Annotated in this window: 34 protein-coding genes and 1 pseudogene; 21 read left to right on the top strand and 14 right to left on the bottom strand. The window is 63.8% G+C overall.

Annotated features, from left to right (window positions below; all coding sequences use genetic code 11):
* The first annotated feature begins 59 nt into the window (after nucleotides 1–59).
* The 5 genes from JSS27_14785 (at nucleotide 60) to JSS27_14765 (ending at nucleotide 5,594) form a co-directional block, all read left to right on the top strand.
* Nucleotides 60–1,109, top strand: coding sequence for a rod shape-determining protein (locus JSS27_14785; protein MBS0210211.1), 1,050 nt, complete (start codon nucleotides 60–62; stop codon nucleotides 1,107–1,109).
* Nucleotides 1,096–2,094: a rod shape-determining protein MreC gene (locus JSS27_14780; protein ID MBS0210210.1), complete on the top strand. Its 999-nt coding sequence runs from the start codon at nucleotides 1,096–1,098 to the stop codon at nucleotides 2,092–2,094. The genes JSS27_14785 and JSS27_14780 overlap by 14 nt, the downstream gene beginning before the upstream one ends.
* Complete coding sequence (locus tag JSS27_14775; protein MBS0210209.1) at nucleotides 2,091–2,588, top strand: hypothetical protein; 498 nt, start codon at nucleotides 2,091–2,093, stop codon at nucleotides 2,586–2,588. The genes JSS27_14780 and JSS27_14775 overlap by 4 nt, the downstream gene beginning before the upstream one ends.
* Nucleotides 2,589–2,616: 28 nt before the next feature.
* Entirely contained in the window at nucleotides 2,617–4,833 is a 2,217-nt protein-coding gene (locus JSS27_14770) for a hypothetical protein (GenBank protein MBS0210208.1), read from the top strand.
* Nucleotides 4,834–5,228: 395 nt separating this feature from the next.
* The gene (locus tag JSS27_14765) at nucleotides 5,229–5,594 is read left to right on the top strand and encodes an STAS domain-containing protein (protein MBS0210207.1); all 366 of its coding nucleotides are present in this window, start codon (nucleotides 5,229–5,231) and stop codon (nucleotides 5,592–5,594) included.
* Nucleotides 5,595–5,677: 83 nt separating this feature from the next.
* On the opposite strand, the gene JSS27_14760 is transcribed toward JSS27_14765, so the two are convergent.
* The gene (locus tag JSS27_14760; protein MBS0210206.1) at nucleotides 5,678–6,199 is read right to left on the bottom strand and encodes a GNAT family N-acetyltransferase; all 522 of its coding nucleotides are present in this window, start codon (nucleotides 6,197–6,199) and stop codon (nucleotides 5,678–5,680) included.
* 137 nt (nucleotides 6,200–6,336) lie between these two features.
* Here JSS27_14760 and JSS27_14755 point away from each other — a divergent pair, with 137 nt between their 5' ends.
* Nucleotides 6,337–6,960 (top strand): FMN-binding negative transcriptional regulator, encoded by a 624-nt coding sequence (locus JSS27_14755; GenBank protein ID MBS0210205.1) that lies wholly within the window; start codon nucleotides 6,337–6,339, stop codon nucleotides 6,958–6,960.
* A gap of 143 nt (nucleotides 6,961–7,103) precedes the next feature.
* Here JSS27_14755 and JSS27_14750 read toward each other — a convergent pair whose 3' ends face one another.
* The gene (locus JSS27_14750) at nucleotides 7,104–7,331 is read right to left on the bottom strand and encodes a hypothetical protein (protein MBS0210204.1); all 228 of its coding nucleotides are present in this window, start codon (nucleotides 7,329–7,331) and stop codon (nucleotides 7,104–7,106) included.
* A 315-nt stretch (nucleotides 7,332–7,646) separates the two neighbouring features.
* On the opposite strand from JSS27_14750, the gene JSS27_14745 reads away from it, so the two are divergent.
* Entirely contained in the window at nucleotides 7,647–11,408 is a 3,762-nt protein-coding gene (locus tag JSS27_14745) for a ThuA domain-containing protein (GenBank protein MBS0210203.1), read from the top strand.
* Nucleotides 11,409–11,534: 126 nt separating this feature from the next.
* On the opposite strand, the gene JSS27_14740 is transcribed toward JSS27_14745, so the two are convergent.
* The gene (locus JSS27_14740; protein ID MBS0210202.1) at nucleotides 11,535–11,738 is read right to left on the bottom strand and encodes a CPXCG motif-containing cysteine-rich protein; all 204 of its coding nucleotides are present in this window, start codon (nucleotides 11,736–11,738) and stop codon (nucleotides 11,535–11,537) included.
* Between the two features lie 255 nt (nucleotides 11,739–11,993).
* On the opposite strand from JSS27_14740, the gene JSS27_14735 reads away from it, so the two are divergent.
* A complete protein-coding gene (locus JSS27_14735; GenBank protein ID MBS0210201.1) occupies nucleotides 11,994–12,572 on the top strand; it encodes a hypothetical protein in 579 nt (192 codons plus the stop codon).
* Between the two features lie 100 nt (nucleotides 12,573–12,672).
* Here the strand turns inward: JSS27_14735 and JSS27_14730 are convergent, their stop codons facing one another.
* Both JSS27_14730 and JSS27_14725 read right to left on the bottom strand, forming a co-directional pair.
* On the bottom strand, nucleotides 12,673–15,108 hold the full coding sequence (locus tag JSS27_14730; GenBank protein MBS0210200.1) for a protein kinase: 2,436 nt from the start codon (nucleotides 15,106–15,108) through the stop codon (nucleotides 12,673–12,675).
* A 451-nt stretch (nucleotides 15,109–15,559) separates the two neighbouring features.
* Entirely contained in the window at nucleotides 15,560–17,461 is a 1,902-nt protein-coding gene (locus tag JSS27_14725) for an alpha/beta fold hydrolase (protein ID MBS0210199.1), read from the bottom strand.
* 454 nt (nucleotides 17,462–17,915) lie between these two features.
* Between JSS27_14725 and JSS27_14720 the strand changes: the two genes are divergently transcribed.
* The 3 genes from JSS27_14720 to JSS27_14710 all read left to right on the top strand — a co-directional run bounded on the left by JSS27_14720 (nucleotide 17,916) and on the right by JSS27_14710 (nucleotide 19,619).
* Nucleotides 17,916–18,662: a sulfite exporter TauE/SafE family protein gene (locus JSS27_14720; protein MBS0210198.1), complete on the top strand. Its 747-nt coding sequence runs from the start codon at nucleotides 17,916–17,918 to the stop codon at nucleotides 18,660–18,662.
* A 15-nt stretch (nucleotides 18,663–18,677) separates the two neighbouring features.
* On the top strand, nucleotides 18,678–19,247 hold the full coding sequence (locus JSS27_14715) for a hypothetical protein (protein ID MBS0210197.1): 570 nt from the start codon (nucleotides 18,678–18,680) through the stop codon (nucleotides 19,245–19,247).
* A 207-nt stretch (nucleotides 19,248–19,454) separates the two neighbouring features.
* The gene (locus tag JSS27_14710; GenBank protein ID MBS0210196.1) at nucleotides 19,455–19,619 is read left to right on the top strand and encodes a hypothetical protein; all 165 of its coding nucleotides are present in this window, start codon (nucleotides 19,455–19,457) and stop codon (nucleotides 19,617–19,619) included.
* Between the two features lie 38 nt (nucleotides 19,620–19,657).
* On the opposite strand, the gene JSS27_14705 is transcribed toward JSS27_14710, so the two are convergent.
* Complete coding sequence (locus JSS27_14705) at nucleotides 19,658–22,627, bottom strand: PQQ-dependent sugar dehydrogenase (protein ID MBS0210195.1); 2,970 nt, start codon at nucleotides 22,625–22,627, stop codon at nucleotides 19,658–19,660.
* A 338-nt stretch (nucleotides 22,628–22,965) separates the two neighbouring features.
* Complete coding sequence (murA, locus tag JSS27_14700) at nucleotides 22,966–24,378, bottom strand: UDP-N-acetylglucosamine 1-carboxyvinyltransferase (GenBank protein ID MBS0210194.1); 1,413 nt, start codon at nucleotides 24,376–24,378, stop codon at nucleotides 22,966–22,968.
* 409 nt (nucleotides 24,379–24,787) lie between these two features.
* Between murA and JSS27_14695 the strand changes: the two genes are divergently transcribed.
* Nucleotides 24,788–25,276: a hypothetical protein gene (locus JSS27_14695; protein MBS0210193.1), complete on the top strand. Its 489-nt coding sequence runs from the start codon at nucleotides 24,788–24,790 to the stop codon at nucleotides 25,274–25,276.
* A gap of 338 nt (nucleotides 25,277–25,614) precedes the next feature.
* Here JSS27_14695 and JSS27_14690 read toward each other — a convergent pair whose 3' ends face one another.
* Entirely contained in the window at nucleotides 25,615–26,484 is an 870-nt protein-coding gene (locus JSS27_14690) for an alpha/beta hydrolase (GenBank protein MBS0210192.1), read from the bottom strand.
* Nucleotides 26,485–26,514: 30 nt separating this feature from the next.
* Nucleotides 26,515–27,468 (bottom strand): annotated as a pseudogene (locus tag JSS27_14685) (alpha/beta hydrolase).
* A 319-nt stretch (nucleotides 27,469–27,787) separates the two neighbouring features.
* On the opposite strand from JSS27_14685, the gene JSS27_14680 reads away from it, so the two are divergent.
* Both JSS27_14680 and JSS27_14675 read left to right on the top strand, forming a co-directional pair.
* On the top strand, nucleotides 27,788–28,114 hold the full coding sequence (locus JSS27_14680; GenBank protein ID MBS0210191.1) for a type II toxin-antitoxin system HigB family toxin: 327 nt from the start codon (nucleotides 27,788–27,790) through the stop codon (nucleotides 28,112–28,114).
* Nucleotides 28,111–28,563: a helix-turn-helix domain-containing protein gene (locus JSS27_14675; GenBank protein ID MBS0210190.1), complete on the top strand. Its 453-nt coding sequence runs from the start codon at nucleotides 28,111–28,113 to the stop codon at nucleotides 28,561–28,563. Before JSS27_14680 ends, JSS27_14675 begins: the two co-directional genes overlap by 4 nt.
* Nucleotides 28,564–28,639: 76 nt before the next feature.
* Here the strand turns inward: JSS27_14675 and JSS27_14670 are convergent, their stop codons facing one another.
* The 3 genes from JSS27_14670 to JSS27_14660 all read right to left on the bottom strand — a co-directional run bounded on the left by JSS27_14670 (nucleotide 28,640) and on the right by JSS27_14660 (nucleotide 34,124).
* Nucleotides 28,640–29,899: a sulfite oxidase gene (locus tag JSS27_14670; protein ID MBS0210189.1), complete on the bottom strand. Its 1,260-nt coding sequence runs from the start codon at nucleotides 29,897–29,899 to the stop codon at nucleotides 28,640–28,642.
* Between the two features lie 271 nt (nucleotides 29,900–30,170).
* A complete protein-coding gene (locus JSS27_14665; protein MBS0210188.1) occupies nucleotides 30,171–32,867 on the bottom strand; it encodes a right-handed parallel beta-helix repeat-containing protein in 2,697 nt (898 codons plus the stop codon).
* 15 nt (nucleotides 32,868–32,882) lie between these two features.
* Nucleotides 32,883–34,124, bottom strand: a complete 1,242-nt coding sequence (locus tag JSS27_14660; GenBank protein MBS0210187.1) for a DUF1624 domain-containing protein — start codon at nucleotides 34,122–34,124, stop codon at nucleotides 32,883–32,885.
* Nucleotides 34,125–34,471: 347 nt separating this feature from the next.
* Between JSS27_14660 and JSS27_14655 the strand changes: the two genes are divergently transcribed.
* The 4 genes from JSS27_14655 (at nucleotide 34,472) to JSS27_14640 (ending at nucleotide 40,869) form a co-directional block, all read left to right on the top strand.
* The gene (locus JSS27_14655; GenBank protein MBS0210186.1) at nucleotides 34,472–35,539 is read left to right on the top strand and encodes a peptidase C45; all 1,068 of its coding nucleotides are present in this window, start codon (nucleotides 34,472–34,474) and stop codon (nucleotides 35,537–35,539) included.
* A gap of 457 nt (nucleotides 35,540–35,996) precedes the next feature.
* Nucleotides 35,997–37,331: a DUF1501 domain-containing protein gene (locus tag JSS27_14650; protein ID MBS0210185.1), complete on the top strand. Its 1,335-nt coding sequence runs from the start codon at nucleotides 35,997–35,999 to the stop codon at nucleotides 37,329–37,331.
* Between the two features lie 54 nt (nucleotides 37,332–37,385).
* Entirely contained in the window at nucleotides 37,386–39,305 is a 1,920-nt protein-coding gene (locus JSS27_14645; GenBank protein ID MBS0210184.1) for a hypothetical protein, read from the top strand.
* 271 nt (nucleotides 39,306–39,576) lie between these two features.
* Nucleotides 39,577–40,869: a Gfo/Idh/MocA family oxidoreductase gene (locus JSS27_14640; protein MBS0210183.1), complete on the top strand. Its 1,293-nt coding sequence runs from the start codon at nucleotides 39,577–39,579 to the stop codon at nucleotides 40,867–40,869.
* A 259-nt stretch (nucleotides 40,870–41,128) separates the two neighbouring features.
* On the opposite strand, the gene JSS27_14635 is transcribed toward JSS27_14640, so the two are convergent.
* Entirely contained in the window at nucleotides 41,129–41,329 is a 201-nt protein-coding gene (locus tag JSS27_14635) for a GNAT family N-acetyltransferase (protein ID MBS0210182.1), read from the bottom strand.
* Nucleotides 41,319–44,384, bottom strand: coding sequence for a response regulator (locus JSS27_14630; GenBank protein ID MBS0210181.1), 3,066 nt, complete (start codon nucleotides 44,382–44,384; stop codon nucleotides 41,319–41,321). The genes JSS27_14635 and JSS27_14630 overlap by 11 nt, the downstream gene beginning before the upstream one ends.
* Before the next feature lie 689 nt (nucleotides 44,385–45,073).
* Between JSS27_14630 and JSS27_14625 the strand changes: the two genes are divergently transcribed.
* From JSS27_14625 to JSS27_14615, 3 genes are read left to right on the top strand one after another with little or no spacing between them, the layout of a single operon-like run.
* Nucleotides 45,074–45,727, top strand: coding sequence for an SAM-dependent DNA methyltransferase (locus tag JSS27_14625; GenBank protein MBS0210180.1), 654 nt, complete (start codon nucleotides 45,074–45,076; stop codon nucleotides 45,725–45,727).
* Nucleotides 45,724–47,310 carry an Eco57I restriction-modification methylase domain-containing protein gene (locus JSS27_14620; GenBank protein ID MBS0210179.1) on the top strand — a complete coding sequence of 529 codons (1,587 nt, stop codon included), beginning with the start codon at nucleotides 45,724–45,726 and terminating at the stop codon, nucleotides 47,308–47,310. Before JSS27_14625 ends, JSS27_14620 begins: the two co-directional genes overlap by 4 nt.
* 12 nt (nucleotides 47,311–47,322) lie before the next feature.
* A complete protein-coding gene (locus tag JSS27_14615) occupies nucleotides 47,323–49,830 on the top strand; it encodes a GIY-YIG nuclease family protein (protein ID MBS0210178.1) in 2,508 nt (835 codons plus the stop codon).
* The last annotated feature ends 167 nt before the right edge of the window (nucleotides 49,831–49,997 follow it).

The raw sequence follows: 49,997 nt of genomic DNA, 5'->3' as shown, positions 1-49,997 counted from the left end.
AATCTTAGTTTGACAGAGCACTAGCTAACCTTTTCTAATTCGCGCGCGGACGAGCAAGGATGCTCCATCGTTTCCGTGAACTGCTGGGTTCCGACCTGGCGATCGACCTGGGTACCGCCAACACGCTGATCAGCGTGGCCGGCGAAGGGATCGTCGTCAACGAACCGTCGGTCGTGGCCGTCGCCGAAGGTTCGCGCCGCGTCGTCGCCGAAGGTTGCGCCGTCGGGCACCTGGCCCGCCAGATGATCGGCCGCGCTCCCGGCGGCATTCACGTCGTCCGCCCCTTGCGCGAAGGGGTGATCACCGACTTCGACCTGTGCGAGGTCATGCTCCGCTATTTCCTCCGCAAGTCGCAACGCAGCCGCTGGACGATGCGCTCGCGAGCGTTGATCGGCGCGCCGGGCTGCATCACCCCCGTCGAGAAGCGCGCCCTCTATCACAGCGCCCTAAGGGCCGGCGCGCGCCAGGTCTTTCTGATGCCCGAGGCCAAGGCCGCCGCCATCGGCGTCGGACTGCCCATTCACGAGCCCGTGGCCAGCATGATTTGCGACGTCGGCGGCGGCACCACCGAAACCGCGGTGCTGAGCATGTCGGAGATCATCGCCTCGCAATCGGTTCGCGTCGGCGGCGATCTGATGGACCAGGCGCTGGTCGAATACTTGCGCCGCACGCGGAACCTGCGGGTCAGCGCGCCAACGGCCGAGCGCTTGCGGATCGAGATCGGCAGCGCCAGCCCAAAAGACGCCGAACTGACTCAGGACGCCAACGGCGTTGACGTGGTCTCGGGCTTGCCGCGGCGGATCACCGTCACCAGCAGTCAGGTGCGCGAGGCCCTGGTCGAACCGTTGACTCGAATTATCGATTCCATCAAGCGGACGCTCGAAGGCTGCACCCCCGATCTGGTCAGCGATCTGGTCGACCAGGGGATGGTGCTGGCCGGAGGAGGGTCGTTGCTGAGGGGACTCGATCGATTGATCACGGCCGAGACCGGGCTGCCGGCGCGCGTGGCCCCCGAGGCGCTGACCGCCGTGGCTCGCGGCACGCTGATCTGCCTGGAACAGCTCGATCGCTATCGCCCGTCGTTGGAGTCGAGCGATGACGAGCTCTAATCGCACCCGCCGCGCCCCCACCTGGCGGACGCTGATCGTCTGTCTGGTCGTGGCGGCGCTGTTGATGTTGTTGCCGCGGAGCTTTGTCGCCCGCTGGCAATTGGCTCATCGCCAACTGGTCGATCAGCTTGGCCGGCCGCTGCACGCCGTCAGTTCGATCGTCGGGACCGGCGCCACCTCGACCACTTCGGCTGCGGCCGGCGCGTCGCCAACCTCGGCCGATCAGTTTGCCCGCTTGGAACGTCGCCAAGCCGAGCTTGAACTGGCCCTGGCCGCCGCGCGCGGGGGGCAAGCCGCGGCGAGTGATGACTTGCCCTTGTTGACGCCGCGACTGGTCAGCGCGCGATTGTTCGGCCCACGGACGCGACGACTGGCCGCCAGTGAACAGTTGATTCTGCTCGACGGCGCGTCCGACGTGCCGCTCGACGCGCTGGTACTCGATACCGCGGCCCAGGCCGTAATCGACCGTGGCCACGCCGACGGCGTGCGCGCGGGGCAACTGGCGTTGGCCGGGCGGGCCGTCTGGGGCAAGGTGATTCAAGTCGAGTCGCAGACCGCCACCATCCGGCGGCCCACGCATCTGGGCTATCGCGACCTGGTTCAGCTGGCGCGCCGCGTTGACGATCAGCTTCGCCCAGGTCCGCGAGCGCTGCTCGAAGGAACCGGCGGCCAGCAATGTCACATCCGCATGGTGCCGCTGACCGAGTCGGTCGAAGTCGGCGACGAGGTCCTGGCCGCGGGCTGGGAAGGGCTGGTCGAGGTGCCGCTGCGCTATGGTCGCATCGCCCGGGTCGATCGCGAGCCCGGCGCGCGGCACTGGGACTTGTGGATGGAACCAGCCGCCAGCGATTCGCCGCGCGTCGAGGTGTTGTGCGCCGATTTGAATCCGGCCCGCGTGGCGCGCGACAAGGAGGCCGACGCGGCACCGCAGACCGCTGACCGCAAACCGATCGTTGCTCCCGAATCAGGAGTGCTCCGCCGATGACCTGCTTTGTGTTGCTACTGATCGCCTACGGCGCGTTGGCGCTCGAAACCGTGCTCACTGGGTTGCTCCCCGCCGCGGCTGTGCCCGATACCTTGGCCGCGCTGGTGTTGGCCTGGTGCCTGGTAGCGCCGGCGCGGTTGACCACCTGGGGCGCGGCCATGTTGGGGCTGCTCAGCGATTTGAACGGCTCGGGGCGCTTGGGTTTCGGTGTGGCGTTGGCCGTCACGGTGGCGATGGTGCTCGTGCGCTTGCGCGGGCCGGCCGCCACGGACGATTGGCCGCGCCGAATTATCGCCACATTGGGAGCCGCGCTGGTGATGGTGCTGCTGGCCGTGCTGCGCGAGCGGCTGGCCCTGGCTGACGGCATGGCGACCGGTGGCTGGTTCTTGCCGGGCGTGTCGATGGCGCTGGTCACGGCGGCGCTGGCCTTGGCGTGTGTGCCGGCATTGCGCAGTCTGTTCGGCCGTAACTGGCGACGTAGCGCCGCCTTCTAATCCATCGCGGGTCGCAACCATGCGCGACATGTCAAGCAACCGATGGTCCAGCAGCACCGCCGACCGCGCGCTGCACGATCCATTCGTGGCGGCGGGACGGTTGCGCTGGGGCTTCTGGCTGTTCGCGCTGTTGTGCGGCGCGGTTCTGGCCCGCGTGGTGTCGCTTGAGGTGAGTTACGGCGACCAGCAACGGGCCGAAGCCGCGAAACCGCTGGAACGATTCACGCTCGAACCGGCCTTGCGCGGGCGGATTCTCGCCGCTGACGGGACGGTGCTGGCCTATGACGAAGTGAACACCGGGCTGGCGGTTCATTACCGCTGGCTCGAAGAGCCGGTCAACGCCACCTGGCTGTGGCGGCAAGCGCTAGCCCGGCTGTCGCGCCGCGAGGCGCGCGATCCCACCCGACGTGCCCAGGCGCAAGACGAAGTATTGCAGGCCCGCGGCGCCCTGCGTCAGCAACTCTCCCTGCTGGCCGACACGGAACCAGCCGAGATTGACGCTCGCTATCGACAGGTGCAACGTCGCGTCGAGTTGATCGCCGCCGATGTCCGCCGCCGCCGCGAGCTGAAACACGCCACCCAGCAGGCGACGGCGCAAGCGATTGCCGAGTTGCCCTGGTGGCAGCAGGCGGCTTATGCGGCCCTGGGCTGGTTGCAACCGGCCGAGACGTACGATCCCGACGAACCGTTGGTCGTGGCCGAAGAGACCGACTATCACCTGGTCATCGAGCGGCTGCCACTAGAAGGAGTGGCCGCGATCGAAGAGCAGCCCGACGTGTTTCGCGGCGTGCGATTGGTCACTCGGGTCGAGCGGCGCTATCCGCACGGTTCGCTGGCCGCCCACGCCTTGGGCTACGCCACGCGCGCCATGCCGATCACGGCCGAACGTGCCGCCGAGGCCAAGCCGCGCGGGCAGATGGGCCTGGAACGACATTACGAGCCGCTGCTCGGCGGCACGCCGGCGCTGATCGTCGAGACCAGCGAGCGGAACGGCCGCCTGGTCGCGCGCGAAGTGCGACGCGACGCCGTGCCCGGGCGCGATCTGACGGTCTCGTTCGACGTGGCGCTACAGCGCTCGGCCGAGGCGCTGTTGGACGAAGCGTTGGGGCGCCGCGCGCACGGGGATGACGGCACTGGCAGGGCGCCGACCGGCGGCGCGATCGTCGCGCTCGATGTGCAGACCGGCCGGGTGTTGTGCTTGGCGTCGGGGCCGCGCTTCGATGCCGAGCGGTTCGCCGTGGCCGATGCCGACGCGCTGGCGGCCGCCAACAGCGACGGACGCAAGCCGCTGGTGGACCGGACGATCAAGATGGCGATTGCGCCGGGCTCGACGTTCAAGGTGGTATCGGCGCTCGCGCTGTTGGATCAGCCCGACTTTCGCCCACACATGCCGTTTGACTGCCAGGGCTATTGGGAGCAGCCGGATCGCTTGCGGTGCCAGTTGTTCCGTCGGCAAGGGATCGGTCACGGGCCGACGACCCTGAGCGACGCATTGGCTCAAAGTTGCAACGTCTATTTCTTTCATCACGCGGCTGAGATTGGTCTCGACCCGCTGGCCGGTTGGGCGCGGCGGATGGGGCTGGGCTCGGTGACCGGCATCGACTTGCCCGGCGAAGTGGCCGGGAATGTGCCGAGCGTCGTGGCCGATAATGGTCAACCAAAATTGCGTCGAGGCGAAGAGCGCGCCATGGCCCAGGCCGTCGCGATCGGGCAGGGGACGCTGACCGCCACGCCGCTGCAGATGGCTACGTTGGTGGCGGCCGTGGCCAACGGGGGGCGACGTGTGCGGCCGCACTTGCTGCGCGGCATTACGCCCACGTCGCTTGATCCTGGTGGCGCGAGTGATGCCGAACTGGCGGCGAGCGCGGCATTGGACGCGGCCGTTGGCGCTGGCGAGCCGATCGAGCGCTTGTCGCCGGCCATGCTGGCCGAGGTGCGGCGCGGGCTGCAGCGCGTGGTCGCCGACCCCGATGGGACGGCCCACCGGACGGTCTATTTCGACGAAGTGTCGATTGCCGGCAAGACCGGCACGGCCGAGACCGGTGGCGGCCGGGCCGATCATGCCTGGTTCGCGGGCTATGCGCCGGCCGAGCGCCCGCGGGTGGCGCTGGTGGTCGTGCTCGAACACGGCGGCGGGGCGGCCGAGGTGGCCGGCCCAGTGGTCAAGAAGCTGGTGCAGCGAATGGACCGGCTGGGCTACTTCGGCCGCGGCGATGGTGGCGTCCGTACCGCGGCGAGCCGGTGAGTTCAGCTCCGAGGATTAGCCACGGAGACACGGGGGGGCACCGAGAAGGGCACGGAGCGGACCAGGAAAGGACCAAGTACCGCTGGCCGAAGTTCAAGGTAAGTGGCAAAGTTATCTGGTTCATTGAGCCGTGGTCATCGGGAATTGGACCTCGGCGTCTTTTGCACGCGACCAGCGATTTCTCCGTGAGAACCTCCGCGACTCCGTGTCTCGGTGGCATAAAACACACGCGAATTGCCGCACTTTGTCGCGTTTCTTGACCGGTCCAAGCGTGGAGACTACAACGTAAACTCAGAGCCCAGGCTGTTTCAGCGGGAACGCTCGTTCCGGACTCGAGCAGCATCACCACTGGGTCATCGTTTTCGGGTTGGGTAATCGTTCACGGGAGTGGCCGCATGGGGGTTCATCGTCGTTTGGAAGTAGCCGAAGTGGGCGACGTGACGGTCGTGCGGTTCGTGGACCGCAAGATTCTCGACGATGCCAACATCCAGGAGATGGGACAAGAACTGTTCCAACTGGTCGAAGAAGATCAGCGGCAGAAGCTGCTGTTGAACTTCTCGCAGGTTGACTTCCTGTCGAGTGCCGCGCTGGGCAAGCTGATCACCTTGGACAAGAAGGTGAAGGCCCACGGGGGCAAGCTCCGCCTGAGCAACATCCGCCCTGAGATATTTGAAGTCTTCGCGATCACCAAGCTGAACAAGCTGTTCGACATCTGCGAAGACGAAGCGGCCGCGATAACTTCCTTTCAAGCCGAGGCTTGAAACGGAAACGATTAGCAATTAGCGGCTAGCGATTAGATAGGACATTCGCCGGACGCGTGGTCGTGATTCATCCGGTCTAATCGCTAATTGCTAACCGTTTCCTGCTCCGCCACAAACAGCCAATGATCGAAGTTGGCCAGTTGGTAGACGCCTTCGGCTCGGGTCATGCCCAGCTTGCGAGCCACGCCTTGCGACGGGACATTCTCGGGGCGAATCAACGTGATCGCTCGCCGCTGGCCGATCGTATTCCAGATGTAATCGCGCACCGCCGCGGCTCCTTCGGTGGCGTAGCCTTGTCGCCAATAGGGGCGGTGAACCAAATAGGTGATGCCTGCCTCATTGGTTCCGGTGGCCGACTGTTGCACCGGGCCAATCTGTCCGATCGGCGTGCCGTCGTTGCGCCGCTCGGCCAGCCAAATGCCATAGCCGTCGCGCTGGTAGCGAAGTAATTGCCGGTCGAGCCAGGCGAGCGACTCGATCCGGTCGAGCTGCTTGGGATACCAGCGCATCACCTCGGCGTCGGCCAGCATGGTGGCCAGAAAGTCGAGATCGTCAGGCGTCATCTCGCGCAACCGCAGCCGGGGAGTTTGTAAGATGGTTGGCATAAAGCTAGCCACGGAGGCACTGAGACACGGAGGTTGGCACGGAGAGGATTGAGAGAATAAGAATGCCTTCGTCTACGGCTTTTGTCTAATCGCTAATCGCTAACCGCTAATCGCTAACCGCTAATCGCTCTTCAGCCATGTACATCCCCGATCATTTTGCCGAGACGGACCAAGCCAAGCTGTTCGCGTTCATCGAGCAGCATAGTTTTGGGCTGTTGACTTCACAACTCGACGGAGGGTTGATGGCCAGCCATCTGCCCCTATTGCTCGATCGCGCGGCCGGCCCGCACGGCACGCTGATCGGCCACATGGCCCGGGCTAATCCTCACTGGCGGGCTGACGGCGCCGAGATGCTGGCGGTCTTCTCGGGCCCCCACGCCTACATCTCGCCCGCCTGGTATCAGGCCGAGCGGGTCGTGCCGACTTGGAATTACGCCGCGGTCCATGCGTACGGCCGGTTCGAGCGGATCGACGACCCAGCACAGACAGTGCAGATTGTGCGAGACTACGTGGCATTTTACGAACGGTCGTACGAGCGCCCTTGGCAAGTGCCGGCCAGCGAGACGGAGTTCATCGAGCAGATGGCCCGCGGCGTGGTGGCGTTCCGCATTCCGATCACGCGATTGGAAGGGAAGTGGAAGCTCAATCAAAACCATTCCCGCGAGCGGCGCGAGCGCGTGATCGTCGCCTTGCAAGCGCAGGGAGATGAAAACTCAATCGCCGTGGCGCGGTTGATGGAAGAAACGCTCGACAGCAAGTAAAACGTCTCGCAGACACACAAGCCCGGGAGTTTCACCCCCTGAGGCGCACATTGCGCCCACGCCAAAACAAAAACCCACGGGGTGAACCTCGTGGGCTTGTTCCGCAACAGAATGTACTGACCAGTCGCGTGATCGAACGCCGCTTAGAACTGGGCCGGCGTCTGCAGGGCCGGGCGGTACTTTGGCATCCGACCGTACGGTGTGTTCACATAGCGCGAGCCACCCGAGCGGCCATAGTAGCCACGCCCCGAACGGCCGGAGCTTTTGCCACCGCCACCTTTGCCGCGGGCTTCCGCCAAACTCGGCGCGATGACCGCCAGGATCAACAGCGCGACCAGTGACCAAGCTGACCATTTGCGCGACGCATTCATGCCTCGGCCTCCCCTCTTTCGTGAGTTGCAAAGCGGCGGCAATGCGTTGCCGCCCGTGCCTCCATTGTTTGACGGCGGACGGGCTGGCTACAACGGCAACCGGCCGGGACTAACGAAGGTTTAATTCGCCAGGTTACGAGAACCGTGGGAAACAGCGGACAAGTCACCACAGGCCCAGGGGGGCAACTCTTGGGCTTGTGAAGTCTAAATCGCCCCGTGGTAAAAACGCTCGCCTCGCGCGATTTTCCCTGTTATCCTCGGCGTTACTGCCGGTGATCCTGCCCAGTTCCCTCCCCCGAACTTTGGTCCCTTGCCATGTCCTGCGCATTCGCTCGTCGATTCGTACTGGCTCTCTGTTTCGTTAACTTCGCCGGCTGGTTGTCGGCCGACGAAAAGCCCGCCGCGGATCAAAAAGCCGTCGTCGACGCCAAGACGACTGGCGACGCGAAAGCCGCCAGCCCGCCGCACCATGTGGTGTTCCTATACAACGAGAATCACTATCGGCCGCAAGACACGTTGCCACCGCTGGCCAAACAACTCGAAGCCGAGCAAGGCTACCGAACCACGCTCGTCAAAGTCGAACCGGGTCGCGGCGCGGCCAGCCTCGACGCGCTGAAGACCGCCGACCTGCTGGTCATCTTCGTGCGCCGCGAAGCGTTGCCCCTGGCGCAACTTTCGGCGCTGCACAGCTACCTCGACGCCGGCAAGCCGCTGGTGGCCATTCGCACCGCCAGTCACGCATTCAGTCCCAAGGGAGCCGTCCCCGAAGGGATGGGCCCCTGGGAGACGTTTGACGCCGACGTGCTCGGCGGCAACTATCACGGGCACTACAAGGCCGACCTGGGGCTCGACGTGAAGACGGTCGAAGCCAATCGGGGTCACGAGATTCTCACGGGCGTTGACCTGAACGGTTGGCACGCGCCGGGCGAGTTGTACCAGGTGTCGCCGATTGCCAAGGATTGCAAGGTGCTGCTAACTGGCGCGATCGCTGGCCAGCCGGCCGAACCGCTGGCCTGGACGCGCAGCGTGAAGAACTCGCGCATCTTCTACACGGCGCTGGGGCACCCCGACCACTTTACCGACGCGCGGTTTCGCAAGCTATTGGCCAATGCCATGCAATGGGCGATGGCCGGCGGCGATCAACCCTTGTTTCCTTATCGCAAGTTGAAGCTGCGCGAAAGCGGCGAGGCCTTGTCGCCCGCCGAAGCTTACAAGGCGCTCACCACGTCGACCGGCCTGGAAGCGAAGCTGGTCCTCAACGAGCCGCAAGTGGCCCAGCCCATCTACATGAGCTTCGATGATCGCGGGCGGATGTGGGTGATTCAGTACCTGCAATACCCGTTTCCGGCGGGGCTGAAGATTCTGAGCGAGGATAAGTTCCTGCGCGCCACCTACGACAAGGTGCCGCCGCCGCCGCCGCATCACTTCCCCGGGCTCGACAAGATCACCATTCACGAGGACACCGACGGCGACGGCACATACGACAAGCACAAGACGTTCGTGCAAGGACTGAACATCGCGTCGGCGGCGCTCAAAGGTCGCGGCGGCGTCTGGGTGTTGAACCCGCCGTACTTGCTGTTCTATCCCGATCGAAACAACGACGACGTGCCGGACGGCGACCCCGAAGTACACTTGTCGGGCTTTGGCATGGAAGACACGCACTCGGTGGTCAACAGCCTGCAATGGGGGCCCGATGGCTGGCTGTATGCCGCGCAAGGGAGCACGGTCAGCGGCGCGGTCATCCGTCCCGGTCGCGACAAGCAATCGACCAACTCCCAGGGGCAATTGATCTGGCGCTACCATCCCGAAACGCGGCGCTATGAAATCTTTGCCGAAGGGGGCGGCAACGCCTTCGGCGTCGAGATCGACAGCGTGGGGCGAATCTTCTCGGGACACAACGGCGGCGACACGCGCGGGTTTCACTACGTGCAGGGGGGCTACTACCAGAAAGGTTTCGCCAAGCACGGCGCGCTGTCCAATCCGTTCACATTCGGCTACTTCCCCGCCATGAAGCACGTGAAGGTGCCGCGGTTCACGCACTGCACGATCATCTACGAAGGGGGCGCTCTGCCCGAGCAATATGCCGGCCGACTATTCGGCGTGCATCCCTTGTTGAGCCACGTCGTGTACAGCCAGTTGGACCGTGACGGCTCGTCGTTCCAAACGACCGATCTGGGGCACGCGGTCGATTCGACCGACGCTTGGTTCCGTCCGGTGGACATCAAGCTGGGCCCCGACGGGGCGATCTACGTGGCCGACATGTACGAAGGACAGATCGCGCACCTGCTGCACCACGAAGGCAAGATTGATCGGAGCAATGGACGGATTTACCGCGTGCAAGCCGCGGGGGCCAAGCCCGCGAAGCCGATCAATCTGGCGGCGGCTTCGTCGGCCGAGTTGGCCGGCTACCTGGCACACCCCAACAAGTGGGTCCGGCGGCAAGCACTCGTGGTATTGGGAGACAGGAAAGACAAGAGCGTCGCGCCGCAGTTGCTACAGAATTTGCAGTCCGAGCAGGGACAAGTGGCGCTCGAATCGTTGTGGGCCTTGAACGTGATCGACGCCTTGGACGAGGCGACAGCCCTGGCGGCCTTGAACCATGCGAATCCCCAGGTGAGGGCCTGGACCATTCGCTTGCGCGGTGACGCCAAGCAAGTGTCCCCCGAGTTCGCCGCCCGGCTTGAAAGCCTGGCCGCGACCGAAACCTCGGTTGAGGTGCGCAGCCAGTTGGCCTGCACCGCTCGGCGGTTGCCGACGGCCCAGTGCTTGCCGATTGTCGCGCGGCTGCTCACGCACAGTGAAGACGTCGAGGATATCCACCTGCCGCTGCTGTTGTGGTGGGCTATCGAGTCGAAGGCCGGCAGCGATCGCGAACAAGTCGCGGCCTTGTTCAAGGACGAGGCGTTCTGGAATCTGCCGCTGGTGTCCAAACACATTGCCGCGCGCGCCATGCGGCGGTTCGCGGCAGCCGGCACGCGCAAGGATCTGATGATCTGCGCGTTGTTGTTACAGCAATCCCCCGGCGAGGCGCACAGCAAGCTCTTGATGCAAGGGTTTGAAGAGGCGTTCCAAGGGCGGCCGGTGACGAACCTGCCGCCCGAGCTGCTCGAGGCCATGTCACGCTTCGGCGGTGGTTCGCTGGTGCTGGGCGTGCGTCAAGGCAAGGCCGACGCGCTCGAAAAAGCCCTGGCGGCCGTGACCGACGAAAAAGGAGACATTAGCCAGCGGCTGCAACTGGTGCAAGTCCTGGGCGAGGTGAAGCAGCCGCAGTGCGTGCCGGTGCTGTTGAGTGTGTTGGCGGCCACGACGGACGACGGGCTGAAGATGATGGTGTTGACCGCGCTGCAAAGTTACGACGCGCCGCAGATCGCGCCGGCGGTGATTGCCGCGTACCCGGACCTGACCGACGACGTGCGAAGCGTGGCTCAGTCGCTCTTGGTCGGCCGGAAGCGCTGGGCGATCGACCTGTTGGCGGCCGTCGATCGCGACCAGATTCCGGCTCGCGGCATTCCGCTCGACGTGGTTCGCAAGCTGACCGTGCATCGCGACGAGACGATCGCCGCCGGCGTGGCCAAGCACTGGGGCAAGATCGACGGGGCGACGACCGCCCAGATGCAGACTCGGATCGCGCAGCTGCGCGATACGCTCGAATCGGGCAATGGCACGCCGTACGAGGGGAAGAAGCTGTTCACCACCACCTGTGCCAAGTGCCATCAACTGTTCGGCCAGGGGGGGCAGATCGGGCCCGACCTCACGAGCTTCAAGCGCGACGACCTGAGCAACATGCTCGTCAACATCGTCAACCCCAGCGCCGAGGTGCGCGAAGGATTCGAGACGTACCAGGCCGTGACCAACGACGGCCGGGTGGTGATCGGTTTCCTGGTGGAGCGGGACAATCAGGTGGTGGTCTTGCGCGGCGCCGACGGCCAGAACGTGTCGCTGCCGCAAAGCGAAATCGAAGAGCTGGCCCGAGCGCCCAAGTCGATCATGCCCGAGGGGCAGCTCGACACGATGACCGAGCAGCAAGTGCGGGATCTGTTCGCGTACTTGCGCAGCACGCAACCGTTGGCGAATTGAGCAGTGGTCCGTGGTCAGTTGTCCGTTGCAGCGGAGCGATTAGCGGTTAGCAATTAGCGATTAGTACGAAGCAAAATGCAACTGACAACGGACATTTCGATAAACGCCTAACCCCTCTTTCCCCCCTCACTCCGGCTCGGCCCAGACTCGGGCGCTGCCGTCTTCGTCGATCTCGACGTGAATTACGTTCGCTCGACAGCAGACCGGGCAGTCTTCGACGTACTCTTGCGACTCGCCGGCGGACAGGTCGAGCGGGATCACGATCTCCTCGCCACAGGCGTCGCAGAGGTAGCTTCCTTCGTCTCGATCGCGCCGGCGTTTGGAATTCATAAAGAGGGACTAGAGGCTAGGGACTAGGGGAAGTTGCTGGTTGCGAGTTGCTAGAAAATGCAGTGACCATTGAAACATGCATGTGCGAAGGAAGGTCTTTCCTAGCCCCTAGCCCCTAGCCCCTAGCCCCTCTTCCTTCCAACCCTTTAATCATCACCAGCACCGGGAATCGCCGATAAAGAATGTAGCGGCCCGGGCCGCGCGCTCGCAAGGTTTGCCTGCGCGACTGGGTTCGCGTTCGATTTTGGTGCCCACGTGCGCAAGTCAATCTTCGCCGGTCTGTTCAGTATGTTGGCCTGGGCGACGGCCGTGGCGGTCGCCGGCGAGCCGGTGGGGGGGCCTTCGCTACCAGGCCTGCCCGTGCCGGACGATGCGCCGGTCGTGCCGCGCGGCGTCATTGCCGAGGAAGTGTCGCCGGCCCCGTTGCCGCTCATGCCGCCCCCCGCGCCGACCCCTGGCATTGCTCCGTTGGGGGAACTGCCGCCGGACATTTCTCCCTATGCCGAGCGCTGGCGGTATGTCGAGTACAACGGCCGCTGGTGGCACTACACGACGAACGGTCGCTGGATGTACTGGAGCGAAGGACGCTGGGTCGAGCTGCCCAGCGCGACGCTCAATCGCCGCACGGTCGCGGCCGCGCGCCCCAATGGCCATGAGCTGCCGCCAACCACTTATGTGCGTCCGCGCACCGGCGCGGTGGGTTACACCCAGCCACGCGCGACGATCGGAGTGGGCGTTGGCGTGCCGGTCTACGGCGGCTATCGACCGTACTACTACCCGCCGGCGTACTATCGCCCGCGACCGTACATTAGCCCGGCAGTGGGCGTGTATTAAGAGGCGGGAGGGGCTAGGGATTAGGGACTAGAGGCTAGGGAAAAACAGGCTGATAACATTGTCTTTCCCTAGTCCCTAACCCCTCGCCCCTAGTCCCTCTCTATTTCACCGGCTTCCAGTCGATCTTGCACTGGGGGAGCGCCGTTTGCAGTTTGGCGACGCCGGCGGCGGTGATTGCCGACCGCGCCCCTCTCAAAAACCGAAGCGTGCGAATCTTGGCCAGGTGTTCCAGCCCGGCGTCGGTGATCAGCGTATTGTTCACCTGCAACCATTCCAGCTTGGGCAACTGTTGCAGGTGAACGAGCCAGGGGTCGCTGATGTCCGTGATTTCGAGATACAGCTTTTTCAGATCCTTGAGCTGCGCTAGTTCTTTGAATCCTGCTTCGGTCACCTTGCCGTTGGGGATGCGCAAATCGTCGATCTTGCTCCACGTGCCGATGCGTTTCAGCGCCGCGTCGGTCGTGGCCAGCCCATACAGCTCAATCGAACGCAAATCGGGGGGCGGCTTGAACGCGATGACCGCCGGTTCGTCGAAATCGGCCTTCAACGTGCCGAGCGAGAACTGACTGGCCGCGAACGAAGCGCCCGCACGGGGCGGGATCTGATTCTGGTACATGCCCAGGAACCGTAGACTCCGCTGATTTCTCAGGGTCAACAACACCGTCCCGGTCAGTTGGTTGTTGGTAATATCGAGGGACTCGAGTTGCGGCAACTTATCCCAGGATTTGACCATCGCGTCGGTCAGCTTGGCGCCATAGACGTTCAGAGATTTCAACTGCCGCAATTCGGGCAGCTTGGCCAAGGCTTCTTCGTCGGGTGTCTTGTTGCTGGGGAAGCCGGCGCGAACCACGACGAAGTCATGTTTCGGCAGCGTCGCATTGCCGCTCAGCGTTTGTGCCGCGCCGATCGTGCCCGGCTCGATCGTCACGCTGATCCCCTGCTCCAGCAAGAACTGGGCAATGGCTCGGTCGCGGGCCGGATTGGCGGCAGTCGGGACGGCGATCCCCTCGTCCGCCGGGGCGGGCGTCGCCGCGCTAGGCTCGGCTTTCTTCTCGGGCACGGCGGGCTTCACGGCGGGAGCTGGTTTCGCGGTGTGTGCCGCCACCTCGGTCTTGGGCGAAGACTTGCTCAATAGCGCCCACGCCCCCACCGACACGACCAGCATGGCCGCGATGACGCCGCCGCCGATCATCATCAGCTTCTTCGATTGCGCCGGTCCTGGTTCGGCCTCGCCCGTCATTTCGGTTGCGGCTACCACGGCGCTGCGGCCGCTGGCCTCGTCCAACATGGTGGCCACCGGCAACCGCTCGGTGCCAGACAGCGCCTTGCTGATGGGGCCGGTCTCGGTCCCTTTGCTCGGCGTGATCGCGGTCTTGGAAATGCCGCTCGCGGACGCCGCACGCATGATGCCGCTCGACGAGCGGCCGATGCCGCTGGTGGCCGAGCCGATGTTGCTGAGAAACTCATTCAACTGCGGGCTCGCGTCATCGAAGATCGAGTCCGACCCGCCGCCGCTGCTCCCTTTCTGCCAGGCTTCCAGGTCGACGAGCAGCTCGCCGGCGTTCTGGTAACGATCCTCGGGACGTTTGGCCAGCATCCGCTGGTAAATCCGATCGACCTCGGCCGGCACCTCGGCGCGCTTGGTTCGCAGCGAGGGAATCGGCGCCTGCATGTGGGCGATGATCTTGGCGATGGTTGACTCGGCGTCGTACACGTTCTCGCCGATCATGATTCGATAGAGCGAACAGCCCAAGCTGTAAACGTCGCTGCGGGCGTCGGCCCCGCGGGTGTTCTTGGCCTGCTCCGGCGCCATGTACTCGACTGTCCCCATCACCATGCCTGACTGGGTCAGCTCTTGTTGCTGGCCGCCGTCCTCGAAGCGGGCCAGCCCCATGTCGAGAATCTTGACCACTCCCTTCTTGTCGAGCAGCAAGTTGGCCGGCTTGATGTCGCGGTGAACCATCCCTTCGGCATGGGCATAGGCCAGCCCGCGCGCCGCCTGCAGGATGTAGTTCACCACGTCGCTCACCGGCAGCGCGCCGCGCTCGCGCACCAGGGTCGACAGATCGCGCCCCTCGACGTATTCCATCGCCAGAAAGTGAACGCCATTGCACTCGTCGGCGTCGTAGGCCTGGACGATGTTGGCGTGGGACAGCCGCGCGGCCGATTCGACTTCGCGCTGAAACCGCTTGATCGCCTCGGCGTTTTTGACCAGCGAGGCGGGCAACACCTTGATGGCGGTCAATCGCTTGAGCCGCTTGTGCTGCGCCTTGTAGACCTGGCCCATGCCACCGGCGCCGATTTTCTCGAGCAGCACGTACTGGTTCATCACCAGCGCCGCGGCGCGGCCGGCCAAGGTCTGCTTGGCTTGAAACTCGGTCAGCTTGCCGCGCTCGACCAGCAGCTTGGCCAATTGCTCGCCGTCCTTGGGGCGAGCGTCAGTTGGCAGCGATTGCCAAAGCGCCTGCACCTCGTCGATCGTCAGGAGTCCCGACGCGACCAGTGCCTTGCCGAATTGATCCGCGGCCATGCCCATGGAACTGCCCTGAATGCCCTCACGAACATGATAATTGAACGCACCAGTCAAAGACACTATTTCCTGGGCTGCGAGGGCATTTCCAGCCAAAAGCGGCGTCAGCGGCCAGGAACGTGGCGTGCCGCCGTCTGATACCCTTGGGGCGAATGGGTAAACTCGGCGGCATCTTGTTCTGACGCCGCTAGAAACGTGTTACGGAATGACCTTGTCAGCGAGTCGCGATGATTCGAGGCATGATGAATCAAAGACGTTGGGTGGCGGGGTCAGAGCACGGCGATGGCATGGCTGTAGATCCCCGGGAAGCAAGGCGCGCAAAGCTACACGCCGTGATCCCCCGCGCGGACCACAATGTTCTGGGGAAACGAGAAAGGGAAACGATGAACGATAAACGCGAAACGATCAAGGAAAGGCGGAAATGCGTTGCTGTCGGATGTCTTCCGCTTATCGTTTATCATTCATCGTTTCGCATCTCCCCTCGGTCCAGCGCTCGGGCGTAATCGCGGGCGTTTTGCTGCAGAATCCGCTCTAGCTCGATCACCGTGGCCGCCGCGTGGTGCAGTTCTTCGTGCTTCTCGTCGACCAGCTTCTCGGACGCCACGCCCGGGTGGGTGGCGCTGGCGACCGTCACCACGCCGTCGCCCGGTCCTTCGCACGACACTGGCTTGGCCACGCCGATGATCGAGTGCAACTGCACGCACGGGGCGATGGGCATCTGCTCCATCGCCGCCAGCAGCGGGTTCGACGGCTCGAGCAGATCGACGCTGGTCGGAATCTTCATCCGCAGCGCGGTCTTGAACGCGCCCGGGTTGTCGTCCATCAGCCGCCGCTGCCGCTCCTTGGCTTCGCTGCTTTCGCGAGCCACCAGCGACGTCAACCGACCAATCCCGCGCCGCGCCATGGTCGAGCCGCGATGCGGCGTGCCGATGAACACCACGTGCCGGACAAACGGCTGCGGCTCGAAGCAGAACACCTGCTGCAAGTGGTTCCGATCGGCGTCGCTGGCCACCAGTTGGTCCATCGGCCGATTGGCCACCAACTCCCACAGCCGGTTGCCGCTATCGGTGACTTGCAGCTTCGAGACCAAGCCCCCCATGCTGTGCCCGACCAGCACCATGAAGTTGCCGGCCAGATCCCCCTCAGCCTCGGGCGCGCTGTGCAAGGCGGCGTTCAGCTCGCGCCGCAGCGCCGCCGCGCTGACCAGAAACGGCGCCCCGGTTGGATAGCGGAATACCCAGACCTGGTAACGCTCGCGGAACCAGGCCTGGGCCCGCAACTGGTTCCCCAGGTCGATCCACGTGCTGGGGTCCGACAACAAACCGTGTACGAACACCACCGGAATCTTGCCCGCCTGGTACGGTTCGAGCATCACCAACTGGGGCTCGGCGTCGTTGGCGTCGGGACGCAGGAACGCCTGGACCGGATTGTTCCGGCTCTGGCTCATCTGCCAGGCCAGTGGCGCTGTCTGGTCGCCGGCCAGGGGCCAACGCCCGCTCGTCAATTCAACCTGCGCGCAGTTCAACGGGTTGTAGAGTCGCAGCTCGAAGCACGTCTCGGCCGACAACAGCTCGGGCGTGACGATCTCGGGTTCGTTGGTGGCCGAGGCCGCGCGCCCGCGACTCGAACGCTGGGCAATCGGCCGCGGCTCGCGCGGACACAACACGGCCGTGGCCGCGAACGGTTGCACTTCGCGATAGAACTCATCACGCTGGCAACGCAAACGCTTGACGACCAGCGGCACGCCCAGGCCCGTGGTGCGCGTCGTCGGCGAACGCTTGCCGATCTTGTACTCGCCAACCAGTTCAAAGCCGTTGAAGTCCTCGCTGCTCCAGGCGAAGCCCAAGCGCTCGATCGGCACGATCACCTGCCGGCCGTGGTCGAGCACTTGCAGCCCCCGATCCGGATCGATCTTGTGAAACCGATCGGCCGTGACGATCAGCTTGGCCACACAGGCGTGATATGGCTGGGATACTTCCGCCAGCTCGGTTCGCGAAGGCTTCCGCCCGAGCGCGGCCACCTCGCGCCAGGCCTGGCACGCGGCGGCGTAATAGGCGTCGACGCACAGCGCGTCGCCGGCCGCTTCCAGGTTGCTGGCCTCGCGGGCCAGGACCAGCGACTTGGGGCAGCCGAGTGGCTTGGAAAAACCGTGCGTGTGACCCGCCGGCGCGACGACTACTTCGGTGGCCGTGTGGTGGATTGTGTGGTCGTAGCGGCACTCGCCGTCGCGCCACTCGGCAGGCTTTGACCAGCATTTACAGCCGGCAAAGGTGGCAAGGTTTACCACCAACAACGCGCAAAAGACGAACGAGCGGTTTGGTGATGTGAAGATGCGCCGACTTGTGCAACCGTGCGACATAGCGCGAACGACTCCGTCCTTCCTGCGCTTTGGGGCGAACAAGTCTAGCACATGAAATCGGGGGAAGTTGCTAGTTGCTGGTTCCTAGTTGCTAGTGGGGGGACGCTCTGCCACCAGTTGCCTGCCGTGCAGTAGCTGAAGTCGTAAGACTTCAGACGGTGCGGCATCGAGGCATCCGAAGTCTTACGACTTCGGCTACTGCAGTAATGCAGTCCGTTGTACTCGGCTGCGGCGTCGCCCCTACGTCATTCCCGCGCAGGCGGGAATCTAGACATTACGCGTCACCACGAGCTTCCCGCCTGCGCGGGAATGACGCATTGACAAGTGCCTTGCTCCCCCACAACTGACCACTGACCACGGACAACTGACATTCGCCCCAACGGAACCCGTATCGCACGTGTACTCAGCTTGCTACTCTTGAACGCTTTCCCTCACGAATGACCCGCGAATCCCCATGCCCGACTTAACTCCCCTGCAATGGCTGCTGGCCGTCGTGGCCGCGATGGGCATCGGCTTCTCGAAGAGCGGCTTTGCCGGTGTCGGCCTGTTCCATGTGATCGTCTTTGCCATGTTGCTTGGCGCGCGCGAGTCGACCGGCGCGCTGTTGCCCATGCTGGTCATCGGCGACATCAGCGCTGTCTTCTTCTTTCGCCAGCACGCGAGGTGGGATTACATTCGCCGGCTGCTGCTGCCTGCGGCGATCGGCATTCTGGTCGGCTGGTGGCTGATGGGGCGGCTGGACGATCGGATGTTCAAGCCTTTGATTGGTGGCATCGTACTCAGCCTGGCCGTGTTGCAACTGGCCCGGATGTGGCGCGGCGACTGGTTCGAGCACATCCCGCACGCCCGTTGGTTCGCCTGGACGATCGGTCTGCTGGCCGGCTTGTCGACCATGTTGGCGAACGCGGCCGGGCCGATCGTGGCGATCTACTTGCTGGCGGTCAGCTTGCCCAAGTACGAGTTCGTCGGCACGACCGCCTGGTTCTTTTTGATCGTCAACCTGAGCAAGCTGCCGATCAGCGCCAGCTTGGGACTGATTCATCCCGACACGCTGGCGATGGACGCGGCTTTGGCGCCGGCGATCGTGCTGGGCATGGTCATCGGCCGCTGGCTGGTCCACCGTATTAACCAGCGCTGGTTCGATACCCTGTTGCTAGTTTTTGCTTTGGTGGCGGGGTTGCGGCTGATGGGTATCATCTAGCGTGGAGGTGTCGCCATGCTTCTACTTCGATCTTGCGTTCTACTCGGACTGTTGGGCGTAATGGGCTGCGCGCCGGAGCGAAAGCATCTAGGGCCCGCGACGACCGAGTTCTACGAGAAGCCCGACGCGCAGAAGGATGCTGGTAAGAAGCCGGGACACGCCGAGCACACGATCGCTCACGCCGGGCTGATCGAAATCCTGCGCGTCGGCAGCCTGCGGATCGCGGCGAACGACGACGCCAAGCTCGACCAGCCGACCATCGGCGGCTATCCGATTGTGTCGATCATCACGCTCGACGAGAAAACCAGTCGCGACCTGCGTGTGATTCTGCTCGACGACAAGAATTACAACTCGCATCCGCCGGCGGCTTGCATATTCAGCCCCGGAATCGCCTTTCGACTGGTGGGCCAGGACGAGGCGATTGAACTGCTGGTGTGCTTCGATTGTGGCGACCTGGCGCGTGTCGAGGACGGCCAGCTCAAGGCGACGATCCCTTTCAGAACCGAGAAGTTCGTCGCCATGGCCAAGGAGATTTACCGCCACGATCCGGCGATTCAGGCTCTCAAACACACGCCGCCGAATTGATCGCGGCCTGGTTGACGTTCGGTCAACTTGCAGGGCACGCACCCCGTGCGTACCGAGAGAATGTGCGTATCGATCGCCGGTTGTTGATGTACTGTCGCATTAGCTAGGCATTGCACGTGGGTTGATATTGCGATCTATGGAACTGGCGAATCGCCAACAATATCAAGACGACTTGGCGAGATTGCAGCATTCGCTATTGCCAACAGCTTGTCGCCTGCCACTGCGATTCTAGTAGCTGCATTCCTCAGCCGCCTTGGCGTTTACCGCAGTTGGGCGTTCGTCGCTGCGCTCGCCGTGGGTATTGCGATCATTCCTTTGATGACGCTCATCACGTTGCTGCTCGTCTGCGTGCTCACGGGCGATTATCTTTAGAGACGCAAGGTACGCACAGGGTGCGTACCCTACGGTTGTCACTTGCCGCTGGCGGACCTTAAATACTCAAACAAATCCGCCGCTTCCTGGGCGGTCAGGTCGCTGAGGATTCTGTCGGGCATGAGCGACTTGTCGCTCCGCTGCAACTCCTCGATCTCGCTGCGCGGGACGCGGACCAGTTGCCGCTCGAGAGTCTTCAACGTCACGGCCGCGTCGGTCTGCTCGACCAGCAACCCCACGAGCGCCCGGCCGTCGGTCGTCACCAACGTGAAAGCCGCGAACGGCTCGTCGATCTTCAGCGACGGCTGCAAGACGTGCAGCAGCAGATCGGCCGGCTTGGGATATTTCTGGCGAATGTCGGCCAGCGTCGGACCGAGCGACAGGTTGCGGTTGTCCGGGTCGTGGCAATTCCGGCATCGCGCCCCGTCGCTGAAGAAGATCAGCTTCCCGCGCTCGCGATCGCCGCGCAGGTTCAAGATCACTTGCGGATCGACCGTTGTGCCGAGCGTTTGCTTCCGCTGGGCCTCGGGAATGAACGTCTCGAACAGGCCGCGGATGTCGCTGGGCGCGGCCGCTCCCGCCGTCACGGCCACTTCACGGTTGCGCAGCTTGACCGCGCCGGCGTGCAGTTGCGTCGACAGAGCCAGCGCCGAACCGGTCGTGCGGACCAGCCCACGGATCGCGGCATCGCTGTCCTTTCCCTCGGCGCGGACCAACTCGGCCACGCGTAGATTCTCGGCCAGTTCCGCCGCCAGGTCGAAGCTGGCCGCGCCGCCCGCCGGAGCAGCACTCGCGACCGGCGCACTTGCTTGCGGCACCACCGGCGGCAGCGAGCGAATCCACTCGGCCACCAGCGCCACGCCATCGCTGTCGACCACGCGCGAACCGATGTACGGCATCCGCGCATAGCCCAGCTTGGACATCCGATAGAGCAGCACGCTCCGGTACGGGTCGCCGGCGACGATCAGCCGGGCGTCGTGCAGGCCGAACGTGCCGATGCCGGTCCCCTTGTTGGTGTTCAGCTTGTCGAACGGCAGATCGCGGCGGAGGAAGAACGAGACGATGGCGTTGCCGCCGGGATGATGGCACATCGCGCAGTTGCCGTGCAGGTACGAGCGAGCCCGATCGTCGAGCGGTTGCGTCGCGTCGTGCGGATCAACCAAGCGCGACGGATCGTCGGCCGCCAACACCGGCGCGGAGGACAACACGCCTTGCGCGACCAAACGCTGCAACTGCCGAGTATCTGGCGACGCTTCACTCGGTGCAGGGCGATTGAGCTGTTGGGCTGTGAAGCCCAGGACGAACTTTGGTCCGGCGTTGTGGCACAGCTTGCACTCGTTCACCGCGTTGAAGTGCCAGGTCCGCTCAGGGAGCGCGACGGTGTAGCTCAACCCGGTCACAGGAGCGAACTGCCGGCTGGCCCCGATCGAATCGACCAACGTGGCGTCCGTGCCGGTGTCATTCCATTGGTAGGTATAAGGTCGCCAGACGCCCCGGTAGTAATGGAGCAGTTGCACTTCGAGCGGATACTCCAAGGCCGCACTGAGGGGCAGGTACAGCTCCTTGACCAGCACCGTTCCCTCGGGAAACGTCGAACTCACCTCGGGCGTCGCGGCCAGTTCGATCGTGGCCGAGCCGGGGACCGCGACCCACCGCCTGGCCCGAGCGCCGTCGACCCAGCGGGGGACGGTTACCCGGTACGGCGCGACGCCCGGCGCTGGCTCGTGCCGCGGCACCGAGGCGAACAGGCCCGTCTCGCTTAGCCGGCGCGGGAAGCTGCTTGACAAATCCGGTTCATCGTTCGGCAGCAACTCGTAAATCTGTCCGGTGAAATCGTGATCCAGCACGTACAACTCGCCGCGGCTCCCCTCGGCAAAGGCGACGATCCGCAGATCGGTGTCGCAGAGCGTGATGTGCGAGTAGGACTGGTCCTTGTCGGGTCGCACGGCCCAGATGGTCCCGGTGATGTAATCGCCATAGACGAACGCCCCGTCGAGCCCCGGCACGCGCGAGCCGCGATAAACCGGCCCGCCGATGACCGAGTTGGCCTCGGTGTGCGGGTGATCCTTGACCGGTGGCAGAATGGGCGTCGGGCCGAGTTTCACTTCGCTGCGTAGCGCGACGCGACCTTCCATCACGGGCCAGCCGCAGTTGCCGCCGCGGACGATGCGATGGACCATCTCCCACGACTCCCAACCGTTGTCGGCGGCGAAGACCTCGCCCGAGCGACGATCGATGCCGAACTTCCAAGGGTTGCGCAGGCCATAGGCCCAGACTTCGGGGCGCGCCCCGGCCAGTTCGCCGAACGGATTGTCAGCCGGGATCGAGTAAGGTTGCCCGCCGGCTGGATGATCGACGTCGATCCTCAGGATCGAGCCCAACAGATCGGTCACGTCCTGTCCAGTGGTCAGCCCGTCGGGCGGGTTCGGCCCCGAGCCGTCGCCAGTCGAAATGTACAGCAGCCCATCGGGGCCGAACTCCAAACAGCCTCCCGAGTGCCCCGCGGCGGGCCAATCGAGCAGCACTTGTTCGCTGGCGCGAGTGACGCGCGGCGGGTCCGAGCGCTCGACGGTGAACCGCGAGACCCGGGCGCGGCCGCCGTCGGGATGGACATAGGCAATATACAACTGGCGATTGTCGGCGAAGCGCGGATGAAACGCGGCGTCGAGAACCGCGAGCCAGCCTTGCCGCAATTCGGCCCGCAGGTCGATCAGCAAATCGGCGGCGGCCACGTCGGCGCGCTTGGGAAAAGTGAAGACCTTGCCGCCGATCTCGGTCACCAGCAGCCGATCGCCCCCGGGAAACTCTTCGACGCACGTCGGGCGTTGAAAGCGCAGGTTCGCGAACGCCGGCGCCACGCGATAAGGCTCGGGCGTCGTCGGCGTGCCGTGAAGCTTTGAAGTGGTCCAGGGGGCCCGCTTGCCGGCGGGGGCTTCGGCGGCAAACGCGCTTGAGATGAAAGTCGAGACCAGGACCAAGGCGGCGAGGAGAGGACGTATGAAGCGCATAGTGAATACGAGCGGGCGAGATGAAACACGGAACACAACGGGCGACATTATAGCTGGCGCGCATGTCAGGATGCGATAACGCGCCGCGGCATTCCCACCCTCGCCCCTTGTGGGAGAGGGTAGTTCGCATGGCGAACAGGGTGAGGGGTGCGCGTCAGGCGAGTGCGACGCTGATGCAGAACCCTTCTCCCACCGGGAGAAGGTGGCGGCGGTAGCCGACGGATGAGGGTCCACGTGTCCCGAGGTCACGCACTCCAATCGGTCGACGCTGACCCTCATCCGGCCTTCGGCCACCTTCTCCCGGAGGGAGAAGGGTTGGTGCGCGCCGTGGGATGAGGTTATGACTGCGAAGAAACGGACATGGCCGCTGATGGTTGCGCGGCAATCGCTGGCTCGGTCACCGTGAATTGCGCGCCGATGGCTTGGAGCTTTTGCGCCACGTCGGCGTAGCCGCGTTCCAGGTGAGCGATGCCGGCCACTTCGGAAGTGCCGTGGGCCACCAGCGCGGCCAGCACGTACGCGAAGCCTGCGCGGAGGTCGGGAATTTCGATCCGCGTGCCGCGTAGCGGCGTCGCTCCGCGGATGCGGCAACTGTGCAAGTGCCCCCGCGCGCGGAACCGGCAGGGCAGGCTTCCCAGACAGGCGCTCGTGACTTCGATATCGGCCCCCATGCGGCCCAGGGCGTCGACGTAGCCAAAGCGATCTTCGTAGACCGTTTCATGCACGGTCGATACGCCGGCGCATTGCGTCAGCATGACCACCAGCGGCTGCTGCCAATCGGTAGCAAAGCCGGGATAGACGTCGGTCTCGATGGCCGCCGCGGTCAGCTCGCGCCGCGCGCGATAGAACGTCAGGCCGCCAGCTTCGACGTCGCACGCGCCGCCGATGGCGCGGAGTGCATCCAAGAACGGTCGCATCGGTTCCGGGCGCGCGCCGACGACGCTGATTCGCCCATCGGTCGCCACGGCGGCGGCGGCGAACGACGCGACTTCGATTCGGTCGCCGATCGGCACGTGCCGCGCGCCGTGCAGGCGAGCGACGCCGTCGATGATGATCCGCCGCCCTTCGCGGACCTCGATCTTGGCCCCCATGGTGACCAGGAAGTGAATCGTGTCGAGCACCTCGGGTTCGAGGGCGGCGTTCTCGAGCGTGGTCCGGCCGACGGCCAGCACGGCGGTCAGCAAGGCGTTCTCGGTCGCGCCGACGCTGGGGTAGGGCAAGCGAACCGTCGCGCCGCGCAGGCGCGCGCACGTCGCCCGCAGTCCTTCGTCGGTCTGTTCGATTTGCGCGCCCATCGCCCGCAGAATGGCCAGGTGAAAATCCACCGGCCGCGGGCCGATGCGACAGCCGCCGACCAGCGGCACGCTGACACACCGCGCGCGATGCAACAGGGGGCCGAGCAGCAAGATTGGAATGCGGTTGAAGCCCGAGTAACGCTGCCCAACGGCGGTCGAGCGAATCTCGGGCGTGTGGACCCAGAGGGTCGAGCGATCGAGCCAGACGTGCGTGGTGCCGACGTCGGCCAGCATGGCCAAAATGGCGTCGATCTCGGTGATCCGCGGCACGCCGACGAACACACACGGCTCGGTCGTGAGCAACGACGCGACCAGTTGTTTGCCGATAGCGTTTTTGGCGGCGGCAACCGTCACCTGGCCGACCAGTGGCAGCCCACCCTCGATTTTGTATTGCCGCTCCGTCACGGGCGCCGTGTCCATCGTCTTCCTCCCTGAGTCCGCGTCCTGAGCCGTCATTCTAGCAAATCAATGCGCCATTGGTCAGGACGATTCTGCCGGGCGCGCGAAAGTAAATCGGTGATTCGTAGCGCGAGCGCCGAACGAACGCGGCACAGGAAGCGCGAGAATTTTACTACGCTGCCGAGCGGGTTTGGGTTCGTGGCGCGCTGGCGAGAGAGACGGTGCAGGCTGCTATTACAGGGGTGGCACGTCCGCAGCGCTGGGCGCGGGGAACCGGTGGCAATTTGTCGTGGTGTGGTATTCGAGGGGCGATCGTGAGTGGCCGAAGTCGTGAGACTCCAGATTTGCCGCCGCTTATGCTCTGAAGTCCTGCGACTTCAGCTACAATGCGCGGCATCGGCGCGCTTGCAAGATCGACGCTACCACGAATGGGCGATGCGAGTTTGGCGATTAAGCGGAGGGGGCCATGAACACGCCAGCCAGAGGGACGCCCAGTTTCGTCAAGACGGCCGCGCTGTTCCTGGCCGGGGGCGCGGTGACGGCACCGTTTTCGGCGTCGCTCTATATGTTGTCCACCGGCGTCAGTTTGGCCTGGGTGCTGACGGTGGGAATGGTCGTGCCGACGTTCACCTGGGCCGTGCAGCTTTCGGCTGCGGCGTTATTGCTGCCAGCCGCGGCCCGCGACCGCTATCACAACGCGCTCGGCTGGGTCTGCTGGTGGGGCTCGGTGGCGCTGTTGCCGGGGGCGGTTTACAACTTTATGGCGACCGAGCCGGCGCTGTGGCTTTCGGCGGCGAATGTGTTGGCCAGCGTGGCGGTGATGGCGGTCGATTTGTTCCGCCGGGCGCGGAGCGACGGCATCTCGGCGGCGTGGCCCGTGAGCTTTTGCGCGACGATCGCGCTGAACATGGCGATCTTCGTCGCGTCAAGCTGGTCCTGGTGGCCGGCGAAGTGAGCGAGCGTATTTCGCCGCGCTGCTTCGCACTGGTGGGCAAGCCGCCAGTGGCACCCGATTCGATCGGGCATTCGACCACGACAGGCACGGGGCCAAAGACGCAAGCGACCACGACGGCACGACGGACACGACGTAATACCAGAATGTCTGACGTCGTGCTCGTCGTGTCGTCGTGGTCGAATCTGGTCTTTCGTAAACAGATGGGTAGCCCAGACAACTCGCTTGTCTGGGCGGCGCAGCCGCAAGAGGGTTCAGGACCGTTGTTCCATTGCCCTCTGGTCGCTGCGCGACACCGACAACAAGTTGTCGGTGCTACCCTTGGCGAAAATGTCGCTTGCTTAGTTCGACGTCACCGAGCGGGCGGTCGGGGCTTTCAGCACTTCGATCAGGTAGGCGTCGATCGACTTGTGCTTGGCGTCTTTCGCGTCGGGGTAGTACAACTCGCACGGCACGCCCGCCTCGCGGCAGTGTTCCTGCAGCTTGACGCCGAAGTTGGCCGAGTGGGTCGGATCCTTCTCGGGCTGACCCAGGTTCGGCGGCAAGCCGTACGTCATGTAAACCGGCGGGTCGTCCTTGGTCACCAGCGCGTACGGCGAGTACTCGGCGATCCAAGGGAGAATCGTGTCGCGCTTGGCCAGGAACTCGCCAAACGCCGACAGCTTCTGGGCCGGGTCTCCCTTGAACGCAAACGCGTGGCCGCCGTAGCTGCTGTTGGGCGTCCAGTCTTTCATCTGTTGCGGGTCGAGCGAAGTCTGCGCGCCGTTGACGGCCGCGCACCACAGGCGCGTCGATTCGCGGGCGATCGGGTCGCTATTGCCGCTGTCGGCCAGATCGTCATGAAACGCCAGCCACAACGACGAGCACGCGCCGGCCGAGCCGCCCGTGGCGCCGATCCGCTCCTTGTCGATGTTCCATTCGGCCGCTTTGCTGCGCACGGTTTGCAGCGCCCGGGCCGCGTCGTGCAGCGGCGCTTTGACCGGCGGCGAGACGTCCTGGGCCTGCGAGATGTAACGATAGTTCACGGCCGCGACTGAAATCCCCGCGTCCAGATAAGCCTTCGGGCTGAAGCCGTTCTTGTCACCCCCCATCCAGCCACCACCGTGGATGTAGAACACCAGCGGGGTGGGACGATCGCTCTTGGCCTGATAAAAGTCGAGCACGTTCCGCTCGAACGGGCCATAGCGCAAGTCGGCGACCGTCGGCTTCATCGAGCGGCGCGGCGGGCCTTTCAAGCTGGCGATCAGGTACTCTTCGATCGACTTGTGCTTGACGTGCGGCGCGTCGGGATAGACCAACTCGCAATCGACGCCTAGACTCTGGCACTTCTCTTGCAGCTTGACGCCGTAGTTAGCCGTGTGGGTCGGATCCTTTTGTTCCTGCCCCAAGGCCGGCGGCGAGGTGTAGATCAAATAGACCGGCGGGTCGTCGGCCGTGACCAGTCCGATCGGCGAGTACTCCTTGATCCAGGGCAAGACTTCTTCGCGATGCTCGAGGAACTCGGCGAAGTTCTTGTCACGCGACTTGAGGTCGTTCGGGTCCATGAAGCCAAAGGCGTGCCCGCCGTAGCGACTATTGAGGGTCCATTCCTTGAGTTCCTTGGGATCAAGCGAGGTCTGTGCGCCGTTCACAGCCGCGGTCCACAGCCGGGTCGATTCGCGGGCGATTGGGTCTTCGCTGTTCTTCTTGGCCATGTCGTTGTGAAATGCCAGCCACAGCGACGAACAGGCCCCGGCCGAGCCGCCGCTGGCGCCGATGCGCTGCTTGTCGATGTTCCACTCGGCGGCCTTGCTGCGGACGAACTGCAGCGCGCGGGCCGCGTCTTCGAGCGGCGCCTTGACCGGCGGCTTCACGCCGGCCAGTTGCGCCTGCCATGAGTAGCGATAGTTGATCGAGACGACCGAAATGCCGGCGTCGAGGTACGGCTTGGGATTCAGTCCCTTCTTGTCGCCGGCCACCCAGCCGCCGCCGTGAATGAAGAACAACAGCGGCGTGGGCCGAGCCGCCTTGGCCTGGTAGAAGTCGAGCACTTGCCGTTCGTGGTCGCCGTAGCGCACATCGGCCTGGGTCGGCGCGAGGGCCGGCGCTTTGGGCTTGGCCGCGGCGGTCGGCGCGGCGGGATTCGGTGCCTCGGCTTTCGGCGCGTCGGGTTTCTGTGTGTCAGCGGCGCACAGCGACAGCAGCGGCAAGAACATCAAGGCGGCAACGACGAGCGTGCGTTTCATGGCAAGCGTCCTCAGGCAAGTTCGTGACAGGCGGGGGGTTCAACGGCAGGATCGACCCTAAGAGTGTAGGCAGACGAACGGGGGCGGCACAACTGTGGCCCAGGATAGTGTTGGTTTTGCCCTGCCAAATACCCTGTTTCTCTTTCGCGACGGGCCAAGTCTCTGGAAAGCAGAGATTAAGCGCCATACCGATGGAATGTTCGTCAAAGGGGGTGTATACAAAACGCAAACTTCTCTTGACTTGTTTGCATTTTGTAAATATGCTTGAGGTAAGTCAGGAAGCGCGCCGATGCACATTATTGCCCAACCCGCCATTAAGACGGCCCAGCAACGCCATCCTGCGGCGAGGAGTTGGTTGGACAACTGGTGGCTGGTTGCGGGCAAGGCTGCCTGGGTGCGACTGGCGGACGTGCGGCTGGTCTATCCCACGGCTGACGAAGTTGGTCAGTGCCTGGTGTTTGATGTCCGGGGCAATGACTTTCGGCTCATCTGTCGCGTGACCTATGCCAATCGGTGGACTGAGGGAACGCTGCTAATCAAGCATTTCTTGACGCACGCCGAATACGACAAAAACAAGTGGTGTCAGGACTGCATTCCCACGAAGAGGAAGCGATGAGCACGGTCACGGAATATCGCACCCTGTTGACCCGGTACACTCCGCGGCCGATTCGTTCCGCTCGCGACTATCGCCGCATGGTGGCGTTGCTCGAAGAGTTGATGACGCCCCATCCGGACGAGGCGCGCAGTTTGTTGATCGAAATGCTGGCCACGTTGATCGAAAAGTACGAGGCGCGCGAGCAGGCGGCGCCGGCCAGCGATCCGGCGGCCATGCTCGCCCATTTGCTCGCGGCCCGGCAGGTCAGGCCGGCTCAGGTGGCGAGCGCAACGGGCATTCCACCCGCCACCATCAGCAACGTCCTGGCCGGTCGTCGCGGCATCAGCAAGCAAAACGCCGTCAAGCTCGGCGGATATTTTCGCGTTTCGCCCCTCGTGTTCTTGACCCTGACCGGTTCGGGCGATCGGCCGGTCAAGAAGCCGGCAAAACAATCGTCGGCCCAAAACTGATCTGGCCCAAGGCGGGTTACCTCTCAGGCCGCACACCTGGCGACGGAAAACATTGTCATGCAGTTTCAGGAATCCCTCACGTCGCTATGAACGTCACCTGATGCACGCCGTGCCAGCCGTAGCCGGCTGGGTTCCAGTCGATCGCACCGTCCAGCGGTTGCGTCCGACCCAAGGCGTCGATAGCGCGGCACATGATCGCGTGCCGCCCCGGCGCGAAGCTTAGCTCCGCTTGCCACGGGTACCAGGCGTATGGGCTCGCCGGCACCGTCAACTCGGCACGCTGCCACGACTGGCCGCCGTCGTGCGACAGTTCGACCGCGACGATTCGCGCGGTTCCGTCGTTCCAGGCCACGCCGCGCACGGCGAGCTTGCCGCTGGCCACCTGCTGGCCCTCGAGCGGGGCGAAGATCGTGCTCTTGATTCGCATGCCCCAGTTCGGCTCGCTGTTGTCGAGCCCGTAATCGAACGCCGCGCCAGGCTTGACCGGCCGCAGCGGTGTCCGGTAACGCTTCACCTGGTGGTGGTTCGCCGTCTCCTGCGATTCAAGCCGCAACCGCGACAGCCACTTCACGTGCATCGTGCCATAGTAGCCCGGCGTGACCAGCCTGAGCGGGCCGCCATGCACCGCCGGCAACGGCTCGCCGTTCAGGTGCGTGGCCAACAGCGCGCGATCGAGCGCGTCGGCCAGCGGGATGCTGTGTTCAAAGTCGGCGTCGGCCGCGCTGGCCGGGCGGTCCTGACCTTCGGCGGTCAGAAACCTGGCCGCCGCGTGCGGCCGCGCGTCGAGCGCTTCGAGCACCGAGCGCAACATCGCGCCGCGGAACCGCACGTTGGCCACGGCGCCTTGGCTCCATTGACTCCCCTTGGCGGGGGCGGCGCGACTGAAACTGGCGCGGCCATTGCCGGAACATTGCAGCACCATTTCGGTTTCGACCTGTGGCAACTCGGCTAGCCGGGCTAGGGTGATCGCGCGCGGAAACTCGACCAGGCCCGCGACTTCGACGGTCCAATCCTTGACGTCGGCGGGCGCGAGCGTGAGCGCCCAGGCCGGCTGCTGGTTGTTGCGGACGAACAACGCCTGGGCCGGCGTGATGTTCCGCTCGCGCAGCAGTTCGAGCGGCGTCTCGATCTCAAGCACCTTGGTATTGTGAACGATCAGCCGGCGGTCCTTGCCGGCCAACAGCGCGTCGGCCGTGGGCAAGGCCGGCTTGTCGGCGGCCGCCGCGCGATGACCAGCCGCGAGTGCCGCCATCCCGACCGATGCGCCAACGAGCACGGTGCGCCGGTCCAGTTGCGGTCGGGCGTCTTGATCAGACGGACGGTGATGCAATGGCATGACGATTCTCCTGCGGGCGCGGCGGGGGGCGATGCGCCGTCATTTTAGGACAGGCGTGCGCAGTTGTCATGGCAAATCGGAGCGTCAGAACTCCTCGATTGGCCAGTTCGCTTCGCGCCGCGCGTTAGCGTCCGGGTGGCACGCCCGTCCTTCGGGCGTGGGGAAGTAGGTACTATCCTTGCAATTATCGTGGCAATTCCCCACGCCCTGCGCTGCGCTTGGGACGTGCCACCCACGCGACACGCTCGCGAGAGCTGCTCTAGCCAGATAATCAACGCTCGTTGACCAGTCGCACATCGTCGACGTAATACGACCGGGCTTCCTTGCTATGGCTCGAGAAGCCGCACCAGTCGAGCGCCTTCCACTCGGCGATCTGGCATTTGAGCTGTCGGAATTGCCGCGGCTCGGCATTGGGGAGCGTCACCGCCAGGTTCCAATGACCGTCGGCGCGCTCGCCCAGCGGCGCGCGAATCTCCAGGTGAACCCAAGCGTCGCTTGGCAACTCGAGCAAGGTTTGATTCGCCACCATCAATCGCCCCGCGCTGATCAAGATCGCCGGCCCGGTGCGATAGGCGCTCCCCGCGTCGCGCCACTCGTGACGCAACGTCACCCCCGAGTCCAGCCGCAAATCGAACGCCAGCTTCGCTTCGCCGCTGGTGTACTTCGGCTTGTAAAAGAAGTGTGGGTTGAACTCTTTGGCCAGCCCCACGGCATCGGTCACCTGCAGCGAGCGCTGGCCGTGGCTGGCTTGCTGGTCGGTGACGGCGATCTTGTCCCCCTTGTTCTCGACGTTCACCTGCGCGCGGCGTGGCGGTTGACCGACGGCGGTGGTTTCAAAGCCGTCGTCGATCGAGAACGGCGGCGTCGGCGGCGGCGGGGTCATGGCCGCGTAAGTCACGCTGCTGGCCAGGGCGCGCCACGCTTCGTCGCCATAAACACCCGCCTGGCTGGCGTCGAACGGCACAAAGCCGATCTCGCTGGCCGGCGAATCGGGCTGCAAGCGGAAATCGTCCCGCTCGGGGGCCACGAACCGCGGGTCGCGCACGATGCTGCCGGCGTCCTTGCCGCGCTTCTGCCAGGCCGCGAACGTTTCGCCCTGGAAATCGAGCGGCCGACCGCTGGCGTCGAAGTACAAATTGTGGTCGACGCGCACCTGGTCATCGCGCCAACTGCCATCGAGCAGCGTCCCTTGGTTGAAGTAGACGATGTTCCGCTCGAACGTGAAGGACAGATGATCCTCCACGCGCGAGCGTCGCAACTGATGCTCGGTGTTCAGGGCAAAGATGTTATTACGAATGACATTCTCGCGGCCGAAGTGCTGGTGATAGCCGCCGCTCTTGGTCCGATAGACCAGGTTGTTCTGCATGACGATGCCGGTGCTTCCTTCATCGTTGTACAGTCCCCACCCGCCGTACGACCACGACAGCACGTCGTGAATCACGTTGTTGTTGAGCGTGGTGCCGGGCGAGGGGCCGAGTGTGTAGATGCCCCCCATGTCGCTCAACATCCCCCAGCCCAGGTGATGAATGTGGTTGAAGTCGATCGTGTTCCGCGCGGCCAGACTTTCGGCGTAGCCCCATCGCCAGCCGACCGACACGCCCGTGTAGTAGAAATCGGCGATCTCGTTGTGCGTGACGCGGTTGTCGCCGCTGTGGCCGATCCACACCCCGACCGCGTGCGGGAAGACCCGGCCACCGTGGCGGATGATGTTGTTGTCGACCGTCACGTTGCTGGTCCGCTCGGACTCCTTGGCCGCGATTCCCATCTCGCCGATCCGAATGCCACCGGCCCCCAGATCGTGGATGTGGGAATGCACCACCTTCACGTCGCGGCAGCCGCGCCGGAACCAGAGGCCATAGCCGCCCGTATGGCTGACTTCGCAGTTGTCGAACGTGATATGCCGCGCGCCGTCGGCCATGACGGCGGCTTCGATTTGGGCGGCCGCTTGGCTTGGGTCGACGCCTTTTTTGGGAGTGATCCAGGCCGAATGTTGCAGCGCCAGGCCCTGGAAATTGAGGTGCTCGACGAATTGTTCGGATGCTGGATTGCCCTGAAAGATCAACAGCTTTTCGGCCACCGACGCGATGGCTCGGACCGTGGCCAACTTCTCGCCCGGCCGTGGCCAGTAGTAAAGCTGGCCGGCGCGGTCGAGGAACCACTCGCCTGGTTCGTCGAGAGCCGCGCGATAGTTCTCGAGCGTGTAACCGGTATCGGTCATCAGGCGGTTATGCGCGGCCATCGGCGCGCCGTGAATCATCAACTCCCCGCGCGTCGTTTCGGCGCTGTCGAGAAAGCGTCGCGTGATGTTCCACTTGTGGTACGCGGTCAGTTGCACGTCGCCGAGTTCCTGGGGCGACAAGCCGGCGAGCGTTGTCAACTCGGCCGGCGCGACGAACACGGTTTGTTGCGCTTGCGGGGGGCGAGTATTTGGCAACGGCTCTTCGGCCACGTCGAGCATGTAATTGAAGAACTGGTTCGGCGTCCGGGCTCGCGTGGCCCGCAGGCCGTTGATGTACAACTGCTCGAACCGCCAATTACCGGCGGCCACTTCGGGAATCTTTGCGACCCACAAGCCCTCGTACTGCCAAAAGCCGGGAATCACTCGGCCGCCGCTCAACACCGGCTTGGCCCCGGGCGCCGCCGCATAGGTGATCGGCGCGTCGGCCGTGCCACTGTCCCGCGGATCAAAGATGACCGGCTCGGTGAGGTAATAGTAGCCGGTGGCGAACCGCACGTTGATCGGCCCGGCTGTTCGCTCCTTCGCCGGCAAGCGACGAATCGCGTCGCGCGCGCCGGCCAGCGAAGCCAACGGCCCGTTGGTGCGCTCGGCATTCGGCTCGGCCACTCGCCCCGACCAGCGATCATCACCGCGCGGATCGACGTACAAGTCGAGCGCCCGCGCCGACGATGCGGCACATGCCACGACCAACAGCGCCACGGCGAGCAGCCATCGCCCGATTGTTTTCATCAAAGCACCTCAAACCTACACGCGAATGAAAATCTTGCGCACGTACAGAAACCGCGCCAACAGCACGACCAGCGCCAGCCCCACCAAGGCGACCATCACATCGCCGGAGCCCGTGGCGACGCGCGTGTTCAGGTACTGGCTGACGCTGCCGCCGACCAGCCGCGCCGCGATCGACGGAAAGCCCAACAGTTGCGAGCCGATGTAAAGCGTGATCGCGTTGCAACCAATCCAGACGAACGGCCGGCACCAGGTACGCCACTGCCGCACGTCGATCAAATAGTAAAACGCGGCCAGCAGCCAAATACTGTAACCCGCCGCCAGCAACACGAACGACGACGACCAGATTCTCTTGATCACCGGGAACTGCCAACTCCACCCCCAGCCGAGCAGCGCACAGACAGCCCCCGCCGCGATCAGCCCCAGAACTTTCCGACCCGGCGAAGTGTGTGGACACCTCAGCCACATGGCCGCCACCATGCCCAACAGCGGCAACGCAATCGACGGCAGCGTGCTGAGCAACCCTTCGTTGATGTAATAGGTCTGCGCCTTGCGCCCCGGCAGGTATAAGAAGTCGAGATAGTTGGTCAGGTTGCGTCCTTCTTCGTACAAGCCGCTGGTACGCGCGCTGACCGCCTGGGCAATTTCGTGCGGTCGCTCGGAGCCGATCTCTTTGGCGATTTTCTGGACGTGCTCTTTGTCGAGCTGCAAATCGGGAAACGGCACATAGGTCACGAGCGCCCAATAGCCAATCAGCAGCGCCGCGGCGATGCCGAGCAAGGCCCCCGGGCGGCGGACCAGGCAATAGACGAGCGCTGCCGCCAGGTAACAGGCCGCGATCCGTTGCAACACGCCGCCGAGCGCGATGTCGGGCCAGGGCTTGGCCAGCCCTCCCGAGTAAAACACGCCGAGCGCAAACAGCAGCAAGCTGCGGCGCACGATCCGCGCGGCGACCTGGCCGCGCGAGCCAGAGGCCAGGGCCTTGTCGAGCGAATAGACCGTCGAGATGCCGACGATGAACAAAAACAACGGGAAGATCAGGTCGTAGCAGCGAAACCCTTCCCAGGTGACGTGCTGCAACTGCTCGGCCAGGAACTGCGTCGCGCGGCTCGGCGACAGCTTTTCGAGCGCCCGGGCCACCGACGCCCCGCCGATGATCCACAACATGTCAAAGCCGCGCAAGGCGTCAACGCTTTCGAGCCGCGGCGTTGCTTGCCCGCTGGGGGTGCTTTCCTCGTTGGGCGCGACTTGTTCAGCCATGATTGAAACCTTTGCGTGCGATGCGAGCCGGCAGGTTCTAGCCAGCGAGGCAGTGCGGCCATCCGGCCCTGGTCAGGATAACGGTTCTCAAGGGGCATCGCATGCGGGAACTTGCCGAGGCTGGAAATCTCGCCGACAATAGCGTTGGCCGCCGGTCGAATCGTACGGCGAGCCGAGAGCGTGCTTCAATTCGTTGTCGTGCGCCTGTCTTGGCCGTCATTCCCGCGCAGGCGGGAATCTAGAGGGGAACCGCAACCACTAGATTCCCGCCTGCGCGGGAATGACGGAATCAGGGCTGGCACTTGATGTCTGATTGCGCGTTGAATCATCCCCAGGAGCTGCGTCCCATGTCCACGCCCGCCCGCTACCCCGAGCTGACCATCGCCGGCGCGCCGCGGCAGATGGGTCGCCAACTGGGCGAAGCGGCGGGCGAAACGATCCGCACGTTCTTCGACAAAGCGCTCGAACAGCTCGACAAGCGAATGCGCTTGTCACGCGAGCGGGCTATGAACGCGGCGGCCCGGGCGATCCCGCTGGCCGAGGCCTACAGTCCCGACTCGGTCGAGGAACTGCGCGGCATGGCCGAAGCGTCGGGCTTGTCGCTCGAGGCGTTGATGCTGCTGCAGATTCGCAACCAGTTCCGACCCCTGTCGGACGAAGGCTGCACGTCGTTCGCATTGCAGGGGCACGGTCCTCGGCACGGCGGCGGGATCGTGGCCCAGAACTGGGACAACGACCCAGGGCTCGATCGCTTTACGATCGTCCTCACGCGCCGCCCGGCCGACAAGCCGGCCTTGCTCAATCTGACCCAGGCGGGCTTGATCGCTTACATCGGTTTCAACGCGGCGGGGATCGGCGTCTGTCTCAACTCGCTGCCCGCGCCGATGGGCGAACTGGGCGTGCCCCACTACTTCACGGTCCGTGGCATCTACGGGTCTGACTCGTTGTCGAAGGCGGTCGAGCGCGTGCGGCAGGCCGACCGGGTGATTCCGGCGAACCTGATGTTGATCACGCCGCAGGGGCCGGCCGACCTGGAAGTGACGATCGACGCGGTCCACGTGTTGCAGAACGCCGCGACGCAAGGGCTGGCCCACGCGAACCATTGCCTGCATCCCGACCTGCTGGCGACCAACGACCAGTTTCCCGAGCTCATCCAGTCTCACGCGCGGCAGCGGCGGATCAACCGATTGATCAACTTTGAACAGTCGCGCGACCTGACGGTCGACGATGCGAAGCGAGCGCTCGCGGATCACGACGGCCACCCGCGTTCGATCTGCCGGCACGCGAACGACGATCCCGAGACCGGCGATTGGCAGACCGTCTTCTCGGTCGTCATGGAGCCGAGCGCGGGTCGGATGCACGTCACCCGCGGCACCCCGTGCGACCATCCGTACGAGGTTTACCAGTTGGGATGAGGCGTGCGTGCCGCGCGCGGGTAGCCATCACCACTGGGCCAGCGCAAACCCTTCTCCCTCCGGGAGAAGGTGGCCGAAGGCCGGATGAGGGTCCACGCTCCACTTCCAATCGCGCCAGCCTGGGGTGCCCCCTCACCCGGTTCGCTGACGCGAACCACCCTCTCCCGCAAGGGGCGAGGGTCAGGAAGCAAGTCGCGCATCTCGCAAAGTTATCGCCGTAGGTCAGGCCTTGGTCTGACATCATTGTGCTTGCCGGATGCGAGCTCGGTGTCAATCTTGTTGAATCCACAGCATTGTCAGGCCAAGGCCTGACCTACGGCTCTGACCTACAAGACTGGGATGCCGCTGAGTAGCCAGATTCCGTTGAACGCGGGTACCGGTTTCGGCTAGAATTGGTGGTCCTGCACCTCCTCCCCCGTTGACCCGCCCGCTTTGACTCCCGCGCGACTTCTGCCCCATGCTCACGATTCAATCGTCGGTTCGTTCTCACCGGTTTTGCGATCATCGCTCGCGGCGCGACTTTCTGCGCATTGGCGGGCTGGGGCTGGCCGGGCTGACGTTGCCGCAACTGTTGCGGGCCGAGAGCGAGCGCGGCGCGCGGTCGCACAAAGCGGTAATCATGGTCTACTTGCCGGGCGGGCCGCCGCACCAGGACATGTACGACCTGAAGCCCGATGCGCCGGCCGAGATTCGCGGCGAGTTCGACCCGATCAACACCAACGTGCCGGGCATTCAGATTTGCGAACTGCTGCCGCGCCTGGCCGGCATGATGGACAAGTTCGTCCCCATTCGCTCGATCGTCGGCTCGATCGGCGATCACGCTTCGTTCCAATGCTTGTCCGGGCGGAGCGATCGCAAGCAGCCTCCCGGCGGCTGGCCCGAGTTCGGCTCGGCCGTGGCCAAGGTGCAAGGGGCGACCAGCGAATCGGTGCCGCCGTTCGTCGGGCTGTCGCCGCGGATGCAGCACAAGCCGTACAACTCGGGCAAGCCGGGCTTCCTCGGCCCGGCGCTCGCGCCGTTCCAGCCCAACGGGGACGGCAAAGAGGACCTGGTGCTGCAAGGAGTCACGCTCGAACGACTGGCCGATCGGCAACAGTTGCACCGCGCGCTCGATCAATTGAACGCCAACCTCGACGGCAGCGGCATGATGGGGAGCCTCGACGCTTTTCATCAGCAAGCGGTCGGCATGCTCAAGTCGAATCGCCTGGCCCACGCGCTCGACATCAGCAAGGAGTCGCCCGAGACCCTGGCGCGCTACGGCAAGAGCACGGCCAAGCACCAAGGGGACGGCGCGCCGCGGCTGACCGAGCAGTTCCTGATTGCCCGTCGGCTGGTCGAAGCCGGCGTCCGCTGTGTGACGCTCAGCTTCAGCTTCTGGGACTTTCACGGGCAGAACTTCCGCGGCTCGCGCGAGAACATGCCGGTCTTTGACCAGGCGATCACGGCGCTGGTCGAAGACTTGTACGCCCGGGGCTTGGATAAGGACGTGACGGTCTGTGCCTGGGGCGAGTTCGGTCGCACGCCCAAGATCAACAACAACGCCGGCCGCGATCACTGGCCCAACGTCTCGTGCGCGCTGCTGGCCGGCGGCGGCCTGCGCACCGGCCAGGTGATCGGCTCGACCGATCGGATCGCGTCCGAAGCCAAGGACCGCCCGGTCCACTTCCAGGAAGTGCTGGCCACGCTCTACAACCGGCTGGGCATCGACGGCAACCAGGTCACGCTCAACGACCTGGCCGGCCGTCCGCAATACCTGGTCGATCACTACCAGCCGCTGCGCGAGTTGATCTAAGGGCCTCGCCGGCCGGGCAGTTGGGCGAAGCGGCTCGAGTACGCGAGATCAATGATGGAACCTGTGCGTCCGCTGGCGATGCCGACGTCGTCTTGGCTTGCGTGGAGTGTCGCGCTCGTCACCTCTGCATTAGCCGTCTGGGGCTGGCTCCGTCACAGCGAACCGGTTCCGGTGGTCGAACCTATGGAGAGACCAGCGACCGCAGTGGCTCAGGCGTCCAATGAGCAAGCACAGCAAGAGGTGAGCAAGGCCGACGGCGAAGGCATGTATGTTTCGCCCACGGCTGGTCCTCCGCTCGATCTCAAGTATCTCGCGCGCGGCACACAAGGGGTCATCGCCCTCCGCCCCGCCGAATTGGTTCTTCATCCCGAGGGTCGCAAGCTGCTCGACCCTGATGTAACGGGGTATTTTGCCCGGTGGATGCGCTACGCGCTGCCCAAGGAGACAGGTACGACGCTGGGCAATATCGAACTGTTGTTGATCGGCAGCAAGTGGAACGATTCGCACTATTGTAAAGTCCTGTACTTTCGCGATCCTGTTCCCATTTCACACCTGATTGCCAACAAGGAATGGCATGCCCAAACGGTGGAGATCGAGGGCCAAACGATTCTCAGAGATCAGAATCGGGGGAGTTATTGGCAACCTCCCGGAGAAAACGGTCGCGTTCTCGTGATCGCGAAGTTCGAAGCGCTGCCCGACCTCATTCGAGGCAAGCCAGCTGACTTGCCTCCGGCGACCCTCGCGCTCCTCAAGCAGAGCGATGCGAATCGACATTTCACGATGGCCGCAGCGCCATATTTTGCACTCAACAATTCGGGATTATTCAATCGGACTGCGAATTATCTGTTCAATCCAGTCGCGTGGTTCCTGACGGGCTTTGCTGGAGACTTGCCTAGCCATGTTCCCGCGCGAGACGCGCTAGAGTCCGTACCGGCCGTGTTGTTTAGCGGCCACCTGGACGACGAGCGATCATTTGCCGAACTGCTCATCGCACAAGCCGATGCCCGCGCCGACCATTTGGAAGCGGCGCAACCCTTCGTGGACCGGATCAATCGGTTGGATCAACTGGCCAACCGCTATATCCAGAAGCTCGATGAGGGGCCGCTGGGCCGCAACCTGTCGCTCATCTATCCGGACATGGTTCGGGCGCTGCGCAAGTATACGCGCGTCGGAGCGGCCGACGGTCGAATCGTGATCCGGTCCTATCTGCCGGTCGAAGCGCCACGGAACTTGCTGGTGGGTGCGCGCCTTTGCCTCGGCGAGCGGCCAATGCCATGGGAATCGCCCAATCCGAATTCGCTTGAGGCCAGATTGAACCGCCTCATTACGTTTGAAGTCGGTTTCGGCACGTTGGAACAAGCGATACGAATGCTTTCGGAAGAACTCGACTTTCCGATCACCATTCGCGAGCAAGACCTACAAGTGCAAGAGAGAATAACAAGCATCAAGCGGTTTCACGAGCATAAGGCGCCGGCTCGCAAGATTCTGGTCGAGATTTTGAAGGAGTACAGCCCCGACGGAAAGCTGGTGTTCATTATCAAATCCACACCTGACGGCAGCCAGGAAGTAGTGATCACTACCCGCGCCGCGGTCTTCAAGAATCAGGAAAACCTGCCGACGGAGTTCGGCGGCGTTACCGAATTGCTTGCACGGCGTACGACGCTTTCATTCCCGCGCAATAGCCTGGAAAAGGCGCTGGAGATGCTGTCTGAAAACACGAACATCCCAATCACGATGCGCGAACAAGACCTGCAATTGGAGGGCATTACGCGCGGTTCATCGTTTGGCATTCATGAGGTTGACAAGCCCGCGCGGGAGATTATCCGCGCGCTGCTAGAGCGAAGTTCGCGGAAAGACAAGGCCGTCTTCGTCATCCGTCGCAAGCCCGACGGGAGCGGCGAAGAAGTCGTCATCACCACGCGCGCCGCTGTGATCAAGAACGGCGAGCAACTACCGCCGGAGTTCGCGAAGTAATTCGGTGCGGGCGTGCCTCAAGTCGAGCTCGGTCCAAATTCGGCCTATTGGATAGCCTGATCGCTTGAGCTGGATTGGACGTGCCGCCCCCGCGAGAATTGACCTGATTGCGTACATGCCCGGCTAGCGTGCAATGCCCCACCGCGCGGGTTATACTGTCCGGCGTTGGCACACGCGCTCGATCAAGCCGAGCTGGCTTTCCTCTGGCCGGCGCCGTCGCACCATCACCCAATCCACTTCATCGCCAGGCCTTCCTGCGGGAGTCACCGTCATGTCCAAGCAATCTCGGCGTTCGTTCTTGAAGCACTCGGCCTTGGGGGGCGTGATCCTCGGTCTGTCGGCCAAGAGCTACCGCTCGACGTTCGCCGCCGAAGCGCCCAGTGAGCGGGTGCGCGTGGGCATGATCGGCGTGGGGAACCAAGGCGGCCCCAAGAACAACATGAAGTACTTCCTCAAGAACATCGTCGCCATGTGCGACTTGGACCAGAACTACCTGGCCGAGGCGGCCGACTTCTTGAAGAAGCAAGCCGATCTGACCGCGACGCTGACCGACGACTATCGCCGCGTGCTCGACGCCAAGGACGTCGACGCCGTGGTGGTGACCGTGCCCGACCAGTGGCACGCGCTGATGACCATCGACGCCTGCAAGGCGGGCAAGGATGTCTACTGCGAAAAGCCGCTCACGCTGGTCATCGGCGAAGGGCGGCCGATGATCGACGCCGCGCGCAAGTACAACCGCGTGGTGCAAACCGGGACCATGCAGCGTAGCGGTCGTGAATTCAAGCTGGCCGTCGAGCTGGTGCAAAAGGGAATCGTCGGCAAGGTTCACTCGATCAACGTCACGCTGCCCAGCCCGAACTGGATTGCCCGCGCTGGCCAGCCCGTGCCGAACAGTAATCCTCCCGCGGGGTTCGACTATGACCGCTGGCTGGGCCCCGCGCCGTATCGGCCCTACAACAAGAACCACGTTCACTACCTGTTCCGCTTTTACTGGGACTACAGCGGCGGCCAGCAGACGAACTTCGGCGCGCACCACTTGGACATTGCGCAATGGGGCCTGGGCATGGACGACAGCGGCCCGGTCAGCGTCGAAGGGACAGGGGTCTTCAATGCGGACGGCTGGTACGAAACGCCCGACACGACCGATTTGAAGTACACCTATGCCAACGGCGTGGTAATGAGCTGTCGCCAGAAGCTGAACACCAAGGGCACCGACCAAGGGACCGAGTTCATCGGCGACAAGGGGAGCCTGTTCGTGTACCGCGGCGGGCTGAAGACCAATCCGCCCGAACTGCTCAAGGACATCGAGCCGCTCAAGGTCGTCAACGCCCAGGCCAACCAGGCCCACGTCGACAACTTCTTCGATTGCGTCAAGTCGCGAGCCAAGCCGGCGGCCGACATCGGCATTGGCCATCGCTCGGCCACGGTCTGTCACTTGGGCAATATCGCGATCCGCACGGGCAAGAAGATTCAGTGGGACCCCCAGGCCGAAACGATCGTCGGCGATTCCGAAGCCGCCAAGTGGCTGACCAAGGAATACCGCAGCCCGTATCGCCTGAGCTAGCCGACGATTTTCAAATCGGCGTAGCGCGCGTTTTCAGGCCGTCATTCCCGCGCAGGCGGGAATCTAGATGGCTGGTCGCGCGCCTGGATTCCCGCCTGCGCGGGAATGACGGAACCAGGGCTGGCGTTTACTGCCTGGTTCAACCGAGCCGGTAGCTGCAAAGGGCATAAAGCCGCCGGCTTTGGAAACATACTGACGCCACAATGAACCGTGATGCGGCCTCTATTACCGAGAACCCGTCGTCAGCTCAACCGTTCAACTACGCCTGTCGCGTCAGCGAGTAAACGCGGTCGGGGCGCGTGTAGCCGAGCAGCGTGGCGTCTTTTTCGTAGCGCATGCCGAGCTTTTCCGCCCCGCGGATCGAAGCCGCGTTTGGCGCATCGGCCAGGGCGATCAGTCGAGTGAGCCCAAGCTCACCAAAGGCCACGTCGCGCACCGCCAGCGCCGCTTCAGCGTCCAGGTTCCGCTTCCGCGGCGGCCAGCGTCTCCTCGATCACGTCGAACAGCTCTTGCGGCCGAATCGGCTTGGAAACGTAGGCGTCCATGCCGGCTTCCAGACACCGTTCGCGGTCCCCCTTCATGGCGTGGGCCGTCATGGCGATGACCGGCACGTGCTGGCCGGTCGCTTGTTCGCGCTGGCGCAGCGCCGCCGTCGCTTCAAAGCCGTCCAGCTCGGGCATCTGGACGTCCATCAACACCAGGTCGAAGCGCTGTTGCTCATGGGCATCGAGCGCCTCGCGCCCGGTGTTGGCCACCACGATCTGATGCCCCCATTTCTCCATCAGTCGAACCGCCAGCTTTTGATTCACCAGGCTGTCTTCGGCCAGCAGCACCCGCAACGGCCGGCGCGGCTGGAATTCAAGCGGCGCGGCCGCCGGCCGGCGCGACAGATGCGCGCCGCGCAGATTGTTCATAATCGTGTCGAGCAACTCCGACTGCTTGATGGGCTTGTTCAAATAGGCGGCAAAGCCGAGCGATCGGCTCCGCGTGCGATACTCCGGTTGCAGGGCCGACGAAAGCATCATCAAGGTTGCCTGCGCCAATTGAGGGTTCTGTTTCACTTGTTCGCCGAGCGCGAAGCCGTCCATGCCGGGCATCATGCAATCGACCAACACCAGCGGATAGGCGTGTCCGTGTTCGGCGGCATGTCTCAGCTCACTTAGCGCTTGCTCGGCGCCGTCAACCGCCAAGGGGCGCAAGCCCCATTGCTTGAGCACCTCGACCAGAATGCGGCGGTTCGTCGCGTTGTCATCGACCACCAGCACCGGCAGGTCGCGAATATCGTCCCAGTCGACCTGGTGTTTCGGTCGAGCGTCGGTTTGCACGCCGAAGCGCACCGTAAAGTGAAACGTGCTGCCCACGCCGGGAGTGCTGTCGACCCACATCCGTCCGCCCATCATCTCGACCAGTTGCCGCGAGATGGCCAAGCCCAGGCCCGTGCCGCCGTACTTGCGCGTGGTCGAGGCGTCGGCCTGGGTAAAGGCTTGGAACAGTTGCGGCTGCTTGTCCGCGGCGATGCCGATGCCGGTGTCAGCGACCGCCACGTGGAGCTCGACCGTGGGCCCAGGCAAGCGCGAGCCGAGGCCATTTTCCCGAGGCGAAACCTCGGCGCCGGCGGACGAGGCCGCGACCGCGCTGCGTTCGACGGTGACGACGATTTCGCCCCGTTCGGTGAACTTGACGGCGTTGCCCACCAGGTTGATGATCACCTGCCGCAAGCGGCCGGCGTCGCCCACCAGCGCGTCGGGAACGTCGGCCGGCACGCGACAGGCCAACTCCAGACCTTTGCCATAGGCGCGCAGCGCCAGCGTCCGCATCGTGTCGTCCAGATGGTCGCGCAGCTCGAACGGCGCGGGATCAAGCTCCAGCTTGCCAGCCTCGATCTTGGAAAAGTCGAGAATGTCGTTCAACAGCGCCAACAGCGCGTCGGCCGACAGCTTGACCATGTCCAGAAACTCGCGCTGCTCGGCCGTCAACTCGGTGTTGAGCGTCAGTTCGGTCATGCCGATGAGGCCGTTCATCGGCGTGCGGATTTCATGGCTCATGTTGGCCAAAAACTCGCTCTTGGCGCGCGTGGCCGATACCGCCTCCTCCTTGGCTCGTTGCAAGTCGGACTCGGCGCGTTTCCGTTCGGTAATGTCGTGAACAAAGGCGCTGAACAACCAGGCGTCCCCCAGGCGAATCGGCGAGATGGTCAGTTCGACCGGGAATTCGCGCCCGTCACGGTGCAGCGCCGCGATCTCGACGCGCTTGTTCAACACCGGGCCTGCGCCGGTGGCCAGGAAGCGCGACAGCCCTTGATTGTGGGCGTCGCGGTAGCGCGGCGGAATCACCACATCGGCCAGCACGCGCCCCAGCACCTCGGCGCGGCGCCAACCAAAGGTGGCCTCGGCTTGTTGGTTCCAGTCGATGATCTCGCCGGCCGGGTTCATGGCCACAAACGCGTCGTACGCGGCGTTGATGATGGTGCGGGCCCGCTCCTCGCTCGTTCGCAACGCCTGTTCCGCTTCGGCCAGCTTGACGATGGGCCGCGAGAACTGCCGAGCCAGCGCGTAGGAAGTGACCAAGCCAGCCAACAGCGTGCCGGCCAGCAGCGCCCACAGCAGCCGCTGCAACTTGGCCACCGGCGCGTACGCCTCGGCCGCGTCGAGCTTGGCGATCATGCCCCAATTGCCATAGCCGACCGGCCGATAAGCGACCAGCACGGAGTGCCCCCGATAATCGCGCGTTTCGCGAAAGCCCGATTCATCGCGGAGCGACGCCGCGGTGGCCGGCACGTTTTCGGCCGCCAACTCGTGCAATTCGGGGCGCATTAAATACTGAATGTGATCGCCGACCGACCGGGCCACGAGCACTTCGCCGGTTTGCTGCAACCCGGTTCGATCGTTCAGCACCTCGGCCAGGGGCTTGGCATCGAGAACCACCACCAACACCCCCGACAGCGCTCCCTCGCTCGACAACAGCGGCGCGGTGGCCCACTGCGCGAACCGCGGGCCTTGCGAGCGGGGCTCGCCAATATGGGGCGCCTGACGCCCGGCGCGGAAGTCGGGATCGTCGAGCAACGGGGCTTCGGCCGCCGCCTCGCGCGTCGAGGCCAGGACGACTCCCTGGCGATCGACCAGTTTGATTTCGCTGGCCAGCGTCAGGCTCTTCCGCGCGTCGGCCAGAATGGGCCGCACGCCCGCGGCGAACTCGTCGGGGCCGATCTCGCCGGCGGCGCGCCCTGTCATCAGCTCGCGCAACCGCGTGCGACTGGCAACCAGGCTCACGCGCGCTTTCTGCTGCTCAAGATAGTTCAACAGCGCGGCCTGACGCGTGCTGGCGACGAGCGTAAGTCGTCCTTGGATTTCGCTGACCAGCACCCGCCGTGTAAAAACATAGCCCGCGATTCCCAGCAACCCCGCCGTGCAGGTGATCAGCACGGCCACCGAGAGCGTCAGCCGCAGAATGAGCGACTGTCGCGTGAGCGGCTTCTCGAGCGCGGAGATCGCTGGTGTGTTGACGGCGTCGGACATGGGCGTGCCCCCCCAACCACGCTGGCAAGTCCGGCACGATGCGCGGGTTGCCCGGCCCCCATCATAACACGCCGCGCGAGCCCACGCGAAAGCGGGGGAGTCGCGTGCCGGCGGCGGGAAGCGGACGCTCTCGATCGCCAGCGGAGTGTCGGCTTGGAACCCGTCAGCAAACGCCCGCCCCGATCCCGTCATTCCCGCGCAGGCGGGAATCCAGAGCGCAGTCTGTCCACTAGATTCCCGCCTGCGCGGGAATGACGGCTGGGCTAGGGCCGCGACAACGAATGGAACGGTGCGCATGGGCGTGGCCCCGATATTTGCGTCAGGGCGGCCGAGGGTTGCAAGCCGTAGGTCAGGCCTTGGCCTGACGAAGTGGTGCGCACAACCTTGTCAGGCCAAGGCCTGACCTACAACCTTACCCAAGCCGGCGGCTTTGCCGCCGATTTCGGTGGCAAAGCCACCGGCTTGGTAGACACGCCCACCACCCAACGTCCTCGTTTCAAACTGCCCCATTGTCTGGCCCCGCGCTGACTGTCGATCCGCGCCGTGGTGGGTTAAACTCTGGGGTTCCAGCTCGCAGCTCGGGAACTTAAGGGACCGCCGCGCATCCCCACACCGATTGCCCCGCCCGGTGGAGTCGAGGGGGGCTCGTGTCTCGAGGAATACTTGGGCGAATGATCGGCCGCAACGATATGATTCCACGGATGAGCTCACGTCAACGCATCATCGACCACGGCGAGGTCTTTACCCCGCCGGCGCTCGTCAACGATATGCTCGACCTGGTCGCCCACGAGTGCGAGCGGATCGACAGCCGCTTTCTCGAACCCGCCTGCGGCAACGGCAACTTTTTGGCCGAAGTGCTGCGGCGCAAGCTGCTGACCGTCGACAAAAAACACGCCCGCCATCCCGAGAAGTGGGAGCGCGACGCGATCCTGTCGGTGTGCAGCCTGTACGGCATCGACCTGTTGCCCGACAACATCGCCGCCTGTCGCGAGCGTTTGCTCGCCGTGGTGGCCGACGCCTACGGCGCCTCGCACCGGGCGACCTTACCCGAGGCCGTCCGTCGCGCCCTGGCGTTCATTCTGGCCAAGAATATCGTCCAGGGAGACGCGCTGACGTTTCGCACCTCGGCCGACACGCCAATCGTGCTCAGCGAGTGGTCCCCCTTGAACGGAACCTTGCTGAAGCGTCGCGACTTTAGTTACGAGCATTTGCTCGAGGACAGTCGCGTGGCCAGCTTGCCGCTGTTTAGCGACCGAGGGGAAGACGTTTTCATTCCCACGAGCGTGGGCGAGTTCCCGGCTTGCCATTATCTGAAAGTCGCCGACGCCGAGGGGCCGGCATGAACGGCCACAACCCGGACATCCTCACCTGCCTGGCGAACCTCAGTGCCGACGAGGTGTTTACGCCGCCCAAGTTGGCCTTGGCCATGCTCGACAGTCTGCCCCCCGAGTTGTTTCGCCGGCCCGACACGACGTTTCTCGATCCGGTCTGCAAGTCAGGCGTGTTTCTGCGCGAGATCGCCCGCCGGCTCAACGACGGTCTGAAAGATCAACTCCCCGACGAGCAAGCGCGCGTCAACCACATCCTGACCAACCAGGTCTTCGGATTGGCGACGAGCGAACTGACGGCTTTGCTCAGTCGCCGCAGCGTTTATTGCAGCAAGAAGGCCGACGGCAAGTACAGCGTCGCCACCACATTCACCAAGGCCGACGGCAACATTCGTCTGCCCCGAACGCAGCACACGTGGAATGGCAGCGGCAAGTGCGCGTCGTGCGGCGCGAACCAGGGGGAGTACGATCGCGACGAGACGTTCGAGGCCTACGCCTACCCGTTCATCCACGGCATCGATCCCAGGGAGGTATTCAAGATGAAGTTCGACGTGATCATCGGGAACCCGCCGTATCAGTTGAGCGACGGCGGCTTCGGCCGCAGCGCCTCGCCGATCTATCACCAGTTTGTGCAACAGGCAAAGAAATTGGAACCGCGATACCTGACGATGGTCATCCCGGCGCGATGGTTCGCGGGCGGTAAAGGTCTGGATGAATTCAGAGAATCAATGTTGGCCGACGATCGCACGCGCTCAATCGACGACTTTCTTACCGCATCAGACGTTTTCCCGGGGATTGGCCTAAAAGGCGGCGTTTGTTATTTCGTCTGGGACCGAGACAATCCAGGCCCCTGCCGAGTGTCGACGCACTTCAAGGACTGGCCCACTTCAACCGCAACTCGCTCGCTCGTTGAAGAAGGGGTCGACGTTTTCATCCGATTCAACGAAGGACTTTCCGTTCTTGAAAAGGTCGTTTCAGTTGAAACCGGTTCAAGGCAATCGCTGTCGTTGCCCTCAAGCAAGCGTTTCGACAGGCTCGTTAGTTCTTTAAGGCCATTTGGCCTCCGCACGTATTTTAAGGGGAATTCTACCGAATCGACTGGCGACGTCTTGGTCTATCGAAACGGCGGTAAAGGCTACACACCGAGAGACTCTATAGAGGTTGGCACTGACCTGATCGACAAGTGGAAAGTTTATGTCGGTCGCGCGGCACCCGGCACGGGAAACAAGGACACGTACCCGCACCGCATCATCAGCACGCCCTTCATCGGGGAGCCTGGGAGTATCTCTTCTGAGACTTACCTGTGTATTGGTCCTTTCGATAATCGAAATCAAGCTGAAAGCGTTTTGTCGTATCTGTCGTGCCGATTGACACGTTTTTTGATTCTCCTGCACAAGCCAGCGCAGGACACAACCCGTAAAGTCTACACCTTCGTTCCGACTCAAGTTTGGACCAAGCAGTGGACAGACAAAGACCTATACGAAAGATACGCATTGACGGCGACTGAGATTGAATTCATCGAGAAGATCGTACGCCCGATGGACGTCACGGGCGGTGCCACCGACGAGGTCATTGCCGACGTCGATGACGATGAATAGAGGATAGGATTCATGTCCATCGACCAGTTCTTCCCCGCACGCCCTCCCGCTGCGCCGACCATCTACGCCTTTGCCAGCACGCACCCTGACCACGCCGGGTTGCTCAAGGTCGGCTACACCGAGCGCGTCGCCGCCGACCGGATCGCCGAGCAGTTCCCCTCGGGCCTCAACGCCTATCGCATCGAACTGATCGAGCCGGCCATGCGCTCGGACGGGTCGAGCTTTACCGACCACGAAGTCCACCGCCACCTCCGCGCCCGCGGCATCAAGAACCCGTCGCACGAATGGTTCAAATGCTCGGTCGCGCAAGTGCGGGCCGCCGTCGTGGCCGTGCGCGATCGAACCGCCAACGTCGAAGACCGCACGCTGAGCTTTGGCCCGCGCCCCGAGCAACAAGACGCCATCGAGCGCACCGCCGATTACTTCCAGCGGGCCAAGACCGAGCAGCCGGGGCATACGCCACATTTCTTGTGGAACGCCAAGATGCGGTTCGGCAAGACCTTTGCCACGTATCGACTGGCCAGGCAAATGGGCTGGCGCAAGGTGCTGGTGCTGACGTTCAAACCAGCGGTGCTGCATGCCTGGTCCGAGGACTTGCAGCAACACCGCGACTTTGCAGGCTGGCAGTTCATCACGCGCGACGGCGAACTGACCTATGAACAAGCGGACAAACAGCGGCCGATCGTTTGTTTTGGCAGCTTTCAGGACTTTTTGCAGCGCACGCCCAGCGGGGCCATCAAGCCGCGCAACGCCTGGGTACACCAGACCGCGTGGGATTGCGTCGTGTTGGACGAGTACCACTATGGCGCCTGGCGCGAGAATGCCAAGGGATTGTTCGGCGCCGACGAGGAAGAGACCGGCGAAGTGGCCGAGGAAGTGACCAAGGCCGAAGTGGAATTCGACGAGTCGATCCTGCCGATCGACACGGCGCATTACTTGTATCTGTCGGGCACGCCGTTCCGGGCGTTGGCGTCGGGCGAGTTCATCGAAGATCAGATTTACAATTGGACCTACAGCGACGAGCAGCGGGCCAAGCGCGACTGGAAAGGCCCGGGGCCGAACCCCTATGCCAGCTTGCCGCGACTGGTGTTGATGACCTACACGCTGCCCGACGACATTCGACAAGTGGCCGAGGAAGGAGAGTTCAACGAGTTCGACTTGAACGAGTTCTTTCGGGCCGAAGGGGAAGGAGACGACGCCAAGTTCGAACACGAGAACGAAGTGCAAAAGTGGCTCGACCTGATCCGTGGCGCGTTCCGCGGCACGACGGTCGACGACTTGAAGCTGGGCAAGGACCGCCCGCCGTTGCCGTTTAGCGATGCGCGGCTGCTGGGCGTGTTGCAGCATTCGTTCTGGTTCTTGCCCAGCGTGGCGTCGTGCCAGGCGATGGCGCGATTGCTGAAGGCCAAGAACAACACCTTCTATCAGGATTACCACGTGGTGGTGGCGGCTGGCTCGGACGCGGGCGTCGGCGCCAAGGCGCTGCCGCCGGTGCTCGCGGCGATGGACGAGCCGCTGGCGAGCAAGAGCATCACCCTGTCCTGCGGCAAGCTGACGACGGGCGTGACCGTGCGTCCCTGGGCGGGGATGCTGATGCTGCGCAAATGCAGCAGCCCCGAGACGTATTTTCAGGCCGCATTTCGCGTGCAATCTCCCTGGACGGTCAAAGACGAGCAGGGGCAGGAGATTGTCGTCAAGCCGGAGTGCTATGTATTTGACTTCGCGCCGAACCGGGCGCTGCGCCAGATTGCCGACTATGGTTCGCGACTGGCCACCGATGACACCACGGCCGAACAGCGGGTGGGGGAGTTGGTGGGGTTCTTGCCGGTGCTGCAATACGACGGCAGTTCGATGCGTCAGTTGGACGCGGCCGCGATTTTGGACATCGCCACGGCCGGCACCAGCGCGACGCTGCTGGCCAAGCGCTGGGAAAGCGTGCTGCTGGTGAACGTGGACGATTCGACGCTGAACCGGCTGATGAACGACCAGGCGGCAATGGCGGCGCTGATGGCGATCGAGGGCTTTCGCAACCTGAACGCCGACCTCGAGACGATTATCAACCGCTCCGAGCAGATCAAGGATGCCAAGCGCAAAGCGGGCGAAGGGGACGAGCCGAGCGCCAAGGAAAAGAAGGAACTGACCGAGGCCGAGAAAGAGCGCAAGAGTCTGCGCAAGCAGGTGCAGGAAAAGCTGATCAAGTTCGCGGCGCGCGTGCCGGTGTTCATGTATTTGACCGACTTCCGCGAGCAGCGATTGAAGGACGTGATCACCAAGCTGGAGCCCAAGCTGTTTAAGCGCGTGACCGGGTTGACGACCGAGGACTTCGAGCGGCTGGTGAGTCTGGGCGTGTTCAACAGCGCGCTGATGAACGATGCCGTCTGGAAGTTCCGTCGCTACGAGGATGCCAGCTTGCGGTACATGGGCGTGAGCCGGCACAAGTGGACGGAGGTGGGGCTGTTCGATACGGCGCTGACGGAAGAGGATTTTAAGCAGACGTTTGAGGGGCTCGTGAGGGAATGAGCCACGACAAGTCGTCGCTGACGATGACAGGAATGCGCACGCCCAGAGGCCAGCGCAGAAAAAAGCCCCGGTTCTGCTGGGGTCCGCCATGCAAGGCGAAGCCCGGCAAAACCGGGGCAGTGGGCGATACAAGACTCGAACTTGTGACCCCCAGCTTGTCGAGCTGG

The organism is Planctomycetota bacterium, assembly GCA_018242585.1.
Classification (GTDB): Bacteria; Planctomycetota; Planctomycetia; order Pirellulales; family PNKZ01; genus JAFEBQ01.
This window is presented reverse-complemented; position numbering and strand designations above follow the sequence as displayed.

Coding starts and splice junctions, on each gene's coding strand:
- JSS27_14715 (MBS0210197.1), top strand. CDS start 18,678: ATGCTTCTACTTCGATCTTGCGTTCTACTCGGACTGTTGGGCGTAATG.
- JSS27_14775 (MBS0210209.1), top strand. CDS start 2,091: ATGACCTGCTTTGTGTTGCTACTGATCGCCTACGGCGCGTTGGCGCTC.
- JSS27_14650 (MBS0210185.1), top strand. CDS start 35,997: ATGCTCACGATTCAATCGTCGGTTCGTTCTCACCGGTTTTGCGATCAT.
- JSS27_14625 (MBS0210180.1), top strand. CDS start 45,074: ATGATTCCACGGATGAGCTCACGTCAACGCATCATCGACCACGGCGAG.
- JSS27_14765 (MBS0210207.1), top strand. CDS start 5,229: ATGGGGGTTCATCGTCGTTTGGAAGTAGCCGAAGTGGGCGACGTGACG.
- JSS27_14780 (MBS0210210.1), top strand. CDS start 1,096: ATGACGAGCTCTAATCGCACCCGCCGCGCCCCCACCTGGCGGACGCTG.
- JSS27_14720 (MBS0210198.1), top strand. CDS start 17,916: ATGCCCGACTTAACTCCCCTGCAATGGCTGCTGGCCGTCGTGGCCGCG.
- JSS27_14680 (MBS0210191.1), top strand. CDS start 27,788: ATGCACATTATTGCCCAACCCGCCATTAAGACGGCCCAGCAACGCCAT.
- JSS27_14645 (MBS0210184.1), top strand. CDS start 37,386: ATGGAACCTGTGCGTCCGCTGGCGATGCCGACGTCGTCTTGGCTTGCG.
- JSS27_14760 (MBS0210206.1), bottom strand. CDS start 6,199: ATGCCAACCATCTTACAAACTCCCCGGCTGCGGTTGCGCGAGATGACG.
- JSS27_14725 (MBS0210199.1), bottom strand. CDS start 17,461: ATGTCGCACGGTTGCACAAGTCGGCGCATCTTCACATCACCAAACCGC.
- JSS27_14705 (MBS0210195.1), bottom strand. CDS start 22,627: ATGCGCTTCATACGTCCTCTCCTCGCCGCCTTGGTCCTGGTCTCGACT.
- JSS27_14770 (MBS0210208.1), top strand. CDS start 2,617: ATGTCAAGCAACCGATGGTCCAGCAGCACCGCCGACCGCGCGCTGCAC.
- JSS27_14670 (MBS0210189.1), bottom strand. CDS start 29,899: ATGCCATTGCATCACCGTCCGTCTGATCAAGACGCCCGACCGCAACTG.
- JSS27_14755 (MBS0210205.1), top strand. CDS start 6,337: ATGTACATCCCCGATCATTTTGCCGAGACGGACCAAGCCAAGCTGTTC.
- JSS27_14675 (MBS0210190.1), top strand. CDS start 28,111: ATGAGCACGGTCACGGAATATCGCACCCTGTTGACCCGGTACACTCCG.
- JSS27_14750 (MBS0210204.1), bottom strand. CDS start 7,331: ATGAATGCGTCGCGCAAATGGTCAGCTTGGTCACTGGTCGCGCTGTTG.
- JSS27_14740 (MBS0210202.1), bottom strand. CDS start 11,738: ATGAATTCCAAACGCCGGCGCGATCGAGACGAAGGAAGCTACCTCTGC.
- JSS27_14785 (MBS0210211.1), top strand. CDS start 60: ATGCTCCATCGTTTCCGTGAACTGCTGGGTTCCGACCTGGCGATCGAC.
- JSS27_14695 (MBS0210193.1), top strand. CDS start 24,788: ATGAACACGCCAGCCAGAGGGACGCCCAGTTTCGTCAAGACGGCCGCG.
- JSS27_14615 (MBS0210178.1), top strand. CDS start 47,323: ATGTCCATCGACCAGTTCTTCCCCGCACGCCCTCCCGCTGCGCCGACC.
- JSS27_14660 (MBS0210187.1), bottom strand. CDS start 34,124: ATGGCTGAACAAGTCGCGCCCAACGAGGAAAGCACCCCCAGCGGGCAA.
- JSS27_14655 (MBS0210186.1), top strand. CDS start 34,472: ATGTCCACGCCCGCCCGCTACCCCGAGCTGACCATCGCCGGCGCGCCG.
- murA (MBS0210194.1), bottom strand. CDS start 24,378: ATGACGGCTCAGGACGCGGACTCAGGGAGGAAGACGATGGACACGGCG.
- JSS27_14620 (MBS0210179.1), top strand. CDS start 45,724: ATGAACGGCCACAACCCGGACATCCTCACCTGCCTGGCGAACCTCAGT.
- JSS27_14665 (MBS0210188.1), bottom strand. CDS start 32,867: ATGAAAACAATCGGGCGATGGCTGCTCGCCGTGGCGCTGTTGGTCGTG.
- JSS27_14690 (MBS0210192.1), bottom strand. CDS start 26,484: ATGAAGCCGACGGTCGCCGACTTGCGCTATGGCCCGTTCGAGCGGAAC.
- JSS27_14630 (MBS0210181.1), bottom strand. CDS start 44,384: ATGTCCGACGCCGTCAACACACCAGCGATCTCCGCGCTCGAGAAGCCG.
- JSS27_14730 (MBS0210200.1), bottom strand. CDS start 15,108: ATGGGCATGGCCGCGGATCAATTCGGCAAGGCACTGGTCGCGTCGGGA.
- JSS27_14640 (MBS0210183.1), top strand. CDS start 39,577: ATGTCCAAGCAATCTCGGCGTTCGTTCTTGAAGCACTCGGCCTTGGGG.
- JSS27_14745 (MBS0210203.1), top strand. CDS start 7,647: ATGTCCTGCGCATTCGCTCGTCGATTCGTACTGGCTCTCTGTTTCGTT.